The organism is Rhodococcus sp. DK176 (assembly GCF_038447315.2).
GTDB lineage: Bacteria > Actinomycetota > Actinomycetes > Mycobacteriales > Mycobacteriaceae > Rhodococcus_F > Rhodococcus_F jostii_A.
Genome location: NZ_CP118322.2, coordinates 1 through 57,671 on the forward strand (window position 1 = coordinate 1; position 57,671 = coordinate 57,671).

General features: G+C 62.8%; 50 protein-coding genes and 1 pseudogene. 30 read left to right on the top strand and 21 right to left on the bottom strand.

Annotated features, from left to right (window positions below):
- Positions 1-233 precede the first annotated feature (233 nt).
- From PSR88_RS36875 to PSR88_RS36935, 13 genes are all read right to left on the bottom strand, one after another.
- Entirely contained in the window at positions 234-1,208 is a 975-nt protein-coding gene (locus tag PSR88_RS36875) for a DUF4192 family protein (RefSeq protein ID WP_011599870.1), read from the bottom strand.
- Positions 1,209-1,433: 225 nt separating this feature from the next.
- Complete coding sequence (locus tag PSR88_RS36880; RefSeq protein ID WP_011599871.1) at positions 1,434-2,018, bottom strand: DUF4192 family protein; 585 nt, start codon at positions 2,016-2,018, stop codon at positions 1,434-1,436.
- On the bottom strand, positions 2,015-2,407 hold the full coding sequence (locus tag PSR88_RS36885; protein WP_167541013.1) for a hypothetical protein: 393 nt from the start codon (positions 2,405-2,407) through the stop codon (positions 2,015-2,017). Before PSR88_RS36885 ends, PSR88_RS36880 begins: the two co-directional genes overlap by 4 nt.
- 221 nt (positions 2,408-2,628) lie before the next feature.
- Complete coding sequence (locus PSR88_RS36890; RefSeq protein ID WP_016880451.1) at positions 2,629-2,844, bottom strand: hypothetical protein; 216 nt, start codon at positions 2,842-2,844, stop codon at positions 2,629-2,631.
- A 128-nt stretch (positions 2,845-2,972) separates the two neighbouring features.
- Entirely contained in the window at positions 2,973-3,977 is a 1,005-nt protein-coding gene (locus PSR88_RS36895; RefSeq protein ID WP_011599874.1) for a DUF3560 domain-containing protein, read from the bottom strand.
- A gap of 182 nt (positions 3,978-4,159) precedes the next feature.
- A complete protein-coding gene (locus PSR88_RS36900; RefSeq protein ID WP_011599875.1) occupies positions 4,160-4,756 on the bottom strand; it encodes a hypothetical protein in 597 nt (198 codons plus the stop codon).
- Positions 4,726-4,887, bottom strand: coding sequence for a hypothetical protein (locus PSR88_RS36905; RefSeq protein WP_157180065.1), 162 nt, complete (start codon positions 4,885-4,887; stop codon positions 4,726-4,728). The genes PSR88_RS36900 and PSR88_RS36905 overlap by 31 nt, the downstream gene beginning before the upstream one ends.
- A complete protein-coding gene (locus tag PSR88_RS36910; RefSeq protein WP_337464503.1) occupies positions 4,884-5,369 on the bottom strand; it encodes a hypothetical protein in 486 nt (161 codons plus the stop codon). Before PSR88_RS36910 ends, PSR88_RS36905 begins: the two co-directional genes overlap by 4 nt.
- 149 nt (positions 5,370-5,518) lie before the next feature.
- Positions 5,519-6,250: a hypothetical protein gene (locus tag PSR88_RS36915; RefSeq protein WP_011599877.1), complete on the bottom strand. Its 732-nt coding sequence runs from the start codon at positions 6,248-6,250 to the stop codon at positions 5,519-5,521.
- Positions 6,250-11,628, bottom strand: a complete 5,379-nt coding sequence (locus tag PSR88_RS36920; RefSeq protein WP_011599878.1) for a telomere-binding protein — start codon at positions 11,626-11,628, stop codon at positions 6,250-6,252. Before PSR88_RS36920 ends, PSR88_RS36915 begins: the two co-directional genes overlap by 1 nt.
- A 191-nt stretch (positions 11,629-11,819) precedes the next feature.
- A complete protein-coding gene (locus PSR88_RS36925) occupies positions 11,820-12,077 on the bottom strand; it encodes a hypothetical protein (RefSeq protein ID WP_011599879.1) in 258 nt (85 codons plus the stop codon).
- A gap of 1,207 nt (positions 12,078-13,284) precedes the next feature.
- A complete protein-coding gene (locus PSR88_RS36930; RefSeq protein WP_005574273.1) occupies positions 13,285-14,253 on the bottom strand; it encodes a ParA family protein in 969 nt (322 codons plus the stop codon).
- Positions 14,254-15,166: 913 nt separating this feature from the next.
- The gene (locus PSR88_RS36935) at positions 15,167-15,835 is read right to left on the bottom strand and encodes a hypothetical protein (protein WP_011599882.1); all 669 of its coding nucleotides are present in this window, start codon (positions 15,833-15,835) and stop codon (positions 15,167-15,169) included.
- 819 nt (positions 15,836-16,654) lie between these two features.
- Between PSR88_RS36935 and PSR88_RS36940 the strand changes: the two genes are divergently transcribed.
- The 3 genes and pseudogenes from PSR88_RS36940 (at position 16,655) to PSR88_RS36950 (ending at position 18,440) form a co-directional block, all read left to right on the top strand.
- Positions 16,655-16,951 (top strand): hypothetical protein, encoded by a 297-nt coding sequence (locus tag PSR88_RS36940; protein WP_235214912.1) that lies wholly within the window; start codon positions 16,655-16,657, stop codon positions 16,949-16,951.
- A 988-nt stretch (positions 16,952-17,939) separates the two neighbouring features.
- Positions 17,940-18,038 (top strand): annotated as a pseudogene (locus PSR88_RS36945) (DUF2510 domain-containing protein); the annotation flags it as partial.
- Between the two features lie 69 nt (positions 18,039-18,107).
- Positions 18,108-18,440: a DUF2510 domain-containing protein gene (locus tag PSR88_RS36950; RefSeq protein ID WP_237723821.1), complete on the top strand. Its 333-nt coding sequence runs from the start codon at positions 18,108-18,110 to the stop codon at positions 18,438-18,440.
- A gap of 625 nt (positions 18,441-19,065) precedes the next feature.
- On the opposite strand, the gene PSR88_RS36955 is transcribed toward PSR88_RS36950, so the two are convergent.
- From PSR88_RS36955 to PSR88_RS36965, 3 genes are read right to left on the bottom strand one after another with little or no spacing between them, the layout of a single operon-like run.
- Positions 19,066-21,078: a cutinase family protein gene (locus PSR88_RS36955; protein WP_011599887.1), complete on the bottom strand. Its 2,013-nt coding sequence runs from the start codon at positions 21,076-21,078 to the stop codon at positions 19,066-19,068.
- 16 nt (positions 21,079-21,094) lie between these two features.
- Entirely contained in the window at positions 21,095-21,358 is a 264-nt protein-coding gene (locus PSR88_RS36960; RefSeq protein ID WP_016880439.1) for a hypothetical protein, read from the bottom strand.
- Positions 21,358-22,200, bottom strand: a complete 843-nt coding sequence (locus PSR88_RS36965) for a sigma-70 family RNA polymerase sigma factor (protein WP_011599889.1) — start codon at positions 22,198-22,200, stop codon at positions 21,358-21,360. The genes PSR88_RS36960 and PSR88_RS36965 overlap by 1 nt, the downstream gene beginning before the upstream one ends.
- A 336-nt stretch (positions 22,201-22,536) precedes the next feature.
- Between PSR88_RS36965 and PSR88_RS36970 the strand changes: the two genes are divergently transcribed.
- From PSR88_RS36970 to PSR88_RS37005, 8 genes are all read left to right on the top strand, one after another.
- Positions 22,537-22,800 (top strand): hypothetical protein, encoded by a 264-nt coding sequence (locus tag PSR88_RS36970; protein ID WP_016880438.1) that lies wholly within the window; start codon positions 22,537-22,539, stop codon positions 22,798-22,800.
- Positions 22,797-24,005: a conjugal transfer protein gene (locus PSR88_RS36975; protein WP_011599891.1), complete on the top strand. Its 1,209-nt coding sequence runs from the start codon at positions 22,797-22,799 to the stop codon at positions 24,003-24,005. Before PSR88_RS36970 ends, PSR88_RS36975 begins: the two co-directional genes overlap by 4 nt.
- 6 nt (positions 24,006-24,011) lie before the next feature.
- Entirely contained in the window at positions 24,012-24,338 is a 327-nt protein-coding gene (locus PSR88_RS36980) for a hypothetical protein (RefSeq protein WP_005563479.1), read from the top strand.
- Positions 24,339-24,496: 158 nt separating this feature from the next.
- Positions 24,497-25,117 carry a hypothetical protein gene (locus tag PSR88_RS36985; RefSeq protein WP_011599892.1) on the top strand — a complete coding sequence of 207 codons (621 nt, stop codon included), beginning with the start codon at positions 24,497-24,499 and terminating at the stop codon, positions 25,115-25,117.
- Positions 25,118-25,131: 14 nt separating this feature from the next.
- Complete coding sequence (locus tag PSR88_RS36990; RefSeq protein WP_011599893.1) at positions 25,132-27,642, top strand: ATP-binding protein; 2,511 nt, start codon at positions 25,132-25,134, stop codon at positions 27,640-27,642.
- On the top strand, positions 27,639-29,918 hold the full coding sequence (locus PSR88_RS36995; RefSeq protein WP_016880436.1) for a hypothetical protein: 2,280 nt from the start codon (positions 27,639-27,641) through the stop codon (positions 29,916-29,918). Before PSR88_RS36990 ends, PSR88_RS36995 begins: the two co-directional genes overlap by 4 nt.
- Entirely contained in the window at positions 29,918-31,564 is a 1,647-nt protein-coding gene (locus tag PSR88_RS37000; RefSeq protein ID WP_011599895.1) for a M23 family metallopeptidase, read from the top strand. Before PSR88_RS36995 ends, PSR88_RS37000 begins: the two co-directional genes overlap by 1 nt.
- 1,397 nt (positions 31,565-32,961) lie before the next feature.
- Positions 32,962-35,322, top strand: coding sequence for an FtsK/SpoIIIE domain-containing protein (locus PSR88_RS37005; protein ID WP_011599896.1), 2,361 nt, complete (start codon positions 32,962-32,964; stop codon positions 35,320-35,322).
- Positions 35,323-35,453: 131 nt separating this feature from the next.
- Here PSR88_RS37005 and PSR88_RS37010 read toward each other — a convergent pair whose 3' ends face one another.
- Positions 35,454-36,383: a hypothetical protein gene (locus PSR88_RS37010; protein WP_011599897.1), complete on the bottom strand. Its 930-nt coding sequence runs from the start codon at positions 36,381-36,383 to the stop codon at positions 35,454-35,456.
- A 280-nt stretch (positions 36,384-36,663) separates the two neighbouring features.
- On the opposite strand from PSR88_RS37010, the gene PSR88_RS37015 reads away from it, so the two are divergent.
- The 4 genes from PSR88_RS37015 to PSR88_RS37030 all read left to right on the top strand — a co-directional run bounded on the left by PSR88_RS37015 (position 36,664) and on the right by PSR88_RS37030 (position 38,810).
- The gene (locus PSR88_RS37015) at positions 36,664-37,578 is read left to right on the top strand and encodes a hypothetical protein (RefSeq protein ID WP_148228529.1); all 915 of its coding nucleotides are present in this window, start codon (positions 36,664-36,666) and stop codon (positions 37,576-37,578) included.
- A 69-nt stretch (positions 37,579-37,647) separates the two neighbouring features.
- A complete protein-coding gene (locus PSR88_RS37020; protein WP_011599900.1) occupies positions 37,648-38,019 on the top strand; it encodes a hypothetical protein in 372 nt (123 codons plus the stop codon).
- Complete coding sequence (locus PSR88_RS37025) at positions 38,009-38,191, top strand: hypothetical protein (protein WP_011599901.1); 183 nt, start codon at positions 38,009-38,011, stop codon at positions 38,189-38,191. The genes PSR88_RS37020 and PSR88_RS37025 overlap by 11 nt, the downstream gene beginning before the upstream one ends.
- Positions 38,192-38,450: 259 nt before the next feature.
- Positions 38,451-38,810, top strand: a complete 360-nt coding sequence (locus PSR88_RS37030) for a hypothetical protein (RefSeq protein WP_011599902.1) — start codon at positions 38,451-38,453, stop codon at positions 38,808-38,810.
- Between the two features lie 23 nt (positions 38,811-38,833).
- Here the strand turns inward: PSR88_RS37030 and PSR88_RS37035 are convergent, their stop codons facing one another.
- Positions 38,834-39,436, bottom strand: coding sequence for a helix-turn-helix domain-containing protein (locus PSR88_RS37035; RefSeq protein ID WP_011599903.1), 603 nt, complete (start codon positions 39,434-39,436; stop codon positions 38,834-38,836).
- Positions 39,437-39,602: 166 nt separating this feature from the next.
- On the opposite strand from PSR88_RS37035, the gene PSR88_RS37040 reads away from it, so the two are divergent.
- The 3 genes from PSR88_RS37040 (at position 39,603) to PSR88_RS37050 (ending at position 42,972) form a co-directional block, all read left to right on the top strand.
- A complete protein-coding gene (locus PSR88_RS37040) occupies positions 39,603-40,973 on the top strand; it encodes a hypothetical protein (RefSeq protein WP_237727097.1) in 1,371 nt (456 codons plus the stop codon).
- A 68-nt stretch (positions 40,974-41,041) separates the two neighbouring features.
- Complete coding sequence (locus PSR88_RS37045) at positions 41,042-41,374, top strand: hypothetical protein (protein WP_011599905.1); 333 nt, start codon at positions 41,042-41,044, stop codon at positions 41,372-41,374.
- 818 nt (positions 41,375-42,192) lie between these two features.
- The gene (locus PSR88_RS37050) at positions 42,193-42,972 is read left to right on the top strand and encodes an alpha/beta hydrolase (RefSeq protein WP_342338957.1); all 780 of its coding nucleotides are present in this window, start codon (positions 42,193-42,195) and stop codon (positions 42,970-42,972) included.
- On the opposite strand, the gene PSR88_RS37055 is transcribed toward PSR88_RS37050, so the two are convergent.
- The gene (locus tag PSR88_RS37055; protein ID WP_411755685.1) at positions 42,969-43,754 is read right to left on the bottom strand and encodes a helix-turn-helix transcriptional regulator; all 786 of its coding nucleotides are present in this window, start codon (positions 43,752-43,754) and stop codon (positions 42,969-42,971) included. The genes PSR88_RS37050 and PSR88_RS37055 overlap by 4 nt on opposite strands.
- A gap of 805 nt (positions 43,755-44,559) precedes the next feature.
- On the opposite strand from PSR88_RS37055, the gene PSR88_RS37060 reads away from it, so the two are divergent.
- From PSR88_RS37060 to PSR88_RS37115, 12 genes are all read left to right on the top strand, one after another.
- Positions 44,560-45,267 (top strand): SAF domain-containing protein, encoded by a 708-nt coding sequence (locus tag PSR88_RS37060; protein WP_011599910.1) that lies wholly within the window; start codon positions 44,560-44,562, stop codon positions 45,265-45,267.
- Positions 45,268-45,312: 45 nt separating this feature from the next.
- Complete coding sequence (locus PSR88_RS37065) at positions 45,313-46,092, top strand: hypothetical protein (protein WP_237723814.1); 780 nt, start codon at positions 45,313-45,315, stop codon at positions 46,090-46,092.
- Positions 46,089-47,735, top strand: a complete 1,647-nt coding sequence (locus PSR88_RS37070; protein WP_011599912.1) for a CpaF family protein — start codon at positions 46,089-46,091, stop codon at positions 47,733-47,735. The genes PSR88_RS37065 and PSR88_RS37070 overlap by 4 nt, the downstream gene beginning before the upstream one ends.
- The gene (locus tag PSR88_RS37075; protein WP_011599913.1) at positions 47,735-48,610 is read left to right on the top strand and encodes a type II secretion system F family protein; all 876 of its coding nucleotides are present in this window, start codon (positions 47,735-47,737) and stop codon (positions 48,608-48,610) included. Before PSR88_RS37070 ends, PSR88_RS37075 begins: the two co-directional genes overlap by 1 nt.
- Complete coding sequence (locus PSR88_RS37080; RefSeq protein ID WP_011599914.1) at positions 48,607-49,506, top strand: type II secretion system F family protein; 900 nt, start codon at positions 48,607-48,609, stop codon at positions 49,504-49,506. Before PSR88_RS37075 ends, PSR88_RS37080 begins: the two co-directional genes overlap by 4 nt.
- Before the next feature lie 126 nt (positions 49,507-49,632).
- Positions 49,633-49,890 carry a hypothetical protein gene (locus PSR88_RS37085; protein WP_016880429.1) on the top strand — a complete coding sequence of 86 codons (258 nt, stop codon included), beginning with the start codon at positions 49,633-49,635 and terminating at the stop codon, positions 49,888-49,890.
- Positions 49,891-50,080: 190 nt separating this feature from the next.
- Positions 50,081-50,497 carry a hypothetical protein gene (locus PSR88_RS37090; protein WP_011599916.1) on the top strand — a complete coding sequence of 139 codons (417 nt, stop codon included), beginning with the start codon at positions 50,081-50,083 and terminating at the stop codon, positions 50,495-50,497.
- Positions 50,494-50,946, top strand: a complete 453-nt coding sequence (locus PSR88_RS37095) for a TadE/TadG family type IV pilus assembly protein (RefSeq protein WP_011599917.1) — start codon at positions 50,494-50,496, stop codon at positions 50,944-50,946. Before PSR88_RS37090 ends, PSR88_RS37095 begins: the two co-directional genes overlap by 4 nt.
- On the top strand, positions 50,943-51,404 hold the full coding sequence (locus tag PSR88_RS37100) for a TadE/TadG family type IV pilus assembly protein (RefSeq protein WP_005560298.1): 462 nt from the start codon (positions 50,943-50,945) through the stop codon (positions 51,402-51,404). The genes PSR88_RS37095 and PSR88_RS37100 overlap by 4 nt, the downstream gene beginning before the upstream one ends.
- Positions 51,401-54,544 (top strand): LysM peptidoglycan-binding domain-containing protein, encoded by a 3,144-nt coding sequence (locus tag PSR88_RS37105; RefSeq protein WP_016880427.1) that lies wholly within the window; start codon positions 51,401-51,403, stop codon positions 54,542-54,544. Before PSR88_RS37100 ends, PSR88_RS37105 begins: the two co-directional genes overlap by 4 nt.
- Positions 54,541-55,101 (top strand): hypothetical protein, encoded by a 561-nt coding sequence (locus PSR88_RS37110; RefSeq protein ID WP_011599919.1) that lies wholly within the window; start codon positions 54,541-54,543, stop codon positions 55,099-55,101. The genes PSR88_RS37105 and PSR88_RS37110 overlap by 4 nt, the downstream gene beginning before the upstream one ends.
- Before the next feature lie 11 nt (positions 55,102-55,112).
- On the top strand, positions 55,113-55,751 hold the full coding sequence (locus PSR88_RS37115) for a hypothetical protein (RefSeq protein ID WP_011599920.1): 639 nt from the start codon (positions 55,113-55,115) through the stop codon (positions 55,749-55,751).
- Between the two features lie 995 nt (positions 55,752-56,746).
- Here the strand turns inward: PSR88_RS37115 and PSR88_RS37120 are convergent.
- Both PSR88_RS37120 and PSR88_RS37125 read right to left on the bottom strand, forming a co-directional pair.
- Entirely contained in the window at positions 56,747-57,337 is a 591-nt protein-coding gene (locus PSR88_RS37120; RefSeq protein ID WP_011599922.1) for a hypothetical protein, read from the bottom strand.
- Positions 57,338-57,437: 100 nt separating this feature from the next.
- Entirely contained in the window at positions 57,438-57,653 is a 216-nt protein-coding gene (locus tag PSR88_RS37125; protein WP_016880425.1) for a hypothetical protein, read from the bottom strand.
- Between the last annotated feature and the right edge of the window lie 18 nt (positions 57,654-57,671).

Consider the following 57,671-nt stretch of genomic DNA (forward strand, 5'->3'; position numbering starts at 1 on the left):
CGTCGGGGAGGGTACCCCGGGCTGCGCCCGGGGCCTGAACCGACTGGGCGGCAAGCCGCCCAATAACGGAATTCACCCAACGCGCTGCGCGCAGGGTCACGGGTTAGCTTGCTGCATAACGGAATCCGGAAAAAGCAAAATGATCACTTCGGAAGTGTTCATTACCAACGGAATTGGCCGAATCCAGCGGTGCGGAACCGTCCCGTTCGATCACCGCACCGCTGTTTCGTTACCTACTGGTCCTGATGGGCGCGCACCGCCGCCGCACGCAGCTGCTCCCACAGTGCCGGGTTCATCCCGTAGTTGAGAAACTGCTCGAACAGCTTCCCGAAGGAGTGCGCAGGATCGAGCGCACGGCCCACGTTCACCGCCTCACGTGCCAGCGCGGCGTGACGGCTCACCCAATGAAACACTCCGGCAAGAATGATCACCGCACCGGCGAGATCATGGGGCAGTACGGCCCCGACCTGGCGCATTACCTCGGCGGCGGCATCGGCATTGTGTGCGTCGACCCGGGCGAACAGCAGATCGCGCACCGGCACATCGTGCATCGCGGCCGCGATGATCGCGGCGTGCTCGTCCGTGACGCTGATGCCCCGCTCCCCCGCTCCAGCGGTTCCCCCCACGTACGGTGCCAACGCGAAATCGTAGGCACGGTCGGCGGCGTTCTGCGGGTCCCTAGCGGCCAGAATCACGCGCTCGCGCCCAAAACCAGCGGCCACCATAGCGGCGCGGTCTGGACCATGCTGGGCCGGTGCGAAACTCGCTCGCATCTCGGCGCGGGTCATGAGGGTGGTGGAGCCGACCACTAGTGCCTCGGCGATGATCGGGTGCGCCGCCAGATCGACCGGCATGCCCGGCTGCCCGATCAAGGACCCGGCCCCGTGCCACTGACGCACCAGACCATCGGTGAACACGAACACCGGGGTCACCGCATCGGGGCGAAGCCGCTCGAGGATCGCGCCCACCACATCACCCCGCTCGGCCGGGCCGAACACCACCGCCAGCATCGACTGGCTCTCCTCCAACGGTGCGGCGCTCTCGAGGGCGTCCAAGATGCGCCCCGACTCCCGCTCCGCATCGTCACCCAACTGGACCAGCATCACCGCCGCCGGGTGGCGGTCAAGGCTCATCACCGCCACCTCGTCGACCGGAAGATGACCGCCCAACGCGACCGCACCGGCAACAACATCGGACGGCGAAGACATACGAAAAACACTCACAGCAAACCCCTTTGGGTCGGGTGGGTGAGCTGGTCAGACTCACCCGTGGATTGGACTTACGAACACCTCAGAACCTAGCCGAAGCATCCGACAAAAACCCGCATTGAACTGCGCCTATGTCCCCGGCACACCCGGTGCCGGGGACATAGGCGCACACAGCTGTGAGCGGTCGCCGGTCGGGCGCCGGCCACCGCTCACAACAGCACTGGACTACTGGTCGGCTGCACCCTTGGCCACACGTACGGCCGCGCACAACTGGTCCCACATCGACGGGTTCAATCCGGCGTCGAGCATCTGCTCCATCACCTGACCGAAGGGGTGATCCGGGAACGCCTCGAGTCCGGCAGAGATCGCCTCCCTGGCCGCTACCGCGTCCCGACCGACCCAGAAGCTGGCCCCGGCCAAGATCAGCGGGGCAGCCGCCGGATACCGCATCGTCACGGCCGCAACCTGCCGCCACATCTCGCCCAGCGCCCGGCCATGCTCGACAGTGATGCCCGACAGCAGCGCATCCCGCACCGGCGTATGCCAGGCCGCCGCCACCAACCGCGCCGCGTGCTCATCGCTGACGCACACCCCACGAGTCTCGTACTCCTCGAGATACCGGGCGATGACATCAAGGGAGAGCTCCTCCGCCCTGAACGCGTCCTCGCGGCCCAGTCGGGTCACTTCCGCTGTGCCGGCCTCGGTGACCGCCTGTGCTTGCTCCTCGCCGAGCTGAGCCGGTGCAAACCCTGCACGGATCTCCCCACGCGTCTGCAGCCGTACCTTGCCCTCCGTCAAGGCAAGCGTCACGACCGGATGCGACGCCAGGTCGCCGGATTCCCACTCCCCCGGCAGCGGATGAAACCGCCGAGCCTGGCCCTGGAAGTAGGCGAAGACGTGTGAAACGTCCGATCGGGCGCAGCCTCGCGCAGCGCCTGCACCACCAGCTCGGCGTGGGCCGGTGAGCCGAACACCACCACCAGAAGCGCCTCGATGTCACCGACACGCTCGCGTGCGACCTCGACCCACTCCTCACGATCGGCCTCCGAAACAACCTCGGGAAGCTGGGCAAGCAACACCGTCCCGAACGCCTTCTCATCGAGCGGAGCCACCACAACCTCCGACGTAGGCAAATGCCCCGCCAAACTCACCGCCAACGCGGCCGCATCCACTGCCGAACTGATACGAATCGGTTCCATCACACAAACCCCTTTGGGTCGGTGGGTGAGCTGGTCAGACTCACCCGCTGAAATTTGGACTTACTGCACATCGAAAACTAGCCGAACCCACCGGCAAAAACACCCCCGGAACAGCGAAAACGTCCCCGGCACCCGGTGCCGGGGACGCCGGCAGATACTGACTCGGCGGCGCCCAGCGGCCGGCCGCGGCTACAGGCTGGACACCATCGAGTCACGCTCAATCAGGCTGTGCAGCTGAGCTTTTTCCAGTGCGGCATGCGCGTGAGCCGAGCAGTGCTCGCGCGCGTCCGATTGATCCACTCCGATTGCGCGTCCGGCGCCAGCGCTGACCAGTCCCGCCCGGTCAGCGTCGAGCAGTCCAGCGCCGCGACCGTCTCGATCGGCACCAGAAGGCGCCAGGCCGCCAGACGGAAGACATCGGCGAACTGAGTGTTCACCGGAGGCCACTCCGACCCAGGCATGCACTCCATAAAGGCCTGTGCTGCGGCATCTTCCACCCGTCGCGAAACCGGGTAGTGCCGTGAGCACCGAAACTCGCCACTGTGGATCTCGGATCGGAACTGATTCATGACCGGGCGTCCTCCACGTCGACAAAGGTCTCCGCCGGCTCTTTCTGAGCCTCGGCGCGGATATGGCCGCTGAGCTCGTGATACGCAACCTTGTCCGTCCAGCCCCCACCCACGATCGAGGGGATGCTCACGGTCTTCCTGTTCGCACGAACGACCCTGTACCACTGGCCGCGACGCTGAACCTGATCACCCTTCGCGATGTCATCGGGCCCGTAGTTCGTTGCTTGCCCCGATGCGATCTGCTCCGCGCGAACTCCCTCCCAATACGAGATCTGATCTGCGCGTTCCTCCATCCGAGCAATAACCGATTCCCGGTAAGCACCCTCGACCGGCGCAGTCTTCTCGACCTGCTTGACTCCCCGCACGACGAACAATGTCCGTTCGTGCCCGTCCCAAAGCCGCTGATCTGCACGCTGGCTCGCCTGCAGCGCGTCGATACGATTCTTGACCGTCTCCGGGTTGTACCGAGCCGACGTCGTCACCGCCGCCGACTCAGCCCGCCGCCGAGCCGCCTTCGCATCCTCCTCGGCAGCCACGGCCTGCTCGAGCGTGCGATGCGCGGTCTCGATAGCCCTCCGGTGTCGCCTCTCCGAATGGTGCCCCACGTGAATCGGCTCGCCACCCTCCGGAAGCGCATCGTGTGCGCGCCGGTCAGCCTCCCATGCTTGGTCGGCCTGATCGGCTCGTCGCTGTGCCTTGTCTTCGAGTGCAGCGACGCGGCCGGCCTGACGCTCAATCCGATCGGCCTCGACCTCGGCAGTTGGCCGCGCGGTGGCATCGATCTCAATCTGTACCTCGAACCCAGCAGCGCGCAACGCCGCCGCAGTGCTCTCGATCAAGTGCAACATCGGCGCCCGATCCCGGCTCCCGCGGATACCCCAGGTCCCGAGCGAACGAAACCACCGCCACCCCAGTGCTTTCAACGCCTCGTTCGTACCATCGCCGCGCGACGTCCCCTCTATCAAGGTCCCTTCGGCCGCACTATGTGAAATCGTCACCATGCCAGAACAACTCCCAAAACAAGGGGGCAGATGGTCAGTCCGCCCTTCAACAGGACAACACCGAATCTACCCCTACGCACCGTCAAAAACAGTCCTTGAACAGTGAAAACGTCCCCGGCACACCCGGTGCCGGGGACGTTTGTGTCTAGCGACTGACTGACGTTGTAACCGACTGACTATCCTCAGCGTTGAGATCGGCGTTTCCGCGGTCCAGATCCGCCCAGGGACTGCTTCCGGACGCTGTCGAGTGTCGCCCACAGCGCTTCGTTGTCCAGATCGCTTCGGTGCTTCTCGATGGCAGACACGAGCTGGTCAATCACTGCCCGAGCCGGCGGATTGAACGTCATGGCTGCCGCACCCGCCCAGGCGAGTGGCTCGTCCTCGCGCTTCAGGATCCGATCGAGCGCACCCTCACACCGGTCGAAGAACTTCTCAGTGCGCTTAGTCTGATTGTCATCCTGATCGTTGGCTTCGAGCGCTCCCTCAGCAAGATCGAGAAATTCATTGATAATCCCCGTCGCGCGGTCACGCAGCACCGGGTCGAACCCGAGAGATGACCAGAATCCGTTCCACCGCGTGCGGTAACTGCGGTCCGAACTGAGCGGCACAAGGTGATCGCGTATCAGCCGGCCGAGGCTGTTCTCGTCCAGCTCACGCAGCTGACGCGCCAAGAGTGCTGGCTTCGATGCCTCGGGCAACGGCTGCGGATCTTTTACGCGCAACCATGGGCGCGGCCCCACCGAATCGATCACGGCAGTGAGCGGCCCGACGATGACCACGAAAGATCGACCTTACGACGGTGCGCCCCCTCAGCGTTGTCATCGAGCACGATCTCCGAAAGCAGCGCCTTGGCTCGTTTCTCGACAGAGCTGGCTTCGTTGTCCATGTTCATACCCTTCTCGTTTGTCATCTCAACTCCTTCGACACAGCTAACACCGACAGATCGACTGCCGGCGCGTCGTTCGACCACACATGCGTACGACCAACAGGAAGCAACTCCGGTAGCGGGTGCAACCTCCACGGCTCGATCTCATCGAGCACTTCCTGAGCAAGCACGACACCATGGAAACGCGTCGGCACCGTCGTGACATCGACAATGGAGCCCCGGCGCCGGCACTCGTTCATCGAGCGGCCCGAACCGTTGCTGATCACAATCTGCTTCCAGGGCTTGCCAGTGATGTCAAGAATCGCCACGACGTGTGGCTCGAGCCAACCCCGCTCACGCCAAACAGGCAAAATTCCTTTGTCCTTCGGGAGAGCGATCTGGGCGATCGCCTCGCGGGCGTAGTCGGCCTGCTGCCGGCCCCGCAACTCAGACTCGGCGGCCGGCAGACGCAGCTGCTCGAGTCGACGATGTGGGACGGCCGCCAACTGTCGGTTGGAGCCGGCCAACCATCGCCTAACCGTGCGCGACGAGACATGCATAGCGTCCGCGACCGCCTGCACGTCAACACTTCCACGCGCAGTTTCGCCGTAACAGGTCCGGAGCATCGCCTCGAGACGTTTGCGTGTCCAGCGAGGCCCTCGATGGTCGACCACAACTACCGTTCCACGTCGAAGCTGTTAATTTGAAAGAACTCCCACCCACCGACGTAGTCCTGCGCTCGCGTGTTCATCCAGTCGGTCATTCCCTTGTCGCCACCGCGTTCATACGCACTCCACATCGCCTCGACCTGGTCGGGCGTCAGCGCCAAGGTGATCAGCCGATCGCGGGCATACTCGCGCGGTCCCGGACCCTGAACAGCATCGATTCTGATCTTGCCGCCGTATTTGGCCAGCGCCTTACCTTGCTTGCTGCTTCGCATAGTCGACATCGCCGCGCGACGTGCGCTCTGCGTAGATGCCGCGCGTTTGGCCTTGTGGGCTAGGGCTTTGAGGGTCTCTGCTCGTGGTTTAGCGATTCGCTGCCGACCTTCCGGGGCCAGCCAGCGTTCCACGGTGCGTCGAGAGACCCCAAGATCGCGTGCTGCGGCGGCAGTGTTGATCTCGCTCCGTTTGCCGGGCCCGTAAGCGGCAAGTAGCTGAGCCTTGAGGTTGGCGGATCCAGGTCGACCGGAAGTGTCGGCGCCTCGGCGTCCAGTCAGCTTGCCGAAGAATTCTGATTGCATCTTTCCGCGCTCAGCGCGCAGCACTTCACGCACCACTGTCTGGGCAACACGAAGTTCCTTGGCGGCTCTTACGACATTGATCTGGTTGTCCACCACAGAGCCGTAGTCCGCCAGACTGTCGGCGATCCGCGAATAGGCAGTGCGGCTGAGGGGCTTCCGTGCCATCACGAATCACTTCCCTCGCTGATATCGGCGGACATCGACTCAGCCGGTGCGATCAGATCCGACTTGCCCCGGTAGCCCTTGCCGTCCAGGTACTGCTGATGTTCAGCGAGGAGTGCGGATCCTTCCGGCTTATACTGGCCGAAACCACGTCCGAATTGCTTCGGTCCTCCAGGCCACGCCAGCTGGGGATCGGATTCATCCGACACGTAGAGCACGGTGTCCTTGGTGACTGCGACGGGCCATTGTCCGGTGTCTTCGCCGATCTGAGCAATTCGGTACATGATGTTGGCCCGCGACTTGGCGACGATGTGGTGGTGACGCTCCGGTGAATATCCTGGCCGTCCTGCCAAGTGCAAATCGGAATTGAGAATGCCGATGGTGTGCGTATAGATGACTTTGTTCTGTTCGCGAGCCAACTGCGCGTCGAGATCGTCCTTGACATCCAAAGCGGTGCGCGCATCCCGGATCCGTTCGTACCACGGGACGAGGACCCGTCCGTGATCAGGCCACACGTAGGCCTCCAGAATCTCTGGTTCGTACCCGAGACTGCTGGCACGTTCGAGGGTGGGTGTAGTCACCCACTTCGGCTCAGAAATCGACAAACCCATCGGGTTGAGAGGATTCGGAAGCCGCCAGTCCGCGCACTCGGGAATCTCCACGAGCCAGTACCCGGGGAGCTTGCGATCGAACGGCAGTCCGTTCGAATGATGCACAGGTTCGCCGATCGGAAGTTCGAGACCGGCGATTCCTGCCGCGTACGAACCGCCACGGTCGAAGGCATGGACGTAACGGCACTTCGCTTCCTCGTCAGTCAAGGTCCGTGACCAGTTGATATCCGCTTCGAAGATCTGGAACTTCTTCGCGAACTCCGCGTCCGACGATGCGAATACGCGCTTCCACTCCTTCGGCCGGGCGGCGATCATCAGGTCGATGCCCGTCGATGCCGGGCTCACAGCCCAGGGGAACCGCAGAGCACCTGCAAGCAGTGACAGGCGCCGCGCCAGAGTGGCGGGTGCCGGCGAGTCGCCAAGAATGGGCATCTCCTTGGGGTCTTGGCTCATGCCGGAGACTAGTGCCACCCAGACACCACGCGTCTCGCCCTTCCACACGCGGGTCCAAGTGCCGAGCCGGTCCCCCTCCTTGCCGCCGAGCTGCCAGCCCTCGGAGAGAGCCTCTGTGACGAACGGAGATTGTGCGGTCAGTTCCTTGATCCGGTCGTTTCGATTGCGCTTGCCCAAACTGCTGGTGTCGATTCCCACGTGCTGCGCCATCGCGTCGGTGATCCAGATCTGCCCAGGCACCGACCATTTGTCTGACGTCCACGTGCCGAGGTTCAACGTCGCTACGAGCTCCGCGACATCGCCGACATGGGTGATCGGCGCGGCAAGGTCGTGACGGGTGCCATCGGGAAGCCATGCGCCATCGACGTCGAGTACTGCCGCGGGTGCGGTGAAGGTGGTCGGTGCTTCTCCTGCTGCAGGATTCGGCGCCGGGGTCGTCGTGGTCGGCTGCTGCGTGGTCTCCGCTGTCGCGACGATGGCCGGCGTTGCTGCAGCAGTGTCAGGAGACGTCGTTTCGACGGGAGCCGACTCCAGCTCGTCCACAACCATTGGCGAAGGCTGTCCGACTGTGTCGCCGGTTGCTGCAGCTGCAGATCGGGTGGCGGCGGTGCTCTGCCACCAGCAGGGAAGGTGCATCACCAAGCCGTCGATCTGCCATCCGGCGTCCTCGCCGCCGCACAGGGCGCAGGTGGAAACCGGTGAAATCTGCACTCCATCAGCGGAATGCCCCTCGGCATCGGTCTCGATAGCCATCTCAGGCTCCTGTTCGGAATGAGAGCTGGTCAGGCTCATGACTTCGTTGGACGAATCACCCGAAGCTACGCCGGGCCCTGGACTGTTCAGATCGGCGAGCCAACCGTCGAACAGAGCCGGACCACCGGGTATATCAGGCGTGGAAGAGTCGCTGGAATCGCCGCCGGGTGTCGGGTCACTTGATCCTGCATCGCTGGTTACTTGGTCTTCCGGATCATCGCTACCGAGTAACTTGTGTAGCCGCAGTGCAACCATGCGCTGCCTGCGGTTTTCGCACTTGACCATCCGTTGCACCGTGTACCGCGGCATCCGGCCTTTCCGTTCCTCCGCGATCAGCACGCCCTCGTCATAGAGAGCCCTCAAGGCGGTACCACGATCGATCTGCAAGGTATCGGTCATCGTCTGACCAGTGGCCTTCAACACCTGTTCGAGGGCCATCGGGTCCAACAAGACTTGTGGTTGACCATCGCACGGCCGCGGGTTGGCGACGACATATCCCAACCGAACGCCTCGACCTTCCGCACGCCATCGAGGGGTGCCGTCGGATGTTTCACCCACCACACTGCGCCGCCATCCAAGACATGCAGCCATCGACCAATCCGCTGGAGCTTGCCCGGTGTCGACGTCTTCCACGTAGGCGTGACCATTTCTCAGTGCGTGTACCAACAACTCCCGTACTCGCGCACCGGTCCGCATGGGCAGATCTGGGTCAGTCGCCGCAGCAGCGGCATCAGACAAGCCCATCGTGACCAGGTCCCCGACCTGCGCGACTTCGTTCTCTGTTAACGCCCCGACATCAACAAGGAAACGTGACATCGCATGCCAGCCCGCCCACAGAGACCCCAAAGCGTCTGCCTGACGAACACTCTCGCCACTCGTGCGCAAACGCTCGCTATACCGCTCACCTTCGGCAAACGCCTCAGCGCGGACACTGTCCAACCGAGGACATAACCACTGCAGGTACGTGGCCATCAACAAGGCACGGCCATGACGGGAATGCGGAGTATCGAGTTCCTTCAAAACGTTCAGTTCGATTTCCCGCGCCTGCAACGGCACCACGAGCATCCGCTGAGCTGCAGATCCTGGCCGCGGCATGATCTCGGAGGTGACCAAAGCAGACGCGCGGGGTGGGGTTCCGTCCAGAACACCGAGACCATCACGTGTGCTTCTCGAGCGTTGCTCACCGTTGTGCACCATGCGAGCGAACTCTTCGAGCGCCTTCTGCGCAGTCCCGAAGTCTCGGGTTGGTGCGACATCGTCCGCCCAGTACAGAGCATCTTTTGCGGCGTTAAGCTTGATACGCAATGCATTCAATGTGTCGCCGTTGCCCGACATCGATGTCGCCGGTCGCCGGCGATCCCATTTCTCTCCCCAGTGGTGCATCGCCAATGACGCGAGTGATGTCTTGTAGCTGTTAGGCGATCCGACCAACGTAAGAACCCACGGGTTCGGACCCAATGCGGACCTGAATACCTGCCCAAGTAGAGCGGCCGAAACCCGCGTCGGGGTGCGTTCGAGCATCGAGCCGGAATGAAGAAGGAATGCTTCTCGGATCCTTATTGGGTCGGGCGTCGGTGCGGGAAGGTCATACATCTTCAGGGGGCCGGTCAGCAGAACGGGGGCTACCCGTCCGCCGTTCTCGTCGATGGCTCCCCCAGCATGAACGAAGAACCACTTTCCCTGATCATCGCGGCGCCACCCGGTGGAGCGGTAACGCACCACCCGTTGGATTTCGCGCCCACCTGCGCCCTTGAGTGCATCTCGCAGCTTCGCCACTCCGCTGGGGCGAGAGTCGTAGGCAGGCGGACCTGGCAAGGTATCGACCCAGCCGCAATCCCGGTACTCCTTCGCCGGGATCCGAATCCGCAGAAACTCTCGGCTCTCCGGATGGGTGTAGCCGATAACCACTGCGGTGAGTTCTTGAGGTGCGGCGGGGTTGACTTCACTCTGACCGGCCATCGCCGCTCGGCCCATCAACTCCGGCTCGTCGACGTCAATACCCGCTTCGGCAATTTCGAGATACTCCATCTCAACGATCCGGGCATCGAGGTCCAGTACGAGTTTCGCCTGTTGATCACCGCTCTTGGTCGTGACGATTTCGACCAAGTTCCCGTCAATGATCCGATACACCGGAGCGATAACATTGCGCCCCCGGATCGTGTTCAGCGGCGTAACGAGGCTTTCCGAGCCAGACCGGACCGACTGTGAATCAACTGGGCTGAGCGAGTCCTGAACCGCACCCGGTACGGGCTCAAGCTCGGGATCTTGCAGAATCGGCGGAATGGGAACTCGCGCGACATCGTGTGCCGCTCGCGCTGCAACACGCGCAGCACGCCATGCGGTCATGGCATTCTCGACCGCTTCTCCCGCCCAATCGGTGCCTTCAGCCGCGGCCTGCTGTCGAACTTTGTCCAGAAGTTCAGTCAGATCTTCGAAACGTCGCTCCGATTCGAGCGCCCAACGTTGTGCGCGTCGGAACTCTTCGTCTCCGTCCCGCCCATCTGCACGATCAGCTCTGGCGGTCGCCTCTGCCAGCGCAAGTTCGATTAGTGCTTGCTTCTCGATTACGTCGGCAGCAAAGCCGTGGGCAGCGACCTCCCCAGGCCGAACAGGGATGAGACCACCCCACGTCGAGTCGGTCAACCATTGGCCGCCATCGACGTGGTCAGTGAAATCAGATTTAGGTGCCGCCGGTGCGGACAGCAAGAGCTGGACCTGGGCACCACTGCCACCCAATAGAGATGCGAGTTCGATACCCCGCTTCCATCCGACGGAGTCGCGATCAAGCACTACGCGAACCTCAGCGCCTTCGAAAAGGTCAGCACACGAGAGAGGGAAGTTCAGTCCGCCTTGAGCATTGGTCGTGGCAACCAGTCCAAGCGACTCGGCTGTCTCGACATCCTTCTCCCCCTCGAGTAACCACACAGGCGAATGGCTCGAGATTGCCGACAGCAGTTCCGGTAGTCGATACAAGACCGGTTCAAAACCCTCCGGCTTACGCTTGCGCCGGGTCCCTGCGGCATCCACGAAAACCTGTCGGAACTGCTTGTGCCGGCCAGCTTCACAGCTCGTGCATTCCTCTCGGATCACTTCCTGCACCAAGGCACCGTCGGCTGATACGTACGGGTAGACCTTGACCCGATCCCACCGGTGTTGCGCGTCCGGTGTTACGTCTGGAAACGCGATTCGGGCGGGCAGTCGTCCTCCCTTCGGCCTACGCCGCCCAGCACCACGTTGGTGCGGAGATCGGCCTACGCGTGTGAGCGCGTCGCGACCAAACAGCGGTTCGTCGAAGAGATCGGTCATCGACAACCCCAGGCCGTCGGCGATCTTCGAGACGGGAGCTTCACAGCCGTGGCAGTGAAGCAGCACCATTCCTCCCCGATGCCCATCGACCCAGGTCACTGACATTGACGCGTGACGGTCGCCATGTATCGGGCACCGTGCCATCAGTTGGGTAGAGCCGCGTTCGGTCACCCCGCCATTGCGTTCGGCAGCAGCACGAACCCGGTCGAATGACGACATCCGGCCGTTCTCAATAGCTCCAGCAGTGATAGCAGTCACGAAGCCGCCTCAGACACACGCGCCAGGAGATCTGGCAGGCGCGGTGCGGCCCGGGTTAGTATGGGCACAGGTCCCCTCCAGGACTCGTATTTATGAACTAGGTCCCCTCCAGGACTCAGTTCGTAATCAACGGATCGAAGGACCCCCGCAGGCCGCCAAGCAGTGGGGGTCTTTCGCTATTTATGGCCAGGTCATGCCGAGATTGAAAGTTCGTTGTCGGACGAATCGCAGACCGCATAGCGCTCGTCGTGGGCCCGTAGTTTTTCCGGGTCCAACTTCTTAAGGATGTAGTCGGGGACATCCAGGTTGTACGCACGGGCCATGACGAGCAGGGCGTAGTCGCCGAGCTCAAGTCCGAGCTCTTCGGCGCGTGCTTCGTAGAAGCTGTGCTGTTGAAGGGGTGCACGAACTGATATGCACTTGCGCGTTCCCTTGTGTGGCCGTCCCATGCGATGAGCCTAAACAGAAACTGCTTCGGAAACGTCGAAGGTCGTGTTGTCGGTGTGTCGCCGTTCATCGTGCATCCCCTCACCTTCACCAAAAATCCGCTTCTGGTTAGAGGAAGATCCTTCGGCCCAACGCTGTGTGACAGATGGGAAACAAGATCTTCGTCGCCGCATCATGCCGCGGAGCATGGACTGTTTCACCAAACTCGCCCGACCGCGGTTTCAGATGAACAACTACCCCTACGTGTGACCTGCGGGGCCAATCGGTGGGGAGTGGGGGGAGTGGGAAGAAATACCTGATCAAACGGTAAAACCCACTCCCCACGGCGGTGGGGAGTGGGGTGGGGAGTGGGGTGGGGAGTGGGTTCAAAGACACCCGAAGTGCCTTCGCGTGCACCACCGATGAGCTGTCGGGAATCGACTGAGAGGTAGGCGGCGAGGTTCTACTCCCCCGTCGCCCTACCCCATCGTCACTAGCGAGACACCGTCCGAAGATGTAGCGACAAGACACCAGCAAGAAGCCGGCTCCTGGACTTCGACCCGACCACCTTCACCTGAGCGTCAAGCCAGTCCCGCTGAGCCGTCGTGAACCGGAACCACGTCTCAACGGGACCCTTGACCGCAAATGGCTCCTGATGCACGGGGATCCCGGCTGCGGATCGCCCGGCCACCGGCTGGAACAGGCTACGAAGTCCCGCGATCCCCACAGAATCGAAGGCCTCGATAACGACATCAGCGTGATCACATCTACGCTCGGCCGCGCGGCTTTGCAGTGCATCACGCGTGGCGCGATCCAGGTAAGCCGTCACGGTCACCTTCCCAATTTCCGTCGGAGGTTCGACATCATCGTCGGTGACCGGGGTCGGGTCCGGGGCCGGCTCATAAATGGGAGCCTGCTTCTCGGTGGGTGTGGGTGCGGGTGGTGGGGTTGGTTCTGGCTTACTGACCGGCTCGGAGCGAACGGGCACGGGCACCGTAGTAGTAGGCGCGGGTGATTCGGCCTGAGCTTGTGGCGGCTCCTGCGCTGCAGGCGCCTTCTCGACAGGCCGAGACTCCTCCGCGGCTGGTTCTACCTCGGTGACCGGGGTAGAGCGCCGCGGCTGGGTGGGGCTGCCAGCAGTCGGAAGGAGGCCGGCCAAACCCTCCGCTCGGTTACCTTTCGGAGCGAAAGCACTGGCAAGGCTCTTGCGACGAGGAGTGCTGGTTTCGGTCATGCCGAAGCCACCTCCTCGCTGATGGTCGACAGGCGCACGAGGATTTCGCGTGTCAGTTCTGCGTAGTCCTCGGCCAACCCGGACGCATTGCGCGAAAGTATCTGATCCGTCGGTTTGGCGCCCTTCTTCAAAGCGGCGAAACGTGCGACTTTGGCGACTTCGGTCTGCTGTTCCAGCTCATGGACCAACAAGCCCTCCCGGCGGGCATCATAGGCAGTAGATTCCATCGTCCGGATCCGGGATTCGAAGATCGGGGCGGCATCCCCGATCATCTCGTTGACGGATTGACGGATCTTCGCCGTGAGCTTGGTTGAACGCGAGCCCACACCGAACAAGCAAATACCTGCCAACTGCAGCCGCGGGTTGACAGCCGGCAGATTACGGTCTGGATCACCATCCCGTGTCGCCGAGAACTGGCCGGCAATAGTTTCCAACCCGTCGAGGCTTGCGTCGTCCGCCCTGACCGGGATGACCACAGCCTGGACGACCTCCATCAGTGCCTCCATGATGGTCAAATCACCGGGCGGAGTGTCGAAGATGATCACGTCATAGTTGTGCGCAACCTGCAGGAGCATGGCGCGAACGAGCTGTCCGAGCCGCTTACCACCCTGACGCTGCTGCCGGGAAACCATGACGGCCGCCAGGTCGAACATCGCGGGACCACCCGGCACCACATCGAGATTCTCGCGGCCCCCGACATTGTGGACGATCGGAGGCGCGGACCCTTGCAGGAGCGCGGTGAACAGTTCAGATCCGTCTCGCTTGTCGTAGCCCAGATCGCGGCACAGGTTCCCCTGGGGGTCGAAGTCACCGATCAGAACTCGGTATCCGGCGGCGGCAAGGAGTCCGCCGCAGTTGGCGGCACAGCTTGTCTTTCCCACTCCCCCCTTGCCGTTGAAGAATCCGAACGACACCGGCAGTTCCTGCTGCTCCGCAGTTGAGGTCTCGACGACATGCATGGACATGGCAGTTCTCCCATTGGACTTTGGTTGTGACGAGTGGTTCCCAGTGAAGCTAGCAGGATTCCTGGACAACTTGCTGTATGCCACGCGGGGTGAACCGTAGGTAGATCTGCGTGAGCAAACGCGTGAGATGCGACGGGGTCAACCGTATGAGGCAAGGCGGGTGGTCAAGCGTGGAGTTAAGCGTGATGACTGGCGTGCTCGTAGGTGTGTTAACACGCATGGCTACCGGTGTGAAAACAAGCGCGTAAACAGGCATGGCAATCAGCGTGAGAACAAGCATGTGAACTGGCGTAGCGCCAGGCGTGTAGTCAAGTGGGAAAACATGCGGACCTAACTGCATATAGAAACACGGGTCTTCACGCGTGTGAATTCGCCTGGAGACAAGCGGAAGACACTACGTGACGGTATGCAGTGGATAACGCGTATGAAGCCGCAAGAATAGCAACGGGACAACTTGCGTGAAGAGCTGCGTGAAGCCACGCATGATGTCACGCAGGATGCGAAGCGGGACAACCTACGTGGAAGTGGGCGTGATTAACCGCGACGGATTGCACGTGACTCCATGCCGGTAACAACGCGTGTTGGAGTGAGTGATCAGACACGGGAGGCAATGCCGGTACGTGCGCGTGAACTTGAACATGTCGTCAATGCGGGCAACACCACTGGTTGTAAGACGTGAGCAGTTACGTGCGCCGCTGCTGGTTCGAGCGCGAGGGGGTGCACCGAATCAGATGCGTGACAGGGTGCCGTAATTCGCTGCTAGGCACAGTGCGTGAGAGCGCACTGGCACCCGAGCGGAAAACTCTGCGGATCGAACGTCGAGTGCGGCACAGGGCAAATGCCCCGTCGGGATGGTCTACGCGCGTGAACGTATGGGGAATCCTTTGCGTGAACACCTGCGTGAAGAGGGCCTCTACCTGTACTGATGCGGTGTTCTGCGGGGATCACCGACGACGCCGCGCTGGCTTCGTTGGAGGTCTACCCGATGACTGAGGCCCGCCACAGTGAAGACGCCGATCGCATCGGCAATGTCCTGAGCTCGACGATGTCCGTCGAGCTCGACAACGAGATCGACCAAGGTGTCCTCGAGAATGTTCTCGGCGGCCGTGTACAGGTCCCAGAGCTGCTTGAGCTCCCAGGCCCGGATCAAAGGGTTCGAGAAGTAGAGGCCGTCGACAATCCGTTGAACCCGATCCACCTGGGTGTTTGTCCTATCTGCAGGGCTCGACCAGGTCGCGAAGTGAGAGCTGGCCGAACAGTCGTCGACTGTCGAGTCCAGTTCGATGGCGACAGCGACCCAGGAAGTTGGGCAGATGGACCGACGCGCCTGCCTTACAGCCTCTCCGAACGCGCGTTGGCAGACTGCGGCGTACTCAGTGGCAGCACGCCGGCCCAGATTCAGCTCGCGCAGATCCATCAGTGAGGTGAAGTCCTGACGCCCGTGGGTGAATTCTGTAGCCGCGAGGAGCGCCTCACTGCCACTCCATTGAAAGCGAGACTGTCTGTATTGATCGCGGTGCCAGCGCAGATCTTCGATCCACGGGCGGCCAAGCTCAAGGCCCTCACCGTTTGGCACCGTCATACGAACATGATGACATCGGGCGATAGGTGTGTCATCCATAGTTATGCAATCGTCCCAAACGTTTCTAAGGCGTAGCTCTAGCGCACAACACATAGATATCGAGCATGACAATCAAAGCCTCTAGAAAACGTGCAAATAGTGCTACGTGTCTCTCCCTTTACCGTCCAAACAGCCTCCCAATGGCGTCCCACAATCGACTATTAGTACAAGTCAACATGACTGGAACTCGTCTCATAGATCTAGCAAATCCGATGAATAACACAACTGGGAGGGTTATGGGACGCGACTGGGACGCTATTGAGGTCGATCGCAAAGCATCTGTCGATACCGCTCACGCGAAGTTGCGCTACTGTCTTCGGCGTATGTCAGTGTTGGTCTATGTTCTTCTTACAACATCACGTTTAACGTTGAAAGTGCGCCCTTCATGCACTGGTGGTCGTATGCACTGTTGGTCGAAGTAGTCCAGGGCGGGCTGTATAAAGCACATCAAGATCATTTGGGTTCGAGCGAGCGCGCCTCGCTCCCTGTTCAGCATCGGAGTACATCGTCGTGACGCAGGAACATGGTCAACCTCAAGCCACCGGGGGACACCGTCCGTTAGCTTCGACCTTTCGGTCACCGGCTGCTCGATCGGTCGAACACATCGCATCCCAGTTCATTGAGGGTGGGGAGGATTCGGGAGTTGACGAGCCGTCTCGAGAAGCGCCACCCGAACGAGGGCCCGTGGTGACGGATCCGGACAGCGGCGGGAAGTCGTCCAGCGTTCGAGTGCCGGCAAAGTGCCACGCGAAACTCGAGCAGCTTCGCGAGCAGACAGGAATGACCAACGGTCAGATCTTCATTGTCGCGATCGAGGCCACACACGACCGTCTGCCCGAGTTGCTGTATCCCGGTGGCCGAATCGGGGGAGGACTGTTCGCACCCCGTGGCATTCGCGCCAAAACGTCACGTGACGATGCCGAGACGCAGGTGACATACCGCCTATTCAAGGCCGACTTTGACGTCATCGATCAACTTGTCATCGATCTTGCCGCGAAGTCCCGGTCGCATCTGATCACAGCGGCCCTGACGGGGTACTTCTTCGGGGACGACGAACGCACACAGGCCGCAGAGTAGCGCCGACGAGCCCTACTTCTTGTTCGCGACTACCCAGACCGCGAGAACAATCATCGGAGCAACAGCGACGGGGACGGCCAGAAGTGAGTGGACGGTCGTCCCGGTCGCGGCGAAACCATCGATCGCACTGACGAGAAGGGCCGCAAGAAACCACAACCCTGCAATGTGACGACCGCGAAGGCGCCGGAGGATTCCGAGGATTCGCGGTGGGATCTGGAGATCGCGTCGGAGCATCTGTCACTCAGTTCGTCATCGGATCGACACTGGCAGTCCGGCCTGCAGCTGCGAAATGTTCGAGCGCGTCAAAGCAAGCGGCGGCCGCCTTTGCCATCTGAGCGGCGCTGTGGCGGGCGTTCCTGACCGAAATGCCCCAGAGGTTGCACGTCTGTTCCGCAGTGGGTGTGTGAGTCGGTGGGATCCCTAAAGCGCCAGCTGTCAATTGCCTGATATCAGCGCTCTGATGCCAGGTGGGGGAGAGGTTGACTTCGCCGAACAGTTGAGTGAGCAATCGCATATGTGCGTCGGGGTGGAATCCGCCGGCGATGTGCCCCTCTATGCTCCTCGCGAGAGTCCGAGACCGAGTATCGCAGTGGCGTCGTCTGTGAGCTCGCCGTGACTCGGAAAGGTGATGTTCCAGTACCCTCCGGTGCTCATGTTGATGGCAGCGATGTCCTTCACCTGGGGAATACCGTCACCGCTTCCTGACGTCGTCACGTGTGCGACGAACAGATCGCCACGGTATTCAAACGGTGAAGGGGAGCCATGGCGTGCAGGGTAGCTGCGCTTGTGTGGTATCCATTGCGCGAATGTATTCGCCGGTGCGAAGAACTCGCTTGAGCTGCGCTCGGTTCTATCATCGGAGCCAACGAACTTCTCGTTGTGCACAGGGGGCCAGCTGAAGGCGCGTGAGCCCGGCAATATTTGGTACGCCCCCGGGCCGCACTTGTCACGCGAAGCAGTCCACCATTTCGTCTGATGTGATGCGCGGGTGACGACTACCACTTCGCCAGGCTGGTATCCGGATCCGGCGAACCCACGGCTCGTCCGCTGGTACAACGGCACCGAGTGGACGGCGCAAACTCGTGCCATCCCGTCGGCCAGCCAGATTGCGAGTCCGGAAGCGGCGCCGAGCATCGGCGGACCCAGACGGCAAACCATGACCGATGCACAAGGCAGACGTATGCGCGGGATTCTATGGTTCCTGGGCAGTATTGCCGCCATCATCCTCTTGGCATCCGGAGTCGGCGTTGACGTCTCCGGAATTCAGGTCATCTTCTGGGGCTTCGTGCTCGGCATCGCCGCACTCGCAGTTCTCGTGGTCCGCGCTCTCGTCAGACTCGGCGACAGACGTCCTACCCCCGTGCACGTTGTCGTCGCGCCGGCGCCGGGTCTCACTGCTGGTTGGTACCCGGACCAGCAAGACGCGAGCCTTGTCCGGTGGCACGACGGCACACAATGGACGTTGCACACCCAACCAGCGAACAGCTAAGGCACTGTCCAAACGCCAGCTCCCGGTAGCAGCGCGGTGGGGGTGCCCAGGTAACCGGGCATACCGCCCGCTGTGAAGGCAGCGACCACCGTCCCGGATCCGGTCTGGACGACCCCCGGGGCGCTCGATCCGTAAAAGAGGTCCGCAGCGCCACTCGCGCCGGTCGATAGGTTGCGCCAGTGGACAACAAGATCGCAGTAGGGGTATGCGCCGCAGCGGACTCGAGTGATCCCCGGCTCGTCTGGGTTGGTCCTGACAGTGATGAACGTGCTGGACGGCTGGTTAGTCAATCCAGTCGGTCCGTTGGTCAGTCCCGCGAAGGGGATCGGCAGGACCGTGTCGGACGGGGCTGCGCTCACGGTCGGGGCGGCTAGCAACAATGCTGCGAGTGCAATCCCAGCGAGAGTAGTCATGCTGCGGGGCATCGAAGCGGTTCGGAACATGGTTCCACCTCCTGCAAGGCGTCGAGCTGAGCGTAGCCGGGCGGATCCGCTGGCGGTGTGGCAGAGGCTGCCGAAACCCCGCGATGCTAGTGAGAGCAGTCCTAGTTGCCGGTCGGTCCATGGCGCAGGGTTCGTCGCGACGCCGCGCTTGTGGATCTGTTGGTCGGATTCGGTACGACTGATTACGCCACGGCCTTGGCGATCGGATCACGGAAGTGGTTGGTCATGTCCTGCAGGGCCGTTGTGCCTGATGCATCGACGACAAGCTCCCCGTAGTTTTGGTGAGTTCCGGACCCGATGAATGAGGCGAACTTGAGCCCTTCAGCACCGATCTGGGAGAGGGCGTCTGCACCGTCAGAGCCCGCCAAGGCGGTGAGGCTCGAGGCGAGCCCTCCAAGGTCCCCAGCCTGTGACTGCTGGGTGATCTGCTGTCCAGTCGTCGTGGCCGCAGACACTGAACCGAGCTTGGACGCCTCGGTCTTCTGGCCACCGCTGAGTGTGCCCACCGCGATCTTCGCGAAGTCGAGGATGTGGGGGAGTGCGCCGAGGCCGGCTCCGATGATGTCGCCGGTCTCGATGGCGTGCCAGAGCTGCTTTTGGAGTTCGCCGGCGGTGTTGGCCAGACCGATGATGTCGAGGTTCCCGACGAGGCCGACGATCATCGAGATGATCTGTGCGGCGCCGGATGGGTCGGGCATCATCGCGATCAGGGCCGCCGCGGTCTTGTAGTCGAGTCCGGCGGCGAGCTTGATGAGTGGCTCGAATAGGACGTTGATGCGGTCGAACTCGGCGTGGACAGCCTTGACCTTGGCCATCGGATCGAGACCGGGATCGAGAACAATGTGCGGGATCCGGTTGAACAAGATGTCGAGGACTGTAGGGATGTTGTTGGCGAGGTCGAATGCGTTCGTCCCGATGTGCGTGACCTGGTTGATGAGCACGCTCGGCTTGATGATCGAGAGGGCGTCCGCCGCGAGTGACAGACCATCAGCCGGAGTGGCGGCCAGGGGGGAGACCTGGTTGGACAAGGTGTCCACCGATGTCTGCAGCTGCTGCACCTGATCCGGCGTGGAGGCATTCTGAGCCGTCCGCGCGATGGTGTCCGCGGCCTGAAATGCACTCCTCAGGTCGATGCCTTTGACCTTGTCGACGATCTGGCCGGCGGCGTATTCGGGAGTCGAAGCGTCCGCGGTCATGAGCGTCTGTTCCACGGCCGGATTCTGGGTTACCCAGCTAGTCGTATCGGCCAGCGGAACAAGGGTGTTGGCAACATCTGTCGCCGCCGATTCCATGCTCTCCAGGTCCGGAGCGCCGGACTGCAGCTGCTGCTGCAGGGTCTCGATGTTGCCGGCCAATCCCGGAAGATTGACCGTCGAGTAGTCGGACACCAAGGCGTTCTGCAGACCCGCGGTGGTGGTTTGAGATCCATCGCTCTGCTGCGGAGCGGAAGCAGTCGGAGGCTGGGCAAGCACTCGCCCAAGTCCTGCGAGCAATCCATCCTTGCCGGCGTTGGTCGAGCAGTAGAGGTCGTCGGGGGCGCAGTACGAACGCGTGACTGCAGCTGTCTTTCCGAACCCGCCCGGCCTGGCCCCCGCGATCCCGACTCCGTCGATGGGAGGACCGACGAGAGTGTTGTCGCCATTCGAACTCTGCCGTGGGTCGGCAACAAGACCGACGGCGATCAACTTCTCTGCCGGGATCGGTCCCTTGTCGTGTCCGATCAACCATGCCAAGTCGCCGGCCACGTCCGCACCCTGGCTGTAGCCGCCGAGTGCGAACAGAGTGTTCGGGCATTGCGTTGCACGGGTCTGCATCACGCGCGCGCCGGCCGCGATGCCAGATGCCTTACTGGTGCCATAGGTCTTGCCCTTGTTGAAGGCGGACGCTTCGTACGCCGGATAGGTGATCTTGATGGAGCTGCCGAACAGCTGGGAAAGAGGATCGGTTACCTGCTTGAGTAGACCCTTCGCGACGTCAGGATTAGCGGTCGAGTCCGTTTCGAACGTTCCCGGCATCATCACCACTTCCACTGCCGGGCAGCCCGATGATGCCGGCGCCGCCTCGGCCTGACTTGGCGACACAACCGCGATGAGGGAGGCGAGGAGTGCAGCGAGCAGGGAGGCGACGAGCAGGGGCACCCGGGCGCTGTAGTTGGCGTGACCGGCCTCAGGTGTTGGTGTGTGAAGGTTCGTCATGAGTGTTCTCTTTTCGTCAGCGATACAGCGCCGGCACGAGGACCCGACCGCTGTCGATATGAGTGGTGATGTCGCGGGGGAGAAAGTCAGCGACAGTGAGAGCGACTCTGCTCATCACATGCGAGGACTCGGCGAGCAGTCCGGGACGAGCGATTGTGGGGTGGGTGAGTGCAGCATCGAATCCTCGCGTCGCTTCGAGGAGCAAGGACGTTTCGGTCAGAAGAAACGCCGCCGCGATGAAGACCATGACGGTGAACAGAGGCGCGAGACTACGGGTCATCAGATCGCCGCAGTAGTCGTTGCAGCCCGACGACGACCACGTGCAAACCGGGGTCGAGGAGTCGGCGGGTTGGAGGCGACGACACTTTTACGAATGCGTGTGACCGCGCGGTAGAGCCGCTGGCGAAGCGCTGCCGGAGTCATCCCAATCTCCGCGGCAATCACTGCCAGGTCGCAATCGGTCTGCTCGAGGTATGCCCGCTGAATCAGGGTGCGATCGAGGTCGTTGATGACCTTCTTTTCGACCGCCCAGGAGAGCAGCGCCGGAGCAGAGATGTTCGCTTCCGGTTCGTTCTCAGCACTGTCGGACTCGTCCATGACATCGGAGGCGGGGATCTCCTGGGCGAAGGTTTCCTCGCGCGTGATCTTCTTCAGCGTGTGCAGGAAGAGCGCCGCGTAGACGTTCTCACCGGAGGGCCTGTAGGTGGCGATCAGTGACATGAACGTGGCCACAGTGGAGGCAGCTCTCTCATCGCACGCGTGATACCGATCGTGCCCACTGACCCGTGCGTGGCGCGTCAGGGAGATGAGCTTGCCGAGCATCAGCTGCAGTAGCGCTCGCCCGGCAAGGGAGCTTCCTTCCTGATGCAGTGTCAGCAGCGCCAGAAGCACACCATCACGATCTCGGCGGTGCGCCGCGGCGAGATCGTTGAGGTCCGCGACCTCGCGGAGCGCGTCCTGGCTCACCGACCACGTCAAGACTTCGGCGGCGGCTGCGGGGCGAGTGCAGAGGTACATCCACTCGGTGTTCAAGCGGCTGTACAGATTGCTCTGCGCGGTGCTGCGGACCGGCGTTGCCGATGAAGCTGTGGTGGCGGTGGGTGCGTGGGTGGACGTTTCCACGATCGGTCTCCTTTGGGCGCGGGCGAGGTGGTCTCGCGCCCAGTACAGCAACCGGATATTGCCTCTGACCTGCGTGTTTGTTGTTGCCGGAGGGGTTGTCGTTATTGCCAGGGCGTTGTTGCCGTGAAGGTTCCGGCTGTGCGGCGGTGGGCAGGAAGTGTCCCTCACGTGCGCTCTTTCGGCTGGAGGCAATAACCCCTTGGTGACTGCAGAGAAAACTTCAAAAAAGTTTCGCGAGCGATGTCACTCAAGCCCCCGGACCCGGATCTTCCTCCAAGTAGAGGCCCACTTTTTCTGTGTGGCGCTCTTCCAGACCCCAGTCGCCAGGAGGACCGGATGCATGAGCTCGACAACTCGCTGCAAGCCCAGCTGCACGATCTCGGCTACGTGCACGCCGTCACCGAGGAGATCCGCCGAGTCGCGGCAGCCCTGGCGGTGAACCCTCTCGATGAAGAGGCGAGCACTTCGCTGTGGCTGTTGGTGTTCGTCGAAGCCCCGGCCGCGCGCGCCGCGCTGTCGCGGGCGTCCGCACTCGACGTCACAGTTTCCGTCCCCGATTGCGCAACGTCCGACCCGACGACAGAAGCCGGCATCCGATGAAAATCGACCTCGCGAAAATCAACAACTTCGGCCGCAGCCCCATGAGCAAGACCGATCCCGCGTCTGAAAATGTCGTCGACTCCGTTGTCGACGAAGCCGAGGAGTTGGCGCGCGCGGAGCGTGCACAGTGGGGCCTTCGGCAGGTGTGGACCACCCGACTTCTCAAGGCAGGAATCGTCGCCGCGCTCGGCGCCGGAATAGTTGCCCTGATCCTCGTCGTCTTCGGATCCTCGCCCACCCGGAGCCTCACCGACAACGCCACCAAGGACACCACAGACGTCGACACAGTCGGTCAGGCGAAAGCCGAAGATCTTGCTCGGCAGTTCGTCGTTGCCTGGCTCCAGGCGACGCGTGGGGATGAACAAGAACTCGATCATTTCGTCTCGGGAAAACCGAGCCTTCCGAGCGCGCCGTTGTTTGCTGCGACTGATCCGGCCGTCGCGTCGATCGACTACGAGCAGAAGTCACGGACGTACGCGGTGACGGTCTCGGTGTCAGTTCGAGCCGCCACTGATGCGAATGCGCCCACTGTTCGTCGCTACTTTCAGGTGCCGGTTGTGGTCACCGAAGCGGGCGTGAGGGCCGCCGCACTCCCCGCCGCAGTAGCTGGCCCGTCGACCTCGATCGACGTCAGACTCGGCTACAAGTACCGGGTCGCCAACCATCCCATCGCCACGTCCGCTCACGAGTTCCTGTCCGCGATGTTGACCGGCAACGGGGAAGTAGCGCGCTATCTCACGCCGGGGGTTTCGATCGCACCGATTGTTCCGGCGCCGTATCGCAGCGTGGCAATCACCGATGTCTATTCGTCGGAAGACCTGAGTGCTGCCAGTGCATCGGCACCGCTGCCTGACGGTGATGTTGTGCGCCTCCTGGTGACGGCAGCGCAGAACGTCACAGAGGTCGGTTCGGTCAGTGGGCAGTACGCGCTGACGATGACCTCCCGCGGCGGCCGGTGGGAGGTCAGCGCAATTGACGCAACGCCGTTGTACCCGCCGGCGGCACCCCGAACACCATCCTCGTCAACGACCGCACCGAGCTCGACCACACCGAGTGCGGGTGCCCCGGAATCCGCATCGTCTGATTCAGGTCAGGTTCCCGCATCGTCTGAATCAGGGCAGACCCCCGCACTTTCAGTGCCGGCTGCCGGCGACGTGCCGTTGTTTTCCCCGTCAGGAACCGATCCTCATTCATCCGGAAGGTAACCCATCATGTCCATTGCGCTCGCCGCCACCGATCCCAACAACGCGGTCCTCGCTGTAGGGCTTTTCGACAAGGCGCAGGAGTTCACCAGCGACGGCAAGCTGCTCCTCCAGTCGGCCGCCGGCTGCCTCGTTTTGTTCTTCCTTCTCAAGAATCTGATGGCCTCATTCACAGTTGCGCGACTCATCACATCAGCGCTCATCGGTGGTGCAGCACTGTGGGTCGTCTTCAACATGGACGTCCTGAAGGACTCGACAGGTGAGGAGTTGGAGAGCGCTCCCGCCGCGGTGCACCTCGTGGCCGAGCCGAGTTCCGGCTTAGACCTTCCCGTGTGATCTCCGCTCGTTCGCACCGGTTGAAAGACGCTTGTCTGCAATGACCTCATTGCGCGACCGACCTCTACAAGGGAGGCTCCAGTGTTCGATGTAGCTAGCACTGCGGAAGCGGGTTCGCGGCTTCGCCGGCATGAAGTCACGAGTGGGCCGGTGCTGCGATGAGCGACGAGCGCACCACCGGGGAAGTCATCAAGAACTTCACCCGCGCTCGCAAGGTGCCGCAGCTGATCGGGCGTACACCCGACGGAAAGAAGCTGCCGTTCGGTCCCTATACCGTTCCGCAGGCCGTCAGCGGCGCAATCGTCGGTGGGCTCCTGTGGCTCCTGCATCCACTGTGGCTTCGGGACAGCATTTCCTGGAACGTCGGATTCTTCGCCTTCTGGTCACTGGGCACCGTCTTTGTCGTTGGCAAACTCCGGTTTGCCGGCCGGAGCCCCGCCTCAGTGGCACAGGGAATCTGCGCCGCAGCCTTCGCGCCGGCCGGTGCCAAGATCCAGATCAACGGCCGCCGGGTGACCATCCGGCCACCCCACCTCGTGCGTCCGAGTGGCTACATCACTGCCGACCCCACGGCCGCCGAACTCAGCGCCACGGTCGTCCCGCAGGCCGTGCACATCGCCGCCGCCGAGGTCACCGAAACCGCATCGGCGGAACCTGTCGCACCACGACCGCAGACCTCCGCGCCGGTGCCCACACCGGCAAGCGGGCCCACCCATCGCGCCGGCCGATCGAGCGTCAAGGAACTCCTCGCTCTGGCTGCTGCAGGCACCTCCGAGTAGAAAGCACCGCCACTATGGAACAGCCGACACTGTCAATGGCCGCGAACATCCGGTGGACGAAGTCCGGCGTTGTCTGGGCGGACTACGTGCTCACGGGCATCGACTACGGTTACCGCCCCGACGTGGACAAGCGCACTGCTCGTACCCTGCACACGATGCTCGTCCGCGCCCTGCCGGGCGAGTCACTGTTGATGGGCATCGCAGCATCGTTGAGCGCCGAAGCCGTCGTTTCCCGAATGACCGAAGGCGTCGATCTCGATGCACACCCGGACTGGGCAACCGAATGCGAAGCGACTCTCGACTCGATCGAGCTATACCGCCCGGGGCAGAGGATCTACTGGCTGAGCATTCCGCTGACCACACCCAAGGTCGTCGATCAGGTCAAGGCCGCGGCTCATTCGGCCTGGACCACACTCTCCGACTACATCGGGCTGCCGCGGACCGCAATTGATGATGACGAGATCCGGGCCCGTGTCCGGCAGGCCAACCGGATCATGGCCGACATCCCCGGTGTCTTCGATGCGCAACCTGCCACTCCCGCTCAGATGGTGTGGCTGTGGCAGCACGCGATGACGCGCGGACTGCATGTCGACCCTGACCTGCCCGACGCAGCCGTGACGCCAGGAGCAAAGTCAGGTGCCGCCCTGTCCGCATGCCGGATCGACGAGGGCGCCCAATCGGATCGAGAGAAGGCTTCGGGTTGGCGAGGCAAGGTCCCGACGTTCAGTCGGGTCCTGAAAGTCGACCAGCCATACGAATTCGTCGACCACCCTGCCTCCTACCAAGTGCTCCTCGCGCTCGCTGACACCCCCGCCGGTGGCGTCTATTTCCCCGGCTCGGAGTTCTTCACCCTCGCTGACGACTTCGGCGATATCGATGTCGACTTTGCCGTACGGCTCAAGGTCACCGCCGGTGCCGATGTCATGCGAGCGAACAAGCGCGCGCTCGAGAACCTGAAGGAGCAGTACGAACAGCGGGAAGGAGAGTTGGCCGGCGGCCAAGGTGTTCTCGACCTCGCTGCCGCCGCGTTGACCGAATACACCTCGTTGCTCGAGACGAACCGCGATGAGGTCGAGGTTGCCTGGACGGCGTTGTTCGCGGTAGGAGCTGATTCCGAGGAGCGTGCACTCGCTGATGCGAAGGCATTGGTGAAAGCGTTCGAACAGCAGGAATACAAGGTGGTCGCGCCGGTCGGCTACCAGGAAGACCTGTGGTGGGCGATGTTGCCTGGCGTTCCCACCTCGAAGATCGTCCGCGAGTTCGCGCAGATCACCACATCGACGCATTTCGCGGCGTACATGCCGTTCATTCGCAACGATCTCGGCGATGGCAGCGGTCCGCTGTTGGCACTGAACATCACCACTTCTCGGATCGGTGTGGTTCACCACGACGTCGCCGGAAAGTCCCTGCGCGACCAGTCCGGATCCTTCGCGGTCACCGGTGAGCTCGGATCGGGCAAGTCGGTCACCATGAAGGTGATCGCCGGCCAGGTCGTCGACTGCGGGGGGCAGGTCATCGGTATCGACCAAAGCGATCTCGGCGAGTACGCCAATTGGGCCAAGGCCGTCACCGAGGCAGTCGTGGTCGACCTCGTCGAACCCGAATACAGCATGGATCCACTGAGGATCTTCGAGGCCGGGGTCGCAGCAGAAATGGCCCAGTCCGTGTTGTTGACACTGCTCCGGATCCAGCCTTCCTCAGACCTGGGCATCGCATTGGCGAAGGTGCTCGAGCCCGAGTACCGCGCAGAGCACCCCTACCAAGGTTTGGGCGAGCTGACCGAACACCTCCTGTCCGGGGCTTGCCCGATCGCCCACGCCCAAGATCTCGGCGAAGCGATGAACGTCTACGCCCGCCGCACCTACGCCGCGGTACTGTTCGGCAAAGATCTACCCCCGCTGCCCATTACTGCTCCCGGCATCATTTTCCGCACCCACAAGGTCGACTTGCCGACCCAGCTGCAGACCGAGAAGCAGCACCTCTATGAGAACCTGCCGCTGGAGAAGCGGTTCGGTCACGCGGTGTACACCCTGATCGCGAAGGTCGCCCGCGGACAGTGCTTCGCCGACCCCGACCAGATGGCGTTGTTCCTCGTCGACGAGGCACACCACCTCCTGGGCGCCGACGACGGAGTCGACATCGTCGAGGACTTCGTGCTGCAGGGCCGCAAGTCCTCTGCCGCCGTGGGACTCGGCGACCAGGACTGCGCGTTCGGCACCCCGAAGCTGCGCGGACTGATCAAGACCCGCATCGCGCACCGGCATACAGACGAAACCCTCGCCAAGCGCGCCATTGAATGGCTCGGCCTCGACCCGGACGACTACGGACTGGTCAAGCAATACATGGAGCAGACAGCTCCGGTAACCGGAAAAGACAAGTACGTCGAACCGCACCGCCGCGGTGAAGGTTACATGCGCGATGGCAGCGGAAACGTCGGTCGTATCAAGACGCTGCTGCCGGCAACCGAGTCTCGCCGAAGTGCAGTGTCGACCACTCCGAAGGACAACAAGCTGGTGAAAGCATGACCGCGGCCGCGGCGTCCTCCCGTGAACGGGAGGTGGTCGGCGCCCCCGAACCCCGGGAGTATTTCAGTGTCCGCGCCGCGGCCAAACGCTCACTGCTGTGGCTTGTCACCGCATGGATTCCGCAATCCTGGCTGACCGCACTGATACACCTGACCCGTCCAGTAACCCGCTGGCTGTGGGCACGCTGGTGGAGCCGGCTCCTCATCCGTCTCATCGCCGGCTGGCACGCGGCCGGCGCCCTCTTGATGGTCGTGGCCACCCCGGCTCTCGCCGATCCCGCCGGCGGCGGCGGTGCGAGCCCGTTCTTCGCCTGGATGAATCTGAAAGATTCGCACGGCATCGACGCGTGGGGCTACTTCCTGTCCATCGACAAAGGCAACGCCTCGGTGGGCGGCGGCTGGCGCATGATCTGGGCGTACATCATCACCCTCGAATACGAGGTCTTCCGCTTCCTGATGGCAACGGCCATCTGGTTCATCACCTGGGTGCTCTCGTTCGAATGGCTCGAGCTGATCCTCACACCCGTGCGCACCATCGCCGACTCGGTCACCTCCATCACCGACCAGTTCGCGCTGACCCCGCTGATGCTCACAGTCGCCGGACTCAGCGTCGCCATCTGGATCATCCGCGGCCGATTCTCCACCGGAATCTACGAGCTCCTCATGTCCTGCGTCATCGCGGCCGCGGCCGTGGGCGTTCTCTCGAACCCGGTTGATCGCGTCCTCGGGGACGACGGGCTGGTGCTGTCGGCGCGAGATGCGGGCCTGGAAGTCGCCTCAGGGCTGGCGAACGGTGGTGATACCAGCGGAAACCCGCAGACCGAGATCGAGACGATCGAATCGAAACTCGTCGACACGTTCATCCGCCAACCAACGCAACTGATCAACTTCGGAGTCGTTCTCGATGCCCCGGAAAACAACGGGAAATGCGTCAAAGAGTTCGACGCCGCGTACCTCGTGAAGCCCAAGGAGCCTGGACTCGCGGACAAAGCGCAGGACGTCGTCTCCGAGATCGCCCCTGGGGCAGGCGTAGCCCTTGACCTGATCAATCCCGACGCGAAACCGGAAGACCGCGTCAAAGATGCCATCGCCAAATGTGAGGGGGAGGACGGGCCGATGAAGGCCTATGCCGACAACCCCGGTCCCGGACAAGCAATGGGCCTGTTTTTCCTGATCTTCGCCGGCGCACTCCTCATGGCCTTCGCGATCTACCTCGCCGGCCGATTGATCATCGCCGCAGGTGTCTCGATCGGCAATGCCATCAAATCGATACCAGGAGTCGTCCTCGCCATCGCACCCTCGATGCGCGGGCAGTTCTGGCGGACCATTGCCAACGTCGCAATGGCGTTGCTGCAGATGATCTTCGCCATCGTCTTCCTCGTGGGATACGTCATGGTCGTCGAGGATCTCTTCGCTGCAGACGAATCGAACCTGATCCGCACGGTGTTCTTCGTCGACATCTTCCTGGTCACCGCACTTCTCCTCTTCCGCCGAGCGGTCAAGGGAATGAAGCGACTGTCGGACAACCTGGCAACAATTCTGGCTAAACGGCCCAACGCCGCACCGACCGCCATTAGTCGCTCAACGCCCACCACAGCGCGCGACATCGCTGCGATGGCCGCCAACGGACGCCACCTGTACCAGGGCGGAAAGGCCGCGGTGAAGGGGGCAGGAGCACTAGCGAAGAAGTCCGGCACTGCCGCGGCAACGACCGGAAAAGTCGCAGCCGGAGCCACGTCGACCGCAGCAACCGGCGGGGCAGCTGCAGTGCTGGTTGCCGGACGGGTCCTCTCCTCGACGGCGAAGCGAGCGAAGAACAAGGTCGACTCGATCGCCGATCCCGACAGCTACCCGAAGTCCACCTCAGGCACGGTCGGTGCCCAGACCAGTCGTGGAACCGCCGCTACGAACGCTGCTGCCGACGCTGTCCGGAGTCGACTGTCGAAAACGGCGGTGTCGGACAAGGCCGGCATCAAGCACCCCATCGGGGTCGCCCCGTCATTGCCGGTCGCCAATCCTGGCCAGGTCCGCGCCTCGGCCACGACGACCAGTAGCCCTGACGGTCGCCGATTCCGCGAATTCACCACCACGTCTGGGGCGCCGGTGATGTTGCCGACTACACCGAGCCGCACCCCGCGACCAGCCAGACCCGCCTCTCCTGAAACAGGGATCCCCAACGGTTCAGCGTCGAAGACTGCTCAGCTGCTCGCTGCCGCAGCGCAGTCCGGATCCGCGCCGGTAGTCAAGCCGAGCGCACTGGCCCACCGAGCTCGCTGATGACGCTCCTCGACACACCACCGTCGACCCCGGACACACAGGAAGGCAGCTCGAAAAAGTGGTGGTGGCTGCTCGCCGGAATACCCGCCTTCGCCATGGTCATCATGATGGCTCCGATACTGGTCATCCTCGCGACGACCGGTAGTGACACGAACTGCGGTCAACCTGTGCCAGACGCCGGCGGCGGCAGCCTCATGGGAATCAAGCCCGGATCCCTCGCGGTCCCGATGGCCGAAGGCACCTACACAATCAGCTCACCCTTCGGTATGCGCGAGGGAGGCATGCACGACGGCCAGGACTACGCAGCACCACTGGACACCCCGTTCTACGCCGCCGGTGACGGCGAAGTCATCGCCGCAGAGCCCGCCGCCGGCTACGGACACTGGATTCGGATCCGGCACACCATCGAGGGCCAGATCGTCGAATCCCTATACGGGCACATGCAGGCGTCCGGGGTCCTCGTCCACACCGGAGACAAGGTCAAAGCGGGCCAACTGATCGGCAAGGTGGGCAGCGAAGGACAGTCGAGTGGACCGCATCTTCACTTCGGCATCTACCCCGGAGGCTGGTCACTGGGCGGCGGAGTAGATCCCATTCCGTGGCTCAAACAACAAGGAACCATATCGCCCAATGGAGGACCAGCAGAGCTGGTCGCACATTCCACCGGTGGCGATCTACCACCGCTGCCCGCCGACAAAGGCAGCGAAGCGCACATGCAGGTCGACTCCATCCGCGTCATGCGCACAATCGCGGCGGCCTTCCCCGAGATCGCCACCATCGGCGGATGGCGCCCCACCGGCGACGTCGCCCAGGACCACCCCGACGGCCGCGCGGTCGACATCATGATTCCCGACTCCGCGAGCGCCCAAGGGAAGGCGCTCGGCGACAAGATCGCCCTGTACCTCCAACAGAACAAAGTGGCCCTCAACGTCGAGTACTTGATCTGGCAACAGCGCTACTGGGATGGCACCGGTGACTGGTCACTGATGGAGGACCGTCACGGCTACACCGCAAACCACTTCGACCACGTACACGTCACACTCGAGGGCGGCGGGATGCCGACCGTCGACTCCCACTACGGCAGCGCTCCGGGCGGTACGACCACCACGGAGCCGTGCCCGCCAGAGGGCGGTGATCAGACCAAGTTCGCCCCTGGCAGCATCCCGCCGCAATACACCAACGCAGTCTCGGCTGCTGGGTCTCTGTGCCCAGAGGTGAGCCCGGTTCTGATTGCCGGCATCGTTCAACAAGAGTCCGGGTTCAACGAAAAGGCCGTCAGCAAGGGCGATGGCGTAAACCAGGGCGGCGCCGAAGGAATGAGTCAGTTCATGCCGGAGACCTGGAAGGCTTTCGGTACGGATTCCGGTCTAGATCGAAACGGAAAAGCGGAACCACCGAACGCTGCCGACCCGTTCAATCCGTACGACGCGATCGCCTCGGAAGGGCACTATCTCTGCCACATCGCCGACTACCTTCGACCGCATCACGACAGTGGAGCCGTCAACGGCGACTTCACCGATCTGATCATCGCCGCCTACAACGGCGGGGAGGGTGCCGTCGTCACCTACGGCGGGATTCCGCCATTCGGCCAGACTCAGGCATACGTGCCGGCCGTGCGTGAGCACATGAAGAAGTTGTCGGCCTGACACTCGCTCGGACGTTATTGCCACACCGAAGATCGGCGCCCGGCACTAAGGCCGGCCACCCACCGCTCGGTAGTGGAAAGTGCGCACTCGGGCAGGGTGAGGCGAATTCATGCCCGTCCCGGGTGAAGTCCGACCCCTTGGCAATAAGGGGTAAGCGGTCCCGCCTCGGGACATCAGCGCAGATCTTCAGCGACACGAAAAACCCCCTGGCGGGGGTGTTTTCGCGAGGAGGACTTGGCAGGTCCTCCGCTTATGGCCTTGGCCGGGCCGTCACTTTTCTGAGGTGAGGTCGAAAGTTGGCGCATTCGAAACTCGTGAAACTCGTACTGCAAACCCAGGCCCAGGGTAACTGACTGCTGCCCGGCCGGCAGCGTTACTCGGACGGGAGGAGCAACCATTTCTTCCGCCCCTGCCGCGAGCGAGCGGCAACGCCGAACTGTTCGTTCAGAGGAGCCCTGCCGGTTGAACCCGTTACGGATGCCGGCGGTGGCGGGACGGCGTTGGGACGGGTTCGCGATCGTTGTGCGAGACCAGCGAGATCAGTGGCATGGCACCAAGGACAGGTACGCACGCGAGGGTCAAGGAACGGATCAACACGCGTGAGATGGGTTGTTGCCTGAGCGGAAATATATCCCTACGCGGGGGATTCGCTCCGTCCATGCTGTCTTCGTTGCGCTGTTCGGAGCGTAACCCACGTGTCAAGGGGGTGGTGGTGCAAATCGGGGATGTCCCGGCTCAGTGCATCTGATGCCGACTCAGCAGATCAGATGCGGCCGACGGTCGATCTGATGCCTGACTCGGTGAATCTGATGCCGGGTCCCCTGGTCGCGGTCGACGTCCTCGTGCGTCGGGACTCAGGCCATGTGCAATCGGTCGGGCGGCACGCCAACAAATTCCACGCGCATCAGATTCAGTGAGGCGAAGTCGAACATTGCGGCTCAGACAATCTGACGCACCGCAGGTCGGCGGCATCAGATTCACTGAGCCAGGACAGGGGATTGCCGTACCGGCATGGCGGTGTCGCAAGGTCGGGTCAATGGGATGAGGATGGGATGCCTCCCAGAGGACTCCACCATGAGGCGATGAGCGCACCGCCTCCAGATGTGGAGCGAGCGCGGATCAGAAAACTTGGCCAGCGCGTGTCACACAAGCTCCCTTACCGGGATCTTCCTCCGAGTAGGAGAGATCAATCAGCGGCGAGGTGGTGTGCTCGCTCGCGCAGGAGGGAGCAGCGTGGAAATGCGAACTGATCAGCGAACTGCGAACGCAAGGTGGCCGCGGCACGGATCGACAGTTGGATACGCCGAGTCAGGAAGTACGAATCGGCGAGCGGAAGGCAATCGCGGTGCCGGCACGCTCGTGATCTCCTCGCCGACTGGTGAAGGCGAGGCCTGGCGATGACAACCACACCTCCGCAGCAAAGTGGTGCGCGGTTTGCACGCTCTCCCCGAATCAGTTCCTTGCCGCCGCGGCCGCACACCTGGCTTCGCGACAGTTTCTGCTTGGGTACCACCGCGGTCGGTGCCAGCGCCGCCGCTCCTCTGTTCGGATACAGCGCCCTCGCGATGCCCGCCGCGGCGGGCTTGTCGATCGCTGCCGTCTACGCCGGAGTAGCCGGCAAACGTAAGCAGCTTCGCGATGTCGACGTCGACGAGGTGATCGAAAGGCTGTGCCCGATCGTGGGGCTGCCGGAGGCCACCCGGGCGGTGCTGTCGACGTCGAAATGGAGTCGTGGATGGCCGGGACTTCCGGGGAAACTCACCGTGCACTACGACTCGACACAGGCACTGAATGACGAGACGTGGCTCGCTGATATCTGCGGGGTCTTCGAAGATCAAGGGTGGGGTTTCTTCGAACTCGACAAGCACGACCCCGCCCGCCGGCGCCTGATCTTCACGCCCGCTGCCGAGCCGGAACGAGAAGTCTCCGACAGCGACCAGGTTGTGCGCGCGAAGCGGATCATCGCCCAGCTGTTGGGCCCGACCGCGACCGTAACCGCAATCGACGTCGCCGCCGAAACCGGCGAAGTGACCTCAATGGAAGTACGTCATGAACTTGGTCCGAAACTGGAATCGGATGGCTACCGGACCCGCGTCGAACGAGGAATGAGCGCGACGTTGCCCGGTCGCTGGAGAGCACGGTGGAACCTTGAAACGGATTGGGTTCGATTCGAGCAACGCACAGCATTCCCGGACAGCGTCTGGTTGCCGGCACCGGACCTCGACCCCGGGGCCGATCTCTTGGCCAGTTACGACTCGGTGGAAATTCCGTACGGAATCGACGAAGACGGCAACGAGGTTGTGTGGAGGCCGGCGATCGACCCGAACCTGATGCTGATCGGCCCACCCGGAAGCGGTAAGACCGTGACCGCCCACAATCTGTTGGTCAACTTCTCGCGACGTGGATGGCCGATCTGGGTCCTCGACGGCAAGTACGTCGAATTCCTGGGATTCCAGGACTGGCCCAACGTACAAGTCGTCGCTACGACCATCGAGCAGCAAGTGGCGTTGGTCCACCGCGCCCGCGATCTCATGGAGTTCCGCTACCAGAAGATCGTTACCGGTGAGGCGACCGAAGCGGACTTCGAACCAGTACTGGTCTTTCTCGACGAATGGGCCGAGTTCCGCGGCAACGTCGAAGATTGGTACTCCAGGGTCAAGCCGAAAGGCGGCACCCGACAGCCACCGGTGCTCAACATGCTGGCGTCGATGGCACGCAAGGCCCGAACCTCGCGAGTGCATCTAGTCTTTGGAACTCAGCGTCCCGACGCGCAGTACTTCCTCGGCGACATGCGTGACAACTTCGCCATGCGCATCTCCATGGGCCGGCTCTCACCACAAGGGGCGCTCATGATGTGGCAATCACCGACGATCGGTACCAGCGTGCCCCGCAAGTGCCGCGGCCGCGGCACCACCGTCACCGACAACTATCAGCCCATCGAGATCCAGTGCTACCGCGTACCCGACCCCCGCAAGACGCGCGCCGGCACCTTCGAGTCCGATCTGCTCGACACCCTCCGACCGCCGATAACACGCCATCCGCGATTGCTGATCGTCCCACCGGACGAACTTCCGGACATCGACGCCACCGACGACATGTCCGATCCAACACCGCTGACGTACTTCGACTACATCGAGGCCGAATGGGTACTGGCCAGCGACCGGCCCGACCTCGATCCGGTACTCAGAAGAGCGAAGATGACCCACGAAACCGATCGGCGTCTCGCGTCACCGACGGCGCTTCTCGGGCTGCTCGGGGGCCGCGCCGAGCCCACCAACGAAGCGGCGGTAGAGCTCGACGACTACCGCACCCCGACGGCCGTCAAGAACGGCGCCACTGACGCCGCCTCGTTCCTCGATCAGCTCTCTGCTCCACAACTCGGTGAATCCTCCGCCGCTCGGGGGGAGTCCTCACGCGCTCGACTAGCCCTGGTCAAAGAGACAGCAGCAACCGAACCAGAGATTCCGGCGGACGGCGGAGCCGAGGTCTTCGGAATACCGGAGGATTCACCTGACACCTACGAGGACCAGTACGGGCCGGTCCGCGATGTTCGCGCTGCCGATGTAGCACTCGGGGACCTGTTGCTGATGGAGGACATCGACGAATGGGTCGTCGTAGACACCGATCCCGAACCGGACATCATCGAAGACTCATTGCTGTCACTGACCTGGCGAAGCGACACCGATGAGTTCGGCGACCTCGCCTTACCTGATAGTTCCTACGTATCGATTCGCAAACCCATCCATGTATCTGGCTGAGCTGGCAACGGGACGGCTCTCCATAGCGGATCGATTCGAGTCGATCAATCCCGACGGCGGTGTGTACCGCGTGGACCTGACCGTCTTCTGACCAGGTCACCCCGAGCGCACGCTGTCCGGCGTCCGAAGGATCAGGGCTGCTCTTGCGGGCCGAACGGGGGAGCTGCGACGAAGGTCCATCCCGACTCGCGATCCCAGTGCCAGCCTTGTCCGAACCTCCCAATGAGCCACAGGTCCGTGAACCCCTCGGGCAGTTTGGGTGAACGGCTGGGCATCTTGTCGAACTGGAGCGGCGCCGCGAAGTGACGGTGCTCGCCGAACTGCGAGTCCTGCACGGGCTCTGGAGCACCGTCGAGGTGGAGGTACACGCCGTGATAGGGGAGCTCCGGTTCCGACATGACCTTTTTGCGGATACCGGCTGGGTCCTTATTGTCACTGGCCAGGAACGCCTCGACGACCTCGACCGTGCTGTCGGGAGTCGTGGTCCCTGTGGCGTGCGACATGAAGTCTATGGCCACTCGCGTTGACCGCTCGCCTTCGCGGACCCTCACTATCTGGACAACTCCTGCGATGGCGTTGAGTTCGCGTTCGAGCTCCACCGTGCTGGTATCTCGCCTGCCTCGGACAAGGGCATCTACGCCCTTGTCCTCCAGCTTGCGGAGCAGTGGACTCAATCGCTCCTGTAAGCCCCGAAAAGTCACGCCGAACTCACACATGACAGCCCAACAACAAGACAGAGTGGAATCGTCGAACCCCCTGAACCGCTGCCGGTATTGGCCAACAGAGCTGCGGTAGTCGGAGTTGGTAATCGAACCCACTTCCAGGACTCCGATGCACCGCCGACACTCGTCGATCTCGGGTTTGTCGAAGACCCGGTAGTCGACCATTCCGTTCTCGCTACCGTCGTCATACGGGTCCAGCCACACAGAAGAGTTGTGTTCGACCATGCGGTGGGCAAGCAGCTCGACGTCTGATTCGCCCTTCTGAGCACGTCCTTTGCGAGCCACCATCACGTCCTTCCTGTCGTTGACAGTGCGAAGGGTATCGGCGCGGGCGATCATCCAGGGATCCGGTGTCCAGAAACGGCCGGTCCGGGAAGGGCGTCCGACAGCTTGTTCTGCGGCGAGCTGACCGTCCCTCCAGAGGTTCCTTTCGAACGGTGGCTATGGCGCTGAGCAGGGACTACGCCAGTTGAGACATAGAGGCTGGCTTCCCAGACCGCCTCGATGGTCGTTCTGGTCGGGGGATTCGGCTCAGGATCGAACTCTCTATCAGATGGGGATTCCCGCTAACGTCGAGTCGGGTCGATTCCTCGACACCTGGACCGGGCAGCATATGCCTATGAACTTCAAGGCGGCGTTCAAGCACACGCCACTGTCAGTCCGATGGATTCTCGGCATCATGTTCGTTGCTGGATGGTGCGGAGTCGCTGCGGGCGTAGTCGGTGATCTGCACGACGTGTGGACCGGTTTGGCCTTCACCCTCAACGTGCTGACTGCACTGATTGGGTTCTGTATCGGCGTTCCTGTCGCATTCTTCATTATCGCAACAGTCGTCGAACAGCGTGCCGACCTGATCGAAGCAGAAGCAATTAACACCCTGACGGCCGAGGCTTGGACGGGGTTTCGAGATGCGGCGCTGAACCTGTGCGATGACGATCTCGAAGAAGTACTGATTGTTAGAACGCCGCCGATGATCGAACTCTATCGAGCTACGTTGACCTCTGCCCGGCAGCACTTGGATGAAGGCGACGACGAGAGTCTAAGCAACTGTCTGCGTGTTGCTGGCGAGGATATAAAAGAGATGCTCTTCGCTGCCAAGCCTATGATTCCAGATTCGGCCGACTATCGAGTTAAGTGGATTTCTATAACGAACAAATGGAAATTAATCGATGAGCAGGTGCGTATTCGGCGGATGGAGAAGAACCTATCGTGGCTACACGAAGATGTGGACTCTGTCCTTTCCTCCCTATGCGATCACAGGCGAACGCCGCTCGATGATTTCTATACGACCTTTAGTATCGGTGCCGGTACAGACCTTATTGTAAGGGCTATGGATCAGGTGTCGAAGCTCTTCTTGACACTTGCGAATTCTGAGACCGATAAGATTAGGAACCTGCTCTTTTCGGAAACTGCGTCTCCCCTTCGGTATGGCCCCGAAAAGCAGCACGAGTTTAACGCCGATCAGTCTGCTAAGTGGGTCAGAACCCTACGGTTAGCCGTGGCTGGCACTGCAAGTACTCAATTCCCCAGTTAGTGTAACTATTGATCTATTACAATATCCGGATCAAACAGATCCCGTTCCCACACCAACGAGGGGGAGCCAATGAAGCTGGACGAGCTGCGGAAGATGATCCGCGAAACAACAACTGAGGATTGGAATCACATCCACTGCTGGGGTGGTGGCGCCGGGCCAAGCTACCGCGACAGGACGGTCACGGCGTTGGTCGGCAAGACCGACGCGATCGAGAACGAGGTCGAGAGCCACGGCAACGTCGCCATCTTGAGAGACGACCTCGACATCTCGATTGCTTGGGGACTCGATCTCGACTTCAGGGGATTGCGCGACGCCGGCAGCAGGGCCACCTCGAAGCTTCGACTGGGCGAAGAACTTCCACAACGAGGACGTCTGGATCTCAATAGGCGACATCTTCTACCGCGGCTCTCTCGTCGATCGAGTGCTCCTCGTGGTCGTTGACGGAGGTCGCGTCCTCCTGCCCTGGGCACACGAGCAGTTCTCGGGCCCCGACGAGGGCGACGTTGTCACCAGCAGCTGGGAGTACGATTTTGCGCGGCTCGTCGACCACTTCGAGGGAGTCTCCGAGTTCGATGAAGCCTTCGCTACAGCAGGGTTCAAGATCGTCGATTGACGTGCCTGCGTGAAGAATCGCCCCCGCCCTCAAGGAGAGCGGGGGCGATTCGATTAGGTCTTCAGCGCTGCGAAAGTTCGCTGGTCTCCGCTTGCACAGCTCTCGGCGCGGCCCGCGGCTCCTTCGAGATATGCAGCCTGCCTCGGGCGTGAGCTATACGGCTTTCGCTGGGCTGTGAAAAAGAACGCCGCCGTCTGTCACACAAGCCCGCTGCACCGGATCTTCCTCCAGATAGAAGCCAGTTTAGGAGGGAGATCCCATGCACCCCAGTCAACCTCAGCGGCCCATTCAACCCGCGCAGAATGCAACAGGCCTGTCCGACGAGGACCAACTATCTCTGTTGATGGCGGCCCCATTGATTCTGGGCCTCCTTGTCGCGGCTCTTCCAGAGATGTCGACCAAGGCAACTGCGTGGCTGCTCGCTCACGATCTCATCGTTGCGGCCTCGGCATCACCGCTGGTGACTATCCCTGGCACGGAAGGTGCCGGTCTCGACCTCCGCCGGCTGATCATCGTCGCGGCAGTTCTGGTGCTCGCTGCGACTCTGGCTCTCAGCGGAGCACGGCGCTCCATCGATCGTCGTCGGCAGCAGCGGTTGCGCCGCGGGGATAGTGCATGAACGCGGTGGTGATTGTTGCCGAGCTATCGAGAAGGAAGCGGTCGATTCCGTGCGCGGATGAATGCGTCGCGGATTGTCCGTTCTTCCAGGCGCAGAGCCTCAGCGAGTGCTGTGGCATGGCGATCGGACAGGCTTCCTTCGCCTCGCTCGATTCGGCCGATGGTGGTGGTGCTGAGTCCGGTTCGGTTTGCGACGTGTTTCTGCGTCAATCCCGCAAGATTCCGCAGGTCGGCGATGGTCCGACTGTCTTCCGGGACGACGACGAGGCGGTCGAGGGGTATTCCCAGCTTCTCGGCGGCCCGGGCGAGGTGGTCGGGCTGAGGGTGCGTTCGCGAGGTTTCCCAGTTGTGGATGGTGGTCGGGTCGACGCCTATTGCGCGGGAAAGGTCGCCGCGCGTGATTCCGGCAGTAGTGCGCGCGTCCTCGAGGGCCTGGGGCTGGAAGCCGTTCAGGGGCGCTCTCACTGCGATTTTCCGTTCATCGCTGGACATCCTATTGAAGATGTAGATACCATCGTTGCATACCGGGTTTAAATTCCAGTGGTAAATGCGATGCGGTGCAGCGCTGACGATCACTCGCTGAACTCGAACCCGGTGCGCTCGAGTACGAACAGTTCCCACGTACATGCGGCCTGACCAGCCGCTAAACGGAAAAGAGCATCCGATGACGACTACCGTTTCAGCTGCCCCACCCTTGTCCCAGACTTCTGCGCATCGACGCGACGCACGCTCGTCCGTATGCGCCGCTCAGCTAGCTAGACTGAATGCAGCCGGATTCCCCGCCCGGTCTGCTTTGCCCAGTCGCGACGACGGGTGGTTCCAGACATCGCGACAGTCGGGTTTAGGGGGACGTGACGGGCAGGCTTGGACACCTGCCCGTCACGTCGATACATCTGTCGACACGGTTGATGTGCGCTACCGCATCAACGCCCTGATGTGCGCCGGCATGACGACCGCTCTGATCGCTGACCTGGCCTCTGTGCCGGTCGCGACAATCCGGTCGCTGAGGAGCACTTCGACTCGCACCACCACCTCCGCCATCGCGGACGCGATCCTCTCGATCACTTTTCACCCCAGCCGTGGGCGTGATCTGACCCCAGCAGTGGGGGCTCGCCGCCGACTGCGTGCACTCAACGCCATGGGCTACGGCGATCCGAGCCTCGCTCACCGGTTGAACGTCGAGGTCGACGTTGTCACCTCGATGCCGGAAAAAGGTCTCATCCCGAGCGAGCTGTGGGAAGCGGTCGACGAGATCTACGACGAGCTTTCCATGCGCCCCGGACCCGACGCCGACCTCCGTGAACAAGCACGCGCAGAAGGACTGGTGCCGCCTCTCGGATGGGACGACGACGAGATCGACAATCCTAAGGCGCGTAGTCACGAGCGCGAGCGGGCCACGGGAGCGGTCGCGGCCGACGAGGTCGTCATCGTTCGTCGCCTGAGCGGCGAACAAGTCCCCATGCGCAACTGCGAACGACGAGAAATCATTCGGATGGCCTACGAGCAGCGCTGGTCACCGAGCCTCCTCGCGGACAAGCTCGCCATCAAGTACGACTCGGCCGTGACGGAGCTGAGCCGGTACCGCCGAGCTCTCGTCCAGACGGACGTCGCCGGTTCCGATTCCACGGCGGAGACGTCGACCCCGACCGACGCGCCTGCGAGGGAGCGTGGAAAGGGCGAGACTGCCGCAGACGCTGCCGCGGCCGATCTGACAGACGCACCCGGTTCTGACTCTCCGCGAGAAGCAGCAGCGACGTCGGATGCCGCCGAGTCACAGTCGCCCGCCGGCTCCAGGGTGAACGCGCCGGCGCGGGCTTCCGCCAACCGAGTGAGTGCGAACAGGCGCCGCTGGACCGGCGCCTTCACGGCAAGCGCACAGTTCCACGATGCAACGATCGACTGTGCTCGTTCAGCGCCGGAAGGCGGGGTGCCAGGGAGCTGGCCGATAGCCCGGCGCTCGAAACTATGGCGGCCGGCCTGCCGGTCGGGTTCAACGAGAGCCGTAGGTGCCGAGCAGAATTGGCCTGACTCAGATGAGCGATGGCGGCTGTCGTCGGGGTGGCACCCCTTCGCGTCAACGATGGCATCGCCTCGCCGATCAGGCATCGGCACCCCGACCCGGTCGACCAGGCAGGCCTTGTTCCAGTTCGCTGATACCTGTTGACGCCGGCGACCGTGTGAGGCATTGCTGTGCACCCCAGATCACGACCCTTTTGAAGGAGACCAGACCCGATGGCCCTCATAGAAATCCCCGAGGACTTCCACACGGCGTTCATTGCGGCCGCCCACGACGCGAACGATCACAACGACCTTGACCTCGCCGTTGACGAGGACCGCACATACATCGCCCTCAGCAACCTCTGCCCCGGATTCGTCCCGGCTCTTCGGCTCATCACCCGCGGTGAGCATGAAGCCACGGTCGAAATCTGGTCCATCGTCGACCACCAACGAGACGACGGCAGCTGGGAGCGCACTGAGGGGGTCGATGCCACCACTGCGGTCGACCTCGCCGATCCAACCGACGCTGCCAAGCGCGCCGTCGAGTGCTGGTTGACAACGCTTTGACCCCGGTCGTGCACGCTCCGCAGTGCGGAGTTTGGCAATTACCACAACAAGTTTCAACCCTGCGCTTGACCCTCACGTCCCTTACGGGACACGGAGACGGGAAACGACCATGCATGAGTCATTTTCTTCCGCTCTCAACGAGATGTCGGTCGCCGATGCGGTGATGCAGCTGGCGTCCGGAACCGTTGAACTCGCGCTCGACGACGCGCCGGAGTTCGCTCGCTGGTGCTGGTTCGCCGACGTGCTCGACTCAGACTGGGGCTTGACCGGCAGGCTCCCGGCCGCCGGCGACGATGCACTCACGAACTTGAGCGCGTCGCCGGTATGTGCCGAACATCGGAAACGAAGGCGCTCAGCCCCGACGCGCGGCGGGCGGCGTACGAGGCCACGGAGAGATTGGCCCACGGCTCGGCCGTAACCAGTTCAGAGGCCACCTATCTGGCACTTTCGGCGGCGAACGACATCGCACTCGAATGCCTCGACGAAACGCACCCCGAGTTCACAGTCGCGATAGCGCTGGCATTCGAGTCCCTCGCCGCCTGTGCGGCGGACTCCGCGGTAGCGCGATGCTGGATCGCCCGCGCTCTGACCGAATGGACGAACCGAACGCACCCAGTCGCGGGCGGCCCTCGAACGGGAGATGCCCCACCGATCACGGACACTCGGCAGAACGCGTCGATAGTCTCCGCAGGTTGTGGCGAGAGGGTCTTGTTGAGAGTGAGCGGCAACCTCTGAAAGGGGCACTGGCAACAGCGCTCCTTGAGACTCGCCTGGACCGGGGATAGTCACCTCACCCTAGGATCGGCTACGTGCCGACAGTGACAACGCCCGACGCCGACATTTTTTACACCGACAGTGGGGGAGAGGGGCCCGTACTTCTACTCGGGCACGGGTTCTTCATGGACTCATCCATGTTCACGCCCCAGGTGCGCGATCTATCCCCGGACCTTCGGGTTGTGACCTGGGATGCGCGCCGCCACGGAAAGACCACCGATACGGGTATGCCGTTCACATACTGGGACCTTGCGCGCGACGCCCTCGCCGTTCTCGACGACATCGGTGTCGAGAAGGCAATCATCGGGGGCATGTCCCAGGGCGGCTATACCGCGCTGCGCACAGCACTCCTCGCACCGGAGCGCACGACGGCTCTGATCTTGCTCGACACGGAAGCCTCAGCCTGTACACCCGAGCAGAAGTCCGGATACCGCGTCCTGTTCAATCAGTGGTGCAGCACAGAGCCACTCGAACCGCTCACCAGCGCACTTGCCCCCCAACTGATCGGTGGAGAACCTGCGGATTGGACGTCGTGGATCAGCAAATGGAACAGCAGCGATCGCATGGCTGTCCGGCCGGCCGCGGAGTGCCTTATCGAACGCGACGACGTCGTGGACCGACTCTCCGACATTGACGTTCCGGCGTTGATCATCCGTGGGGAAAATGACCTGTCAGCGCCCGCAGAGAAGGCGGACGAGCTCAAAGCAGGTCTTCCCGGTGCTGCGCCAGTTGTCACGATCCCGGTGGCCGGCCATGCCGCAAACTGGACACACCCCGAGCCGGTCAACGCGGCGATCACTGCGTTCGTCAAGGCGCTCCGCTAATTCAGGAGGCGGGGAGGCGCACTCCGAGGTACATGCAGCGGATACTTGCCCCGCATCTCCGCGTGGACCTGTACGTGCACGCTGTATTGCTCACCAGTCTCGGTGTCGCGGAGGTGCATGAACGGCTGGTGCCGGCCGAACCGGACTTCTTCGCGTGACCACAGTTCGCGGAAGAGAGGGAACGCGCTCAACTCTTCGAGGGTTTCCACCGCCCAGTCGGGGTTGTAGTAGCGACCCATCAACGCTCGGAACCAGCTGACGGTCAAGGCGGCTTCCGCCTCCCACTCCACCATGACCTTCATTGATGCCGGAGTCGAGAAGAACCAGCGCAACACGTTTCCCTCGTCGACCAGTCCAGGGAACGCCTTGTCGTACGCCGAGTTACAGTCGATGACATTCCAGCGCTCGTCGAGGTATGCCACCAGGTGCGGGTTCAGCGCCGCGATGGCGGTCTTCATGTCGGGTGTGATCAGTGTTCGATAGTCGGCGATCGTCCAGGGTGTCGTGGTGTCCTCACGCTCGGTCTGTGTTCGCCGTGCCAGATTGAATAGGTGCCGACGTTCTGCATCATCGAGACAGAGTGCGTTGGCGGTGGCGTCGAGAACCTGTGGAGAAGGACTCGCGTCCTTAACGTTTCCTTCCAGCCGCGCGATGTAGCTGACACTCAAATAGATTTCTTCGCCCAGTTGGGCCCGAGTCATTCCATCCGGGTGCGTCGGCGTTGCCCGGGTGCGCCGAGCACGGATGAAATCACCGAGACTCGGCGGACTGATCGAGTCCATTGGTTGGCCTTTCCGATAGCGAATACAGCGGCATTACCCTACTCCCGGGGAATGTCAAGCCTTGTAGGTAACACTCTTGAGTGTTACCCCCCTGCTGGACAACGCAGTTCCCGACCTGATGGAATGTTTTCCCAGAAGGCTCACAGCTGCGTGGCAGGCAGACGAGTGCGGGTCGACAGTCGCGCCGAGGGGGAGGGCCCAGGCGGGTTGCGGAGGGGAAAGCGTTTATGCCACGTGCAGCACAATGGGGTTCGCGTGTGCGATCGACGGGGACGGTGCTCGGCGTTCGGCTCCTCGTGCTCGACGTGGCACGGCACGGATCGCTAGTCGTGCTGAGGCGATGGTCGGCCCAAGCAGCGACTCCCGAAACGGGCCGCAGGAATGTTTACAAGGACCATTTCGAACCCGACTGTCCATACGGGGCAATAGAAGTAGTCGGTCAACGGCATGCCGCGCAGTTTGCCCAACGCCGGATGGTTGGAACCGTCGTTTCCGGCACCCGAGGTCGGGATGTCGCTGGACGCACTGGTTTTCATGTGCATACCCGCGAAAACGTAGCGGCGTGCACTACTGCCATGGCGAGCAACACGGTCGCCGCCCCAACGGAATCCGCCATCCAACGCAGCTGGTTCACGCGCCCAGCGGCGCCCTCACACGCACCGGACCAGTCGCACCGGATGGCGTCGCCAGTCCGTCGGAGCTTTGCAGGTGACGTGGTCGCAGCGAACTTGTCCAGGTCGCTCTCTACTGTTCGCCGTACGAAAGTGTCCGATATGTCCACACGTCCACTGTGAAGGACCACCACATGGCATCCCTGCTGACCAAGAAAATCGACAAGCTCCGCTCGTCCGGGGATGACCTGCCCCTGGCGCACAACGGCGCAGATCAGGACGAGCCACCCGATCTGAATACCCGCGCGCGCGTCCGTCGACGCCCCATTTACCTGGCGATCGGTGTCGCACTCGTCGTGGTGGCAGTGATCGGCATGCTCACCGCGGTCAACGCGATGCGCGCAACCACCGATGTGCTCGTCCTGACGAACGAGGTGCAGCAAGGCGAGACCATCGAGTCCAAGGACTTGGCCGCCAAGTCGGTCAACGTCGATGCCGATCTCGGGGCGCTGCCCGCCAGCGAACGCGGCCGCGTCGTAGGAATGAGTGCCAGCACCCGGTTGCCGGCCGGCACCGTCCTGCTCCCGTCCGCGATCACCGATCAGGTTGTTCCCGGGGAAGGCCTCACGATGGTCGGCATCACGGTGAGCTACAGCCACCTCCCCTCCGAGCCGATCGTCCCCGGTGACATGGTCCGTGTCGTGGACACACCACGCGACCAGGACGACCCGCCCGTCCAGGGCCCGATCAACACGAAGGCGCAGGTGTACTCCACCAAGGAGATCCCCGAAGCCGGCGAGACAACGCTCAACCTGCTCGTGCCCGAGGCAGAGGCCAACTGGGTCGCCGCCCGCGGCGCAACCAAGCGTGTCGCGATCGTCCTCGACAACCGAGTGCGGTGATTGGCGATGTTTCTCGCACTGACATCCGCCTCACGCTCACCCGGTGTGAGCACCACGGCGCTCGCCCTGGCCCTGAACTCACCGACCGACCGGACTCTGCTCGTAGAAGCGGATGCCATCGGGTCCTCGCCGGTCCTGGCCGGATACATGCTCGGAAACCACTATCACGATCGTTCCCTGATCAATCTCGTCGACGCGAATCGTCACGGGCGCCTCAAGACTGCGTTGACCGAGCAACTCATCCAGATCCCGCAGTCGTCGGTGTCATTGCTCCCGGGACTGGTCCACTCCGCCCAGGCAGATGCGATGCGGCCCGTCTGGGGGCCGCTGGGTGTCCACCTGGCCGGATTGAGCGTCGACGACACCAACGTGATCGTCGATGCCGGCCGGATCGGGCAACGAGGCGCTCCGGTCGAACTGATCGTCAACGCGACAACGATCGCAATCGTCACCCGCACTGAGCGAACGGCAATCGCAGCGCTGCGCGCCTCGCAGAACGCCCTGCGACAGCAGCTCTCCGCGGTGCAATCTCGGGCAAGTCTGGGGTTGATCCTGATCGGTGAGTCCCCCTATAACGCAGAGGAAGTCACGAAAGTCACCGGTCTTGACGTGATCGCGGTCCTGCCCGACTCCGGTGACGCCAAGGTCTTCTCGGACGGGTTGTCCATCAGCAAATGGCGCCGTCGCCGTTCGATCTACCTGCACACCCTCCACCGCAGTACCTGGCCGAAGATCACCAAATTCGCGGTGAGCCATCAGGCGGACTGGAAGTCCGGTCCCGCGCTCAATGCTGCGCTGCCGACACTGACAGGAGAACGCCGATGAACTCCGACGACGCGACCCAGCCTCCGCAGAACAAGATCACGGAGCTTCCCTTCTTCTCAGCCTCGATCCCGGACGCCGACCTCGCAGGTGGGGGCCGCAGTTCGGTATCGGAAATCACGCTCCCCGACACCGATCCGTTTCGATCGCTTCGCCTACACGAACTGCCACCGGCCAGCACCAATGGGCACAGCGGCACTGCGCCACGGCCTGTGCCGCCGGCCGCGAAGGTCAAGGTCGATCGCGCCCTGGTCCGCGCTCTGCAGAAAGAAGCTGCGGAACTGTTGCGTGACTACCGGTCAGCGCGTGACCGCGAGCGCCACGACCCGAAGAACGCCGGCAAATACTTCGCCCCGTTCACCGAGGAGGAAGAACGCGAGTTCGGCCGTGAGACGATCACCGGCCTGGTCAAGAACCACGTCCAGAAGACCATCAACTCCGGCGGCGAAGCCTTCACAATCGTCGAAGAAGAAGCCCTGATCAAGGCCATCTTCGACGCGCAGTTCAACCTGGGCCCGCTGCAGGAACTCGTCGAAGAGCCGCACGTCACCGACATCTTCCTCAACGGCGCGGCCGTCTACGTCAAGTTCCCCGACGGACACTACGAACACCGCGACCCAGTCGTCGACACCCCCGAGGAACTCCTCGAGTGGATGGGACTGCTGGCCTCACGCGCCGACAACGGCGGCCGGCCCTTCTCCCGGCTCAATCCGTCACTGCGCCTGACAATGCGCGGAGGCCACCGACTGTCGGTCATGGGCTACTCAGTCAAACGGCCCTCGGTGGCAATCCGCATCCACCGCCTCAAGAACATCGCCCTCGATCAGCTCGCCGCCGAACATCGGATGATGCCGATCGAGCTCGCGACCATCCTCTCGTGCGCGGTCCGAGGCGGTGCCTCGGTGGTCACCGGCGGCGGAATGGGCTTCGGAAAAACGACCTTCACGCGTGCACTGGCCAATGCGCTTCCTCTGCAGACGCGAATCGGAATCGCGGAAACCGAACGGGAACTCTTCATCGACGAACTGCCAGGCCGCGAGGATTTCGTGGTCGACGCCGAGACAATCCTGGGCGGCGGAGAACGCGGTGCAGACGGCGAGCTCGCCGGCAGCTACACCCTCTCCGACATCCTGTACGAGTTCGTGCGACAGCAGCTCGACTACATGATCGTCGGTGAGGTCGCCGGTCACGAGATCCTCGCTCTTCTCAAGGCACTGCAGACGGCCAGAGGAGGACTATCCACGACGCACGCTTACACCGCTCGCGGCGTAGTCGACCGTCTGGTGAACCTGGCGACCGAACCCCCGATGAACGCGACGGTGGACTACGTCGAACGCCAGCTCGCAGAGCACATCGACCTGATCGTCCAACTCGGCACGAAGGTCCGCGTCGACGGCGAAGGGTCACGCACCTCGGTCCGCTACGTCGACGAAGTCGTCTACGTCGAACCCGGCGACGACAAGAAGCCGTCCTTCTCCACCATCTACCGGGGATACTCGGACGGCACAGGAGAATTCGGATCCATTCCACAACCGCTGCTCCGCAAGCTGCTCGCCGGCGGATTCAAGCGAATCAACCTCCCCAGCGACAGCCTTCGCCACTTCGACGAAGAACGCGACCTCTACGACGATGAAGAGGTGGCGTGATGTATCAGCAAATCGGCATCTTCCTGGTACTACTGCTGTGCGCCGGGGTCGCCTGCATCGTCATGGGATGGAAAGACCGCCGCGATCGCACCGCGCCCACGCGTCAGCGCCGGCGCCGCAGCTCATCGAAGATCCCGCGTAGCACCCAGATCCTGCTCGTCGTGGGCTTCGCCGCCGGCATCGTCGTGTCGTCCCTCTCGGGTTGGCTCTTCACCCTCTTTCTAGTCCCGGCGCTGCTGGTCGGCTTGCCGTACCTGCTCGGCCGTCCCGAAGCAGAACAGCAGATCAGTCGGCTGGCGGCCATGGACGAGTGGGCCCGCAACCTCTCCAGCAGCATGAAGGCTGGTTCGGGAATCGAGCACACCATCATCTCCACTCCGATCCCGGAGGCGCTACGGGAGGAGATCACAGCGTTCATCAGCCGCCTGCGCAACAACGTCCCTCCGGTGGATGCAATCACACGTTTCGCTTCGGACCTCAACGACAGCGTCGGCGACAAGATCTGCGGAGCCTTGCTACTGAGCATGCAACTGCGGGGCGTGGGACTTGCAGCCGTACTCGAAGGCCTCGCCGAAGACGTCGGTGACATGGTCGCGCGCCGACGCCGCACCGAGGCCGACCGCAAATCCAGCCGTACACAAGCTAAATGGGTCACCATCATCGCGATCACAACACTCGCGGCAGCCTTCCTGTTCACCAACTTCATGGAACCGTACAAGTCGGGCGGAATGCAGATCGTGCTACTGATCCTGCTGACCCTGTTCGCGGCCGACCTGTACTGGATGAAGCAGGCCACCAAACCGCCGACCTACCCCCGCTTTATCGGCACCAATGATCGCGTCAACCGCACCGACCTCGTAGGAGCGCAGCGATGAGCATTCAGATGACGGTCATCCTCTACACGAGCGTCGGAACAATCGGCATCTACCTGGTCGCCCTCTACTTCATGCGCGCACAACCCGCACTCAGCGATGCCATGTCGCGCCTGTCCGGACCGGCCCCGGAGCGCACGTCGACAGCCGGAACCTCCCTGATCGACGGGATGGCGAACAAACTCGGCATCCGGGTCCACCCCTACCTGCAGGACAGCAAATTCTTCACGCTCCCCAACGCCGATCTCGCCCTGCTGCACCGAGATCCCGCCCACGTACTCGGGGAAAAGCTCGTCGCAGCACTGCTCGGACTGCTCATCTTCCCCCTCCTCAACCTCGTCCTGACTGCATTCGGGGTCGGCCTGGGATGGTCCATCCCGGCCATCCTGTCGATTGCGACCGCCTTCCTGCTCTTCCTCATCCCCGACATCGAAATCCGACGCCGGGCAACCGCGGCACGAGCCGAATTCGCGCAGGCACTGAGCTCCTACATCGATCTCGTCGCCCTGTGCCGACGCGGTGGAATCGGCACCACCCAGAGCCTCGAGCGCGCTGCGCAGGTGGGAGATTCATGGGTGTTCCTGCGCCTCGACGAGGAACTGTACGAAGCCGGGCGCTCCGGCGAAGCCCCGTGGAATGCCCTGACACGCGTCTCCCAAGAGCTCGGCCTGACCGAACTGGGCGACCTGGCCGACATCATGAACATGACCGGAGACAAAGGCGCATCCGTCTACGCATCACTGCGAGCAAAGGCCGCGGGCCTGCGATCCGCTCAGGCCAGCGCAGAACAAGGAGCAGCCGCCGAGGCCACCGAAAAGCTGGCCATGCCGCTGGCCGGACTCGCCGGCTTGTTCATCATGCTGCTGCTCATCCCGGCACTGACCATCATCACCGGCTAATCCGATTCGACGGTGCGCCGCCAGCGCCGCGAAAGGAGCGAGAACCCCAGACCGCCGAGCCTGGCCGGTCACGATCATCCAGTCCAGCTCACCTGCTACACATCGACCAAACACAAGGAGCCCACCATGAGCATCACCACCGTCGCTACCGCCACCCGGCGCACCGCCCGCGAGGCCGTGACCACCTACATCACCCTCACAATGATGTTCGTCGCCGCACTGGCCGGCACCCTCCTCCACCGCGCCGGCGGCAAAGACTCAGACCGCGGACCCTCCACCCTCGAGTACGTCTTCCTCGCCGTCCTGGTCGTCGGCGCCGCCGCCGCAGCCGGTGCGATCGTCGTCCGCAAGATCATGTCCCGCGCAAACGCGATCCCCGACTGAAATCAGACAGCGCTGCATCGATTGGAGAGACGGTGAGTACGTGACATACCTCGTGAGGGTCTTCCAGGCCGCTGCGATGGTGGCGGTCGCCGCGGTGCTTGTGCAGCTCGGAATCGATTCCTGGCCGTGGCCGTATATCCCTATTCCGTCCTGAAAAGCCAGCCGTCCAACAACTATCGGAAGGCAGACCATGGTCACACTGGAACAGTTGATCGACCGATGGCGCCGCGACGACCGAGGCCCGGCGACGCTCGTGACGGTCATCGCGATGGTCGCATTCCTTCTGATCTTTTCGGTCCTGCTGCAAACCGCTCTGTTCTTCCACGGCCGCGACGTCGCCAACAGCTGCGCCGAAAAGGCACTCCAGAACACGAGATCCCAGTACGGCAACCAAGCGCTAGGAACAGCTGCCGCTTATGCCTGCATCGCCCAGGCAGGCACCGGTGACCTGCAGATCCCGGTTGTCCTCGTCAGCAAGAACATCCGTGAAACAACCGTCAACATCACCGGAAAGGCCCCTTCCCTCGTCCCGGGTCTCGAATTCCCCATCGTCGTCAACCACACCAAACCGACTGAACGCGTCACCAACCCGGGAGGAATCGGATGAGACTCACCCGATGGCTATCCCGCGCCCGCCGAGATGACCGGGGCGACGTCACGATCGAGCTGTGCCTCGCAACCGTCATCCTGATCTTGCTCCTGGGCTGGATGTATGCGTACGGCGTCAACCGACAGGCGCACCAGAAGGTTGAACACGCCGCCACCGAGGGTGCCCGTGCAGCCTCACTCGCCCGCACCATCGCCACGGCCACTCCGCTGGCGTACCAAGCAGCGGCCGGCAGCATGGACGGACAAGGTCTCAAGTGCGCCACCATGAACGTCAACGCCGATACCAGCGGATTCCGCACCAGACCTGGTGTCCCCGCCACGGTCGAGGTCACCGTGACCTGCCAGGTCTCCTTCGACGCTCTTGGATGGCCCGGAGTCAATGGTGCCCGCACCGTCACCGCTACCGCAATCTCGCCGATCGATACCTACCGGGAGCGCACACGATGACCAACGCCCTGCGTAAGCGACTCGCCTCCCGACTGCCGGAGGAGCACCGCGACAAGGGTGCCGTCACCCTGATGACGGTGGTCTTCGCCCCTGTCCTGATCTTTTTCGTCTGGGGACTGATCGTCGACGGTGGCGGCATGCTCACCGCCGACCAGCGAGCCGACAACGTCGCCGAGGATGCTGCCCGAGCAGCCGGTCAGCAGATCATTGGATCGGTGAGCGCCCGCGGCATCGACACGGTCGTCGACCCGGTCCGCGCGACGGCAGCCGCCAAGAGATACCTGTTCGAGGCCGGCGTCGACGGCGACGTGATCCCCACCGGCCCGCGCACCCTCCTGATCACGACCCGCATCGTCTACAACTCGAAACTTCTGCCATACCCCAGAACGAAACTGCTCGTCGGTACGGCTGCGGTGAATCTCAATCGCACCAACGCCGGGGAGGTGTACATACCGTGAGCGCAAACGCCGCGAGGTCCCGCCTTGCCGGACTCGGCTACCTCCTGATCCTGGTGATGCTTGTCGCCGGGATCCCGGCCGCGCTCTGGGCGCTGCGCGGCAATCCGCTCGACATACCGTGGTCGGATTTCGAAGGTTTGCTCGCGAGTCCAGATGACGGCAGTCTTCTCATCGCCCTTCTTCCCCTTGTGGGCTGGGCGGCCTGGGCCACCTTCACCGTCCCGATTCTGCTCGAACTCGCGGCGACACTGCGTGGCGTCAAAGCGCCGAAGCTGCGCCTTCTTCGCTCACAACAGCGGACGGCGACGTTCCTCGTCAGCGGCGCTCTCTTGCTCCTGACCGCCGGAACCGCCACCGCCGCACCCGTCCTGACCCAGCCTGCGGACGGGGGAAGCACCTCTCCGTACGCGCCGCACTCGCAGCAGGAAGATCCGAGCGCGTCACCGCAGACGCAGGTGGATCCGCGGGCTACCCGGGTGGCGGTACAACCGGCGGGGCCGACAGTGACGACCGTGCGGGGAGACACTCTGTGGGGATTGGCCCAGCAGCATCTCGGCGAGGGCCGCCGCTACGCCGAGATCCTGGACCTCAACCGGACCGCTGTCCCCGAGCCAGGGTTTCTGGTCGAAGGGTTGACCCTGCAGCTGCCCGCATCCCAGCCCGAGGTGATACGCGGAGCCTATACGGTCAAACAGGGCGACACCCTGTGGGATATCGCCGAGCGAGAGCTCGGCGATCCTCTGCGTTTCACGGAGATCACGACTCCCGACGGTGCCCCGGCCGGCGAGCTGATCACGGTCGGCCAGCAATTGATCATGCCCACCGCCGCCTCCGCGACGGCTGACGCTACGCCGGCGCCGGCCTTGGTGCCGCCGGCCGATGCGGCTCCGGCTCCCGCTCCGGCTCCGGCTCCGGCTTCGGAAGCTGTTCCGGCTCCCGCTCCGGCGCCCGCGCCCGCGCCTGTGGATGACGCCCCCAACTGGCAACTCGACCCCGTCGAGCCCCAAATGCCTGCCGACCTCCTCACCAATGACGCGCCGGCAGAGACCGATACCGAGGACGGATCATCCGACGTCGTGTTCATCGGTCTCGGAATCTCAGCGGTTGCTGCAGCTGGACTCACCGGGCATCTCGCACTTCGTCGCCGCAAGCAACAACACCGCCGCCGCCGCGGCGAGCGCATCGCCCTTCCCGCCGAAACCGCGATCCAGACGGAGCAAGCACTCACGGCCGCCGCTGATCCGCTCACCACCACCCACGTCGACATCGCATTGCGGCACCTCGCGCACCACTGCAGGTCCACGAGTATCGCTCTGCCGGGCCTGCTGGCGGTATTCGTCGGTGACAACGACATCGAGCTCGGACTCGTCGAACAGGTCTCACTCCCCGCACCTTGGACACAGATCGACGACACCACCTGGTCAGTAGACCCGAGAGCGTTCCCGCGCAGCGTTCCCGAGGCCGAGATCAGTCCGTACCCGGCGCTGACGGCAGTCGGAACCAGCGACGACGGTCGCGACCTCATGCTCAACCTCGAACAGATCGGCCACCTCGCCATCAGCGGCACCCCGACCGCAACAGCCGGGGTGCTGCGTGCGCTCGCCGTCGAGCTCGCAGTCTCGCCCATCGCCGACAGCCTCCACCTCAACCTCGTCGGATACTGCGCCGACCTGCCGGAGGCAATCGACAACGGCCGCATCACCCACTCCGAGTACGCCGACACGGTACTGACGACACTCGCCAATCACCTCGAACTCGACTCCGAAATCCTCGCGGACAACGACTTCGAGTCAATCGCGCAGGCACGCACGTCGTACACCACCAGCGAGCTGACCGCACCGGAGATCGTTCTGATCGCCGATCCGGTGATCGAGGCACAGGCCGAGCTACTCGCCGGCATCGCACGACACGCACCCCGAATCGCGTTCGCCGCAGTGACCACCGAGAGCGCACATACCAACGCCACATGGACCCTCGAGGTCGACGACAACGGCTCGGCAGTCCTTGCTCGTCCAGGAATCGCGTCGGCCGGCATCACAGTGACCACCCTCGACGAGGAGAGCTACGCGTCCGTCCTAGACCTCCTGACCACCACCTCACGCGAACCTCGCATCGCCCACACGGGCGATAACCCTGACATTCGATGGGAAGCAGCCCGTCTCGACAATGACATCTCGACCGATGAGTTCATCACCAGCTCCGATCCCGCCACCTTCGGCGTGGTCGGGAACGATGACCTCGACCACGCCGTCGACCGCCCAGAGCCGTCCGATTCGGATGAGATCACCGCAGAAGGCGAGCTGCCGGAGGCGGATCACATCTGGATCAGGCTGCTCGGCGAACCCGCCGTCACACCCCCGTCACCAGGGCCGGCCGAAGGCCGAGAGAAGAGCCTGACCGAAATCGCCGCACTTCTCATCACCACTGACGGCGGAGTCCTCGCCGCGGACATCGACAGCAAAATCTGGCCCCATGACGTCGAAGCCGCCAGAACCGGCACAGCCGAGCAGGAGAAAGAAGCGAAGGCCCGGCTCCGCCGGCGCCGCAACGAAGCGCTCTCTCGCCTGCGTAAGTGGCTCGGTGACACCGAGACCGGTGAACCCGCCCTCATCAAGTCCGGAGATCGAACCGGCCGGACCCCCCAACGACTCCACGACGCCGTCACGACCGACTGGGACTACTGGCAAGAACTCGTCAACGCCCATCCCGCTGACGTCGTCACCGCCCGGCTATCCGCCGCACTAGCCCTGGTCACCGGTCAACCCTTCAGTAGCGATGACCCCACCGCTTACGGGTGGGCCGACCACACCAAACAAGACATGATCTCCGACGTCACCGACGTCGCCGAGGAGCTCGCCACCCGCTACATCCGCGGCCAACAAGTCCCCCAGGACCTCGCGGCTGCACACGCCGCCGCGGAGACAGGCCTCAAGGTCGACATTGTCCACGAAGGGTGCTGGCGTGCGGCGATCATCGCCACCCACTTCTCGGGTGACACCGAGACCACCCAAAGGTTGGTCGATCGCATGATCGCCGAGCTCGACGCACTCGAAGAAGAGCCCGAGCACGAAACCAAGATGCTCTTGAGTCAGCTCGACTCCACCTACGGGAGCCACTACCGGATCGGAGCAGCATCATGACGCGCCACATCGCCGCACTGGCGACACTCACTGCCGCGATGTACCTGACAGCCAGCTGCAGCATCCTGACCCCAGAACCGGTCACCCTCGAAACCAGCACCGGACCCACGTTCACCGGACCGCCCGGCTCCGGAAAGTCCCCCGAGCAACAGGCCGGTGAAGCCGCACTGGTGAAGGTCAACGAGTACTACACGGTGCTCGCGCGACTAAGTGCCGATCCCGCCGCTAATCCCGCAGATCTCGACAATGTCGCGGCCGGCAACTTCCTTCAATCGACGAAGCGGGACATCACCGCGCATCGCATCGAGGCGAACGCAGGCGAGGTCAAGGTTCTCAAGAACACCATCACCCGCCACAACATCCCGATCGACGAAAACGGCGTCCCTACGCCCGGCACCGCGACCATCGAGATGGACGTCTGCCTCGCCCACGCTACCGACGTTCTCGAGCTCGGAAAGCCGATCCTGACGAACACCGCTTGGCCCGACCCAGCAGGATGGAGAGTCACAGCAGACTACACACTGCCCGGTACGCCCTGCAATGCCGGACTTTTCTAGGAGATACGACTATGGCACACACCACCATCCGCCGAACCGCCGTCGCTGCCTTGGCCGCCACGACCCTATTGGTCGGCGTGACCGCCTGCTCCGACACCGACGCGGCGGATCCGGCGGTAGGGCTCACTGTCACCGGTGACCCGGCGTTCGAGGGTCCCGACGGGGTGGACACGTCGAAGAAGACTCCTGACGAGTTGGCACGGGAACAGGCGCTTGCGAAGGTCAACGATTTCTACGCTGTCGTAGGCATGCTTGATGGCGATGCCGCTGCGCCGATTGAGCAGCTCGACACCGTTGCCGGTGGTCCCGTGCTGGATAGCTGGCGGGGAGATATCACCCTGCGTCGATCGCAGAACGTGGTCGGAGCGGGCGACGTCAAGGTTGTCGATGCGAAGATCACCGACGCCGGCATACCGGTAGGCGACGACGGCAAGGCTATATCCGGGCCTGCCTGGGTCCACGTGCGCGCCTGCACCGACATCTCCGGTATGACCTGGACGAAGTCAGACGGTAGTCCCGCCTACGACGTCAACCGTCCGCAGTTTGTGCTCGCTCAGTTGACCGTCCGGAATGCGGATTGGCCCGATGCAAACGGCTGGCGAGTCACCAGCGATGCAGCAGGCCGATACGCACCGTGCGATGCACCATAACCAAGGAGAACACATGCCAAATCGTCGTCGTTTTCATGTGACCGTGATCGGCGCGCTCGTTCTGGGGAGCCTGGTTGCGTCGCCACACTCAGCGCTTGGACAACCCGGCTTCGGTTCTGGCGGAATCGACGTCGCTCCCGGTTCCGGAAATCTGGGTGCGAACATTGTCGTTCAAGGCAGCTACGTCCAGGTACCTTCGGCGTCACCTGGCTCCGGAGGCTCCCCAGGGGCGAGTGCAGCGGGGACGGGCGGCGGCGGGTCTGGATACAGCGGTGGTGGCAGTGACGTCGTAGCAGCCCCCACAGGACCTCCGGTTAGGGAGCAGCTGAAGGCGTGCGGCCGATTCACAGACTGCGTTCCGCTGAGCCCGGACGTGGGTATGCCGGCCACCCCAGTGAGTATGGCCCAGGTCATGAACGTTGTGGGTACGGCCGTGACCGGCATGCAACTCGAGGAACCGCCGATGTGCTGGACTCCCGAACCTGCTGATTTCCCAGGTGGGAGAACCGGATTAGTCGGCAAATTTTCATGGGCTTGGCTCTGCCCCGACCAGATTAGGGAGACGAATATCGGTCCGGTTACACGGGTAGTTCCTGGTCCAGGCGGGGTGGTGGTCACCGCGACGGCCGTAAACACCAGTGTGACCATAAATTACGGAGACGGAAGCCCACCTGTGATTTGCCCTGGTGCTCTACTGCCGTTCACCCCATATACCGACATTGTCGACGCCAGCCCAGTGACGCCGCCGAGTGGAATGCCATCCCCGACGTGTGGTCATCACATCGAGAAAACTTCGATCACAGAGCCCGGCGGGACATTCAAGGTTTCAGCGACCTCTGCGTGGCTCGTGAATTGGACCGCCGCATGGCCGGGAGGAGCTGCGGGAGGTGTTGTTCCTGTACCTCTGACCTCTACGTACCAGCAAAGGATCGGCGAGCTACAGGTGCTCGTAACGCCGAACTGACTGGCGTGCACACTGCTGGAATCGTTTTCGCTCAGAAGTTCAGGTGGCGTGCGAGGCGGCTGATCGGATGGGTTTCGATATTCGCGGGTTGACCGGGCCCGGTGGTGTGCACGCTTGGGCTCACTCGGACGTGGGCCTCGCCGTCGATGCGGACGGTGGTGGTGTCAGTGGCGGCGATAAGAGTTTGTCCGTTGGCTTGGACGTGGCAGTGGCTGTGCGCGAAGACGATGGCGGTGTCTTCTGCGCGGATTCTGGCGTTGTCGGTGCCGACAACGCAACTCTTGCCGCGGGCATCGACGGTGCTGTCGTCGAACGCTTCGATGTGAGCATGTTCGTAGGCGGTGACCCTGGCGTGGTTGGACGCTTGGACGAAGCATCGGCCGGCGGCTGCGATGGAGCCGCCGGCGATTCCCGCGCAGGTTTGTCCGATAATTTTGACCTCGACTTGGCTGGGGATGTGACCGAGGTCCAGCCAGTTCTCCGGGTCGGCGTCGATGACGACGCTTTTCGCTCCAGCGGTAAGGCGCTTGGTGTATTCCGCATAGCTGCGGACGGGCGATGCGGAGCGGCCACGATCCGGCCGGCGTGAGTTGCGCGTGGATTTCTTCACTGGTGCCCCCATGAATCAATAATGCCTTCGTCTGGTGTCGTTCGTGCGATCGTCGATGTCCGGCGCGTCGCGCGTGGGCTACACGAGGTTCGGTGTGGCTCGGTGTTCTGTGTCAGTCGCCGATCTTGACGGCATTCCCGGTCGGGTCGACGCATTGCAGATAGGAGTCGGCGTGTGATCGGTCCGGAAGGTAGGGCCAGTTGCAGTTCCAACCGTCGATGACAGCGAATCGCCCTTGTCCTTGTGCTGCGATCGTGCGGTCGTTGAGGTAGCGATCACTGATGCTCAGTGCTGCTGGGCAGCTCGGAGTTCCGGCGATGATGCTCACAGGTGCAGTCGCACCGTT

Excerpts from the sequence above, each read along its gene's own strand:
- PSR88_RS37045 (WP_011599905.1), top strand. The coding sequence starts at position 41,042 with ATGGCCCTCATAGAAATCCCCGAGGACTTCCACACGGCGTTCATTGCG.
- PSR88_RS37075 (WP_011599913.1), top strand. The coding sequence starts at position 47,735 with ATGTATCAGCAAATCGGCATCTTCCTGGTACTACTGCTGTGCGCCGGG.
- PSR88_RS37005 (WP_011599896.1), top strand. The coding sequence starts at position 32,962 with ATGACAACCACACCTCCGCAGCAAAGTGGTGCGCGGTTTGCACGCTCT.
- PSR88_RS36905 (WP_157180065.1), bottom strand. The coding sequence starts at position 4,887 with ATGACAAACGAGAAGGGTATGAACATGGACAACGAAGCCAGCTCTGTC.
- PSR88_RS37010 (WP_011599897.1), bottom strand. The coding sequence starts at position 36,383 with ATGATCGCCCGCGCCGATACCCTTCGCACTGTCAACGACAGGAAGGAC.
- PSR88_RS37030 (WP_011599902.1), top strand. The coding sequence starts at position 38,451 with ATGCACCCCAGTCAACCTCAGCGGCCCATTCAACCCGCGCAGAATGCA.
- PSR88_RS36940 (WP_235214912.1), top strand. The coding sequence starts at position 16,655 with ATGACCAACGGTCAGATCTTCATTGTCGCGATCGAGGCCACACACGAC.
- PSR88_RS36915 (WP_011599877.1), bottom strand. The coding sequence starts at position 6,250 with ATGGCACGGAAGCCCCTCAGCCGCACTGCCTATTCGCGGATCGCCGAC.
- PSR88_RS37085 (WP_016880429.1), top strand. The coding sequence starts at position 49,633 with ATGAGCATCACCACCGTCGCTACCGCCACCCGGCGCACCGCCCGCGAG.
- PSR88_RS36955 (WP_011599887.1), bottom strand. The coding sequence starts at position 21,078 with ATGACGAACCTTCACACACCAACACCTGAGGCCGGTCACGCCAACTAC.
- PSR88_RS37100 (WP_005560298.1), top strand. The coding sequence starts at position 50,943 with ATGACCAACGCCCTGCGTAAGCGACTCGCCTCCCGACTGCCGGAGGAG.
- PSR88_RS37070 (WP_011599912.1), top strand. The coding sequence starts at position 46,089 with ATGAACTCCGACGACGCGACCCAGCCTCCGCAGAACAAGATCACGGAG.
- PSR88_RS37110 (WP_011599919.1), top strand. The coding sequence starts at position 54,541 with ATGACGCGCCACATCGCCGCACTGGCGACACTCACTGCCGCGATGTAC.
- PSR88_RS36925 (WP_011599879.1), bottom strand. The coding sequence starts at position 12,077 with ATGGGACGGCCACACAAGGGAACGCGCAAGTGCATATCAGTTCGTGCA.
- PSR88_RS37115 (WP_011599920.1), top strand. The coding sequence starts at position 55,113 with ATGGCACACACCACCATCCGCCGAACCGCCGTCGCTGCCTTGGCCGCC.
- PSR88_RS37035 (WP_011599903.1), bottom strand. The coding sequence starts at position 39,436 with ATGTACGTGGGAACTGTTCGTACTCGAGCGCACCGGGTTCGAGTTCAG.
- PSR88_RS36970 (WP_016880438.1), top strand. The coding sequence starts at position 22,537 with ATGCATGAGCTCGACAACTCGCTGCAAGCCCAGCTGCACGATCTCGGC.
- PSR88_RS37060 (WP_011599910.1), top strand. The coding sequence starts at position 44,560 with ATGGCATCCCTGCTGACCAAGAAAATCGACAAGCTCCGCTCGTCCGGG.
- PSR88_RS36980 (WP_005563479.1), top strand. The coding sequence starts at position 24,012 with ATGTCCATTGCGCTCGCCGCCACCGATCCCAACAACGCGGTCCTCGCT.
- PSR88_RS37020 (WP_011599900.1), top strand. The coding sequence starts at position 37,648 with ATGAAGCTGGACGAGCTGCGGAAGATGATCCGCGAAACAACAACTGAG.
- PSR88_RS37120 (WP_011599922.1), bottom strand. The coding sequence starts at position 57,337 with ATGGGGGCACCAGTGAAGAAATCCACGCGCAACTCACGCCGGCCGGAT.
- PSR88_RS36995 (WP_016880436.1), top strand. The coding sequence starts at position 27,639 with ATGACCGCGGCCGCGGCGTCCTCCCGTGAACGGGAGGTGGTCGGCGCC.
- PSR88_RS37080 (WP_011599914.1), top strand. The coding sequence starts at position 48,607 with ATGAGCATTCAGATGACGGTCATCCTCTACACGAGCGTCGGAACAATC.
- PSR88_RS36985 (WP_011599892.1), top strand. The coding sequence starts at position 24,497 with ATGAGCGACGAGCGCACCACCGGGGAAGTCATCAAGAACTTCACCCGC.
- PSR88_RS36960 (WP_016880439.1), bottom strand. The coding sequence starts at position 21,358 with ATGACCCGTAGTCTCGCGCCTCTGTTCACCGTCATGGTCTTCATCGCG.
- PSR88_RS36930 (WP_005574273.1), bottom strand. The coding sequence starts at position 14,253 with ATGTCCATGCATGTCGTCGAGACCTCAACTGCGGAGCAGCAGGAACTG.
- PSR88_RS36895 (WP_011599874.1), bottom strand. The coding sequence starts at position 3,977 with ATGGTGACGATTTCACATAGTGCGGCCGAAGGGACCTTGATAGAGGGG.
- PSR88_RS37090 (WP_011599916.1), top strand. The coding sequence starts at position 50,081 with ATGGTCACACTGGAACAGTTGATCGACCGATGGCGCCGCGACGACCGA.
- PSR88_RS36885 (WP_167541013.1), bottom strand. The coding sequence starts at position 2,407 with ATGGAACCGATTCGTATCAGTTCGGCAGTGGATGCGGCCGCGTTGGCG.
- PSR88_RS37055 (WP_411755685.1), bottom strand. The coding sequence starts at position 43,754 with ATGGACTCGATCAGTCCGCCGAGTCTCGGTGATTTCATCCGTGCTCGG.
- PSR88_RS37000 (WP_011599895.1), top strand. The coding sequence starts at position 29,918 with ATGACGCTCCTCGACACACCACCGTCGACCCCGGACACACAGGAAGGC.
- PSR88_RS36875 (WP_011599870.1), bottom strand. The coding sequence starts at position 1,208 with ATGTCTTCGCCGTCCGATGTTGTTGCCGGTGCGGTCGCGTTGGGCGGT.
- PSR88_RS36950 (WP_237723821.1), top strand. The coding sequence starts at position 18,108 with ATGACCGATGCACAAGGCAGACGTATGCGCGGGATTCTATGGTTCCTG.
- PSR88_RS36935 (WP_011599882.1), bottom strand. The coding sequence starts at position 15,835 with ATGACGGTGCCAAACGGTGAGGGCCTTGAGCTTGGCCGCCCGTGGATC.
- PSR88_RS37095 (WP_011599917.1), top strand. The coding sequence starts at position 50,494 with ATGAGACTCACCCGATGGCTATCCCGCGCCCGCCGAGATGACCGGGGC.
- PSR88_RS37015 (WP_148228529.1), top strand. The coding sequence starts at position 36,664 with ATGAACTTCAAGGCGGCGTTCAAGCACACGCCACTGTCAGTCCGATGG.
- PSR88_RS36990 (WP_011599893.1), top strand. The coding sequence starts at position 25,132 with ATGGAACAGCCGACACTGTCAATGGCCGCGAACATCCGGTGGACGAAG.
- PSR88_RS36975 (WP_011599891.1), top strand. The coding sequence starts at position 22,797 with ATGAAAATCGACCTCGCGAAAATCAACAACTTCGGCCGCAGCCCCATG.